This is a genomic window from Sorangium sp. So ce119 (assembly GCF_051524405.1).
In the GTDB taxonomy this organism is placed as follows: Bacteria; Myxococcota_A; Polyangia; order Polyangiales; family Polyangiaceae; genus Sorangium; species Sorangium cellulosum_G.
This window is the reverse complement of sequence record NZ_CP150310.1, coordinates 5,071,050-5,128,720: the sequence shown is the minus strand read 5'-3', so window position 1 is coordinate 5,128,720 and position 57,671 is coordinate 5,071,050. Positions and strand designations below refer to the sequence as shown.

At 73.7% G+C, this 57,671-nt stretch carries 45 protein-coding genes (1 of these 45 only partly in view); 16 read left to right on the top strand and 29 right to left on the bottom strand.

Annotated elements, in window-relative coordinates; translation table 11 throughout:
- The first annotated feature begins 32 nt into the window (after positions 1-32).
- The 3 genes from WME76_RS19235 (at position 33) to WME76_RS19225 (ending at position 5,033) form a co-directional block, all read left to right on the top strand.
- Positions 33-2,102, top strand: a complete 2,070-nt coding sequence (locus WME76_RS19235; RefSeq protein ID WP_437961543.1) for a mechanosensitive ion channel domain-containing protein — start codon at positions 33-35, stop codon at positions 2,100-2,102.
- Positions 2,099-3,421: a cation:proton antiporter gene (locus tag WME76_RS19230; RefSeq protein WP_437961542.1), complete on the top strand. Its 1,323-nt coding sequence runs from the start codon at positions 2,099-2,101 to the stop codon at positions 3,419-3,421. The genes WME76_RS19235 and WME76_RS19230 overlap by 4 nt, the downstream gene beginning before the upstream one ends.
- 166 nt (positions 3,422-3,587) lie before the next feature.
- Positions 3,588-5,033, top strand: a complete 1,446-nt coding sequence (locus tag WME76_RS19225) for a cation:proton antiporter (RefSeq protein WP_437961541.1) — start codon at positions 3,588-3,590, stop codon at positions 5,031-5,033.
- A gap of 12 nt (positions 5,034-5,045) precedes the next feature.
- On the opposite strand, the gene WME76_RS19220 is transcribed toward WME76_RS19225, so the two are convergent.
- The 7 genes from WME76_RS19220 to WME76_RS19190 all read right to left on the bottom strand — a co-directional run bounded on the left by WME76_RS19220 (position 5,046) and on the right by WME76_RS19190 (position 18,684).
- Complete coding sequence (locus tag WME76_RS19220; RefSeq protein ID WP_437961540.1) at positions 5,046-5,708, bottom strand: hypothetical protein; 663 nt, start codon at positions 5,706-5,708, stop codon at positions 5,046-5,048.
- A 118-nt stretch (positions 5,709-5,826) separates the two neighbouring features.
- The gene (gene mltG / locus WME76_RS19215) at positions 5,827-7,098 is read right to left on the bottom strand and encodes an endolytic transglycosylase MltG (protein ID WP_437961539.1); all 1,272 of its coding nucleotides are present in this window, start codon (positions 7,096-7,098) and stop codon (positions 5,827-5,829) included.
- 54 nt (positions 7,099-7,152) lie between these two features.
- Positions 7,153-8,712, bottom strand: a complete 1,560-nt coding sequence (locus WME76_RS19210; RefSeq protein ID WP_437961538.1) for a vWA domain-containing protein — start codon at positions 8,710-8,712, stop codon at positions 7,153-7,155.
- Positions 8,713-8,794: 82 nt separating this feature from the next.
- The gene (locus tag WME76_RS19205; protein ID WP_437961537.1) at positions 8,795-11,206 is read right to left on the bottom strand and encodes an NAD(P)-binding domain-containing protein; all 2,412 of its coding nucleotides are present in this window, start codon (positions 11,204-11,206) and stop codon (positions 8,795-8,797) included.
- Between the two features lie 22 nt (positions 11,207-11,228).
- Complete coding sequence (locus WME76_RS19200) at positions 11,229-12,965, bottom strand: DUF4215 domain-containing protein (protein WP_437961536.1); 1,737 nt, start codon at positions 12,963-12,965, stop codon at positions 11,229-11,231.
- Positions 12,947-16,033, bottom strand: a complete 3,087-nt coding sequence (locus WME76_RS19195; protein WP_437961535.1) for a vWA domain-containing protein — start codon at positions 16,031-16,033, stop codon at positions 12,947-12,949. The genes WME76_RS19200 and WME76_RS19195 overlap by 19 nt, the downstream gene beginning before the upstream one ends.
- A 269-nt stretch (positions 16,034-16,302) precedes the next feature.
- Positions 16,303-18,684 (bottom strand): cyclic nucleotide-binding domain-containing protein, encoded by a 2,382-nt coding sequence (locus tag WME76_RS19190; protein WP_437961534.1) that lies wholly within the window; start codon positions 18,682-18,684, stop codon positions 16,303-16,305.
- Positions 18,685-19,365: 681 nt separating this feature from the next.
- Between WME76_RS19190 and WME76_RS19185 the strand changes: the two genes are divergently transcribed.
- The gene (locus tag WME76_RS19185) at positions 19,366-19,926 is read left to right on the top strand and encodes a hypothetical protein (RefSeq protein WP_437961533.1); all 561 of its coding nucleotides are present in this window, start codon (positions 19,366-19,368) and stop codon (positions 19,924-19,926) included.
- Between the two features lie 162 nt (positions 19,927-20,088).
- Here the strand turns inward: WME76_RS19185 and WME76_RS19180 are convergent, their stop codons facing one another.
- Together WME76_RS19180 and WME76_RS19175 are read right to left on the bottom strand one after the other, a co-directional pair.
- A complete protein-coding gene (locus WME76_RS19180; protein ID WP_437961532.1) occupies positions 20,089-23,406 on the bottom strand; it encodes a hypothetical protein in 3,318 nt (1,105 codons plus the stop codon).
- The gene (locus tag WME76_RS19175) at positions 23,403-24,608 is read right to left on the bottom strand and encodes a serine/threonine protein kinase (RefSeq protein WP_437961531.1); all 1,206 of its coding nucleotides are present in this window, start codon (positions 24,606-24,608) and stop codon (positions 23,403-23,405) included. Before WME76_RS19175 ends, WME76_RS19180 begins: the two co-directional genes overlap by 4 nt.
- A gap of 305 nt (positions 24,609-24,913) precedes the next feature.
- Here WME76_RS19175 and WME76_RS19170 point away from each other — a divergent pair, with 305 nt between their 5' ends.
- The 5 genes from WME76_RS19170 (at position 24,914) to WME76_RS19150 (ending at position 28,060) form a co-directional block, all read left to right on the top strand.
- Positions 24,914-25,513 carry a hypothetical protein gene (locus tag WME76_RS19170; RefSeq protein WP_437961530.1) on the top strand — a complete coding sequence of 200 codons (600 nt, stop codon included), beginning with the start codon at positions 24,914-24,916 and terminating at the stop codon, positions 25,511-25,513.
- A 124-nt stretch (positions 25,514-25,637) separates the two neighbouring features.
- On the top strand, positions 25,638-25,871 hold the full coding sequence (locus tag WME76_RS19165) for a hypothetical protein (protein ID WP_437292162.1): 234 nt from the start codon (positions 25,638-25,640) through the stop codon (positions 25,869-25,871).
- Positions 25,872-26,118: 247 nt separating this feature from the next.
- On the top strand, positions 26,119-26,313 hold the full coding sequence (locus WME76_RS19160) for a hypothetical protein (protein WP_437961529.1): 195 nt from the start codon (positions 26,119-26,121) through the stop codon (positions 26,311-26,313).
- 247 nt (positions 26,314-26,560) lie between these two features.
- Positions 26,561-27,256: a DUF2914 domain-containing protein gene (locus tag WME76_RS19155; RefSeq protein WP_437961528.1), complete on the top strand. Its 696-nt coding sequence runs from the start codon at positions 26,561-26,563 to the stop codon at positions 27,254-27,256.
- A 9-nt stretch (positions 27,257-27,265) separates the two neighbouring features.
- Positions 27,266-28,060, top strand: coding sequence for a hypothetical protein (locus tag WME76_RS19150; protein ID WP_437961527.1), 795 nt, complete (start codon positions 27,266-27,268; stop codon positions 28,058-28,060).
- A gap of 33 nt (positions 28,061-28,093) precedes the next feature.
- Here the strand turns inward: WME76_RS19150 and WME76_RS19145 are convergent, their stop codons facing one another.
- The 6 genes from WME76_RS19145 to WME76_RS19120 form a co-directional block, all read right to left on the bottom strand.
- On the bottom strand, positions 28,094-29,134 hold the full coding sequence (locus tag WME76_RS19145; protein ID WP_437961526.1) for a hypothetical protein: 1,041 nt from the start codon (positions 29,132-29,134) through the stop codon (positions 28,094-28,096).
- 23 nt (positions 29,135-29,157) lie between these two features.
- Positions 29,158-30,198, bottom strand: a complete 1,041-nt coding sequence (locus WME76_RS19140; RefSeq protein WP_437961525.1) for a hypothetical protein — start codon at positions 30,196-30,198, stop codon at positions 29,158-29,160.
- Entirely contained in the window at positions 30,195-31,643 is a 1,449-nt protein-coding gene (locus WME76_RS19135; protein ID WP_437961524.1) for a serine/threonine-protein kinase, read from the bottom strand. The genes WME76_RS19140 and WME76_RS19135 overlap by 4 nt, the downstream gene beginning before the upstream one ends.
- A 137-nt stretch (positions 31,644-31,780) precedes the next feature.
- The gene (locus WME76_RS19130) at positions 31,781-32,680 is read right to left on the bottom strand and encodes a 1-acyl-sn-glycerol-3-phosphate acyltransferase (protein WP_437961523.1); all 900 of its coding nucleotides are present in this window, start codon (positions 32,678-32,680) and stop codon (positions 31,781-31,783) included.
- A gap of 118 nt (positions 32,681-32,798) precedes the next feature.
- Positions 32,799-33,671: a formylglycine-generating enzyme family protein gene (locus WME76_RS19125; RefSeq protein WP_437961522.1), complete on the bottom strand. Its 873-nt coding sequence runs from the start codon at positions 33,669-33,671 to the stop codon at positions 32,799-32,801.
- A gap of 252 nt (positions 33,672-33,923) precedes the next feature.
- Complete coding sequence (locus tag WME76_RS19120) at positions 33,924-35,315, bottom strand: hypothetical protein (protein WP_437961521.1); 1,392 nt, start codon at positions 35,313-35,315, stop codon at positions 33,924-33,926.
- 122 nt (positions 35,316-35,437) lie between these two features.
- On the opposite strand from WME76_RS19120, the gene WME76_RS19115 reads away from it, so the two are divergent.
- Positions 35,438-36,265, top strand: a complete 828-nt coding sequence (locus tag WME76_RS19115; protein WP_437961520.1) for an MBL fold metallo-hydrolase — start codon at positions 35,438-35,440, stop codon at positions 36,263-36,265.
- A gap of 40 nt (positions 36,266-36,305) precedes the next feature.
- Here the strand turns inward: WME76_RS19115 and WME76_RS19110 are convergent, their stop codons facing one another.
- Positions 36,306-37,004 (bottom strand): DUF192 domain-containing protein, encoded by a 699-nt coding sequence (locus WME76_RS19110; protein ID WP_437961519.1) that lies wholly within the window; start codon positions 37,002-37,004, stop codon positions 36,306-36,308.
- A gap of 66 nt (positions 37,005-37,070) precedes the next feature.
- On the opposite strand from WME76_RS19110, the gene WME76_RS19105 reads away from it, so the two are divergent.
- On the top strand, positions 37,071-37,886 hold the full coding sequence (locus WME76_RS19105; protein WP_437292152.1) for a peptidylprolyl isomerase: 816 nt from the start codon (positions 37,071-37,073) through the stop codon (positions 37,884-37,886).
- A gap of 109 nt (positions 37,887-37,995) precedes the next feature.
- Here WME76_RS19105 and WME76_RS19100 read toward each other — a convergent pair whose 3' ends face one another.
- A complete protein-coding gene (locus WME76_RS19100) occupies positions 37,996-38,931 on the bottom strand; it encodes a lamin tail domain-containing protein (protein WP_437961518.1) in 936 nt (311 codons plus the stop codon).
- A gap of 193 nt (positions 38,932-39,124) precedes the next feature.
- Between WME76_RS19100 and WME76_RS19095 the strand changes: the two genes are divergently transcribed.
- Positions 39,125-39,667, top strand: a complete 543-nt coding sequence (locus tag WME76_RS19095) for a hypothetical protein (RefSeq protein ID WP_437961517.1) — start codon at positions 39,125-39,127, stop codon at positions 39,665-39,667.
- A gap of 11 nt (positions 39,668-39,678) precedes the next feature.
- Positions 39,679-41,337 carry a MopE-related protein gene (locus WME76_RS19090; RefSeq protein WP_437961516.1) on the top strand — a complete coding sequence of 553 codons (1,659 nt, stop codon included), beginning with the start codon at positions 39,679-39,681 and terminating at the stop codon, positions 41,335-41,337.
- A 91-nt stretch (positions 41,338-41,428) separates the two neighbouring features.
- Here WME76_RS19090 and WME76_RS19085 read toward each other — a convergent pair whose 3' ends face one another.
- The 10 genes from WME76_RS19085 to WME76_RS19040 all read right to left on the bottom strand — a co-directional run bounded on the left by WME76_RS19085 (position 41,429) and on the right by WME76_RS19040 (position 51,130).
- Positions 41,429-42,415, bottom strand: a complete 987-nt coding sequence (locus tag WME76_RS19085) for a hydroxymethylglutaryl-CoA lyase (RefSeq protein ID WP_437961515.1) — start codon at positions 42,413-42,415, stop codon at positions 41,429-41,431.
- A gap of 32 nt (positions 42,416-42,447) precedes the next feature.
- Positions 42,448-43,887 (bottom strand): amidophosphoribosyltransferase, encoded by a 1,440-nt coding sequence (gene purF, locus WME76_RS19080; protein ID WP_437961514.1) that lies wholly within the window; start codon positions 43,885-43,887, stop codon positions 42,448-42,450.
- Positions 43,888-44,148: 261 nt separating this feature from the next.
- Entirely contained in the window at positions 44,149-44,838 is a 690-nt protein-coding gene (locus WME76_RS19075; RefSeq protein ID WP_437961513.1) for a hypothetical protein, read from the bottom strand.
- A gap of 123 nt (positions 44,839-44,961) precedes the next feature.
- On the bottom strand, positions 44,962-45,435 hold the full coding sequence (locus tag WME76_RS19070) for a cyclic nucleotide-binding domain-containing protein (protein WP_012236950.1): 474 nt from the start codon (positions 45,433-45,435) through the stop codon (positions 44,962-44,964).
- Between the two features lie 67 nt (positions 45,436-45,502).
- The gene (locus WME76_RS19065) at positions 45,503-46,519 is read right to left on the bottom strand and encodes an energy transducer TonB (protein WP_437961512.1); all 1,017 of its coding nucleotides are present in this window, start codon (positions 46,517-46,519) and stop codon (positions 45,503-45,505) included.
- Between the two features lie 19 nt (positions 46,520-46,538).
- A complete protein-coding gene (locus tag WME76_RS19060; RefSeq protein ID WP_437961511.1) occupies positions 46,539-47,030 on the bottom strand; it encodes an ExbD/TolR family protein in 492 nt (163 codons plus the stop codon).
- Positions 47,030-47,794 (bottom strand): MotA/TolQ/ExbB proton channel family protein, encoded by a 765-nt coding sequence (locus tag WME76_RS19055; protein WP_437961510.1) that lies wholly within the window; start codon positions 47,792-47,794, stop codon positions 47,030-47,032. The genes WME76_RS19060 and WME76_RS19055 overlap by 1 nt, the downstream gene beginning before the upstream one ends.
- A gap of 60 nt (positions 47,795-47,854) precedes the next feature.
- A complete protein-coding gene (gene truD, locus WME76_RS19050) occupies positions 47,855-49,075 on the bottom strand; it encodes a tRNA pseudouridine(13) synthase TruD (RefSeq protein ID WP_437961509.1) in 1,221 nt (406 codons plus the stop codon).
- Between the two features lie 145 nt (positions 49,076-49,220).
- Entirely contained in the window at positions 49,221-49,526 is a 306-nt protein-coding gene (locus WME76_RS19045; RefSeq protein ID WP_061618579.1) for a hypothetical protein, read from the bottom strand.
- Between the two features lie 50 nt (positions 49,527-49,576).
- Complete coding sequence (locus WME76_RS19040) at positions 49,577-51,130, bottom strand: HAD-IG family 5'-nucleotidase (protein ID WP_437961508.1); 1,554 nt, start codon at positions 51,128-51,130, stop codon at positions 49,577-49,579.
- Between the two features lie 287 nt (positions 51,131-51,417).
- Here WME76_RS19040 and WME76_RS19035 point away from each other — a divergent pair, with 287 nt between their 5' ends.
- Together WME76_RS19035 and WME76_RS19030 are read left to right on the top strand one after the other, a co-directional pair.
- Entirely contained in the window at positions 51,418-52,374 is a 957-nt protein-coding gene (locus WME76_RS19035; protein ID WP_437961507.1) for a ferritin-like domain-containing protein, read from the top strand.
- 124 nt (positions 52,375-52,498) lie between these two features.
- Positions 52,499-54,691, top strand: a complete 2,193-nt coding sequence (locus WME76_RS19030; RefSeq protein ID WP_437961506.1) for a response regulator — start codon at positions 52,499-52,501, stop codon at positions 54,689-54,691.
- Positions 54,692-54,914: 223 nt separating this feature from the next.
- Here WME76_RS19030 and WME76_RS19025 read toward each other — a convergent pair whose 3' ends face one another.
- The gene (locus WME76_RS19025; protein WP_437961505.1) at positions 54,915-55,229 is read right to left on the bottom strand and encodes an Mpo1-like protein; all 315 of its coding nucleotides are present in this window, start codon (positions 55,227-55,229) and stop codon (positions 54,915-54,917) included.
- 205 nt (positions 55,230-55,434) lie between these two features.
- Here WME76_RS19025 and WME76_RS19020 point away from each other — a divergent pair, with 205 nt between their 5' ends.
- A complete protein-coding gene (locus tag WME76_RS19020) occupies positions 55,435-57,378 on the top strand; it encodes a sigma 54-interacting transcriptional regulator (RefSeq protein WP_437961504.1) in 1,944 nt (647 codons plus the stop codon).
- 55 nt (positions 57,379-57,433) lie between these two features.
- Here the strand turns inward: WME76_RS19020 and WME76_RS19015 are convergent, their stop codons facing one another.
- Positions 57,434-57,671, bottom strand: partial view of a Glu/Leu/Phe/Val family dehydrogenase gene (locus WME76_RS19015; protein WP_437961503.1) — the final stretch only. Its footprint extends 1,304 nt past the window's final position; only the last 238 of its 1,542 coding nucleotides appear in the window; the start codon falls outside the window, past its right edge; it ends in the stop codon at positions 57,434-57,436.

Genomic DNA, 57,671 nt, shown 5'->3' with positions numbered 1-57,671 from the left:
CCGGCACCCTGCGGCCGGTCGAAAGTGCCGGCGTGCAGCGGCTATTCACCGCGCTTCTGGTCGCGCTCGCCGGCTTCGCCGTGCCCGCCGGCGCCCCGCTCGCCCAGCCGGCGCAGGGCGCGTCCGCGCAGCCGCGGCGGGCGCCCGCGCCCGTCGCGCAGCCCGCGCGAGCGCCCGCCCCCGTCGCATCGTCGCAGCCCACCGCGCCGGTCGTGCCGCGCGGCGCGCAGCTCGCGCCGGCGCAAGCGTCGACCTCGTCGGCGCAGGCCGCGCCCGCGCCGCCGTCATCGCAGGCGCCGCTGCCGTCGGCGCACCTCGCGCCCGCGTCGCCGCCCGGGCAGCTCGCGCCCGCGTCGCCGTCGGCGCAGCTCGCGCTGCCGTCGGCGCAGGTCGCGCCCGCGCCTGCCGCCGAGCAGGCCGATCCGCCGTCGGCCCATGCCGAGCAGGTCGCGCCTGTCCCCGAGCGCGCCGAGCCGTCGGAGCCGCCCGCGCCGCGTCCGCCGGTGCAGCCGCCGCTCGTGCAGGTCCCGCCGCCGCCCGCGACGCCGGCGCCGCCGCGCGCGCAGGTCGTCCTGGCGCCCGCGCCGCAGGCCCCGACCGCTGACCAGGGCGAGCCGCGCGCCGCCGACCCGCTGCCGTCGCCCCCGCTGGCCGAGCAGCCCGAGGCGCGCGTCGAGCTGCTCGGCCGGACGGTCTTCGCCGTCCGCGTGCACCGGGGCAACCTCTCTCCCCCGGCGCGGGCCCGCGAGGCCGCGAAGGTGCTGGAGCGCGCCGCCCAGGAGAAGAAGGTCCCCGACGTCCGCATCGACGAGCAGGCCGGCGTGGCGGTCGTCTACGTCGGCGAGAGCCCGCTCATCCACCTCGGGCCCGAGGACGCCGCCGCCGCCGGCGCCGCGACGGTCGCGGTCCACGCCGCGTCGATCGCCGCCACGGTGCGCGACGTCCTCGCCAAGGAGCACAGCCGGAGCCGCATCGCGACGAGCGTCTTCTCGTTCTCGCTGCTCGTCTTCTCGGGGCTCATCGCGCTGCTCCTGCTCCGCAAGGTCGGCGAGCTCGTCGCGCGGTCGCGCGCCTGGGTCGCCGAGCACCCGGAGCGGCTCCCGGCCCTGCGCGTCCGCGGCATCGAGATGCTCCGGCCCGCCGCGTCCCAGGGCGCGCTCTCGGTCGCGCTCGGCGCCGCGGGCGCCCTCGTCCGGGTGGGCATCGCCTACATCTGGATCCTGTTCGCGCTCTCCCTGTTCGCGGCCACGCGCGACTACAGCGAGAAGCTCACCGGCTTCGTGCTCGCGCCGATGTCGGAGCTCATGGGGCGCATCGCGCGGAGCGTCCCGCTGCTCCTGCTCGCGATCGTCGCGACGCTCGCGCTCCTCGTCCTCACCCGGTTCGTGGGGCTGTTCTTCGGGAGCGTCAGCCGGGGCGAGACGTCGCTCGGGTGGCTCCCCTCCGATCTCGCGATCGCCACCGGGGTCCTCGTCCGCTTCGGCATCCTCGTGGCCGCGCTGCTCCTCGCGGCGCCGCTCATCACGGGCACCGACGAGGGGGCGCTCACGCGCGTCGGCTTCGTCGTGCTCGCGTCGGCGGCGCTCGCCAGCACGCCGCTCATCGCCTCGGCGGCCGTCGGCCTCTCGGTGATCTACGGGCGGCGCCTGCGCATCGGCGACATCGCCGACGTGGGGGGCCGGTCCGGGCGGGTCCGCGAGCTGACGCTGCTCGAGGCGCGCCTCGAGGACGAGGACGGCTGCGTCGTGCGCGTGCCCCACCTGCTCAGCCTGTTCCACCCGACGCGCATCCGCGGCCGTCCGCCGCTCGTGTCCGTCGAGATCAGCGTCGACCCGTCGACCGATCTCGAGCGCGTGCGGGAGCTCCTGCTCAGGACGGCCTCTGGCCTCGGCAGCCGCGCGCGCGCCGCGCTCGTCGCGATCGACGAGGGGGGCGCGCACTTCCGGGCCACGATGGCCTGCGACGGCGACGACGTGCGCAGCCGCTGGCTCACCGCCGTGGCGCAGGCCCTCGCTACCGCGGGCATCCCGCTCGGGCGGGCGCCGGTGTCCTCCGGCGGCGCGCGGCGCAGCGCGCCGGTCGATCGGGGCGCCGCCTCGTGAACGCCATCTGGCTCCTGATGGGGCTGCTCGTGCTGTCGTACCTCGGCAGCTCGCTCGTCGGCGGCCGCGTGCTCCGGGGCATCGGCCTCCCTTCCGGCGCCGAGTACGTGGTGCTCGGCTTCGTCGTCGGCCCCTCGGCGCTCGGGCTGCTCGAGCCCTCGTCGCTCGCCGCGTTCGAGCCGGTGGCGGGCGTCGCGCTCGGCTGGCTCGCGCTGGTCGTCGGCCTCGATTTCGGCTTCGTCGGCAACCGCCGCGTCCGCCCGTCCCGCATGGCGCTCTGCGTGCTGATGAGCATCGCGACCGGCTGCGCCGTGGCGGCCGCGGTCTGGTTCGCGGCGGCGCGCGGCGCGCCGTCGCTGGAGCGCGACGAGCGGGTGCTGCTCGCCGCGGGCGTGGGCGCCGTCTCCGCCGAGACGACGCGGCACGCCGTGCTCTGGGTGACGCAGCGCTACAGCGCGAGCGGCAAGCTCTCGGATCTCATCGCCGACATCGCCGACTGCGACGACCTCGGGCCGCTGCTCATGATGGGCGGCGCCTTCGCGCTCGTCCCGCAGGCGACGGCGCACTGGCCGCTCCCGTTCTGGGGATGGACGATCGTGACGGCGCTCATCGGCGTGGTGCTCGGCCTCATCGCGGTCGTGCTGCTCGGCACCGATTTCCGCCTGATCCAGAGCTGGGGCGTGCTGCTCGGCACCTCGCTGTTGACGATCGGCACGAGCGCCCGGGTCGGCCTGTCGCCGCTCCTCGCGACGTTCGCGATGGGCGTGACCATCGCCGCGGTCTCCCCGCATCGCGAGGAGATCGTGGCCATGGTCGCGCCGACCGAGCGGCCGGTCATCCTGCCGGCGCTGCTGCTCGCGGGCGCGCACGTGAACCCGAAGGCGGCGCCGTTCCTGCCCTGGATCGTGGCGATCGCGCTCGTGGCGCGGGCCCTGGGCAAGCTCGCGACCGGCCTCGTCTTCCGCGTCGCGTCGCCCGACGCGCGCGAGGCGTCGCCGTGGCTCGGCCTCGGGCTGCTCTCGTCCGGCGCCGTGGCGATGAGCGTCGGCCTCGCCTTCGCGCTGCGCTTCCCGGGCCCGGTCGGCCACACCGTCCTCTTCGCCGCGGCGGCGGCGGCCGTCTTCGGCGAGTTCGTCGGGCCGCAGGCGCTGCGCGCGACGCTCCGCAAGGCCGGCGAGCTCGCCGCGCCCGAGCGCGAGTCGCTCTTCTTCGGCCGCGCGCTGGCCCATGTCCAGGCCGCGCGCGACGCCGCGTCGACGCCGACGCCGACGCCGAGGTCGAGCGATCGCCCATCCCCGGCGGGGAAGGTGGAGGGGTGAGCGGGCCGGCGTGCTGCGGGTCCGCGCGGCGCTCCGCTGACGGTGGGCGCGGGAGGCGCGCCTCGGTCGACGCGCGCGTCGCGCGCGCGAGGGCGGTCTTCGGGATGTCCGGGCGCGCGCAACAGGGTTACAAGACGCGCGTGCGACCGACGAAGGATGCGCCACCGTGAGCGCCGCAGCACTCCCCGACGCCGGGCCGCCCGCGCCTGCCGCGCCCGTCGAGCCCGCCGCGCCGCACAGCGCGCCCGCAGGCCGCCACCACGGGTCCGCCCCCAAGGGGCCGCTGAACCACCTCACGCACGCGGTCGCGCTCGTGATCCTGTTCGGGGTGCTCTACGCGACCACGCGCGCGGTGCCCCACGAGCAAGGCCCAGCGGGGACCATCGCCTCGATCGGGTTCCTCCTGCTCGCGGGCACGCTCGCGAGCGAGCTCGTCGAGCCGCTCCGCCTGCCGCACCTCTCGGGCTATATCCTCGCGGGCATCATCGCCGGGCCGCACGTCCTCCACCTCGTCGATCACCACGCCGTCGAGGAGATCTCGCGGGTCAACGCGCTGGCGCTGGCGCTCATCGCGCTCGCCGGCGGCGCCGAGCTCCGGCTCGAGATGGTCAAGAAGAGCCTGAAGAGCCTCCTCTTGCACAACCTCGTCCAGACGGTGCTCGTGTTCGTGGCGCTGACGGGCGTCTTCTACGCGGCGCGCTCGCTCGTCCCGTTCGCGGCCGAGCTCTCGAGCACCGCGGCGTTCGGCGTGGCCATCCTCTGGGGCGTCATCGCGGTCACCCGCAGCCCCTCGGCCGTGCTGGGCATCCTCTCCCAGACGCGCGCGACCGGCCCCGTCGCGATGAACACGCTCGCGTTCGTCATGACGTCGGACATCATCGTCATCGTCGTGACGGCGATCGCGCTCTCCACGGTGCGGCCGCTCATCGAGCCGGGCACGACGATGTCCATGCACGAGATCGAGCTCCTCGGCCGCGAGATCCTCGGGAGCATCTCGATCGGCACGACGCTCGGCCTCGCGCTCGCGGCCTACATGCGGCTCATCGGCCGGCAGCTCATCCTGGTGTTCGTGGCGCTCGGCTTCGGCGCCACCGAGGTGCTGCGCTACCTCCGCTTCGACGCGCTGCTCGTCTTCGTGGTCGCCGGCTTCGTCGTCGCGAACCTGTCGCAGCAGGGCGAGAGGCTGGTGCACGCCGTCGAGGACGCCGCGAGCATCGTGTTCGTCCTCTTCTTCGCGACCGCCGGCGCGCACCTCGATCTGCCGCTGCTCCGGATGATGTGGCCCGTCGCGCTGCTCTTCGGCGCGTCGCGCGCCTTCGTGACCTTCGTCGCGAGCCGCATCGGCAACCGGCTCGCGGACGACCCGCCGGTGCTGCGCAAGTACGCCTGGTGCGGCCTCGTCTCGCAGGCCGGCCTCACGCTCGGCATCAGCCTGACGATCGAGCGCGCGTTCCCGGCCCTCGGCGCAGGCTTCCGCGCGCTCGTCGTGGGGTGCGTCGCGCTGAACGAGGTGTTCGGCCCGATCCTCTTCAAGTACGCGCTCGACCGCGCCGGCGAGACGGCCGTCGAGGCCTCGCGCGGCTCGCTGCCGAACATCGGGCGCCACGGGTGAGCCGCGGCCCGATCACGGCGTGAACCGCAGCGAGTAGCTCACCACGGTGGGGCCTCGCCGGGGCTTCTGGAAGTCGATCCGCTCGAAGACGCCGACCACGCAGCGCGTGAACGCCTCGCCCTTGAGCGCGGTCCGGGGCTTGCGCACCTCGGCCTTGCCGCCGTCCTTCTCGATGCGCAGGTCGATCCCGAAATCTCCGCCCTTGTTCGGATCCTCCGCGAGCGCGAAGCAGCGGCGGAACTCGTCGAAGTGCGGCGCCACCGAGCGCTTGATCGGCTCCTTCGTGTAATCGTCGTGCGGCCCGCCGCCGATGTGCATGCCGATGTTCGCGACCTTCACCTTCGGGAGCGGCCCGGCGTCGGCGGGCGCTGCCGGATCTGCCGCGGCGCTAGCGGCGGGCGCCGCGCTCACGACGGGTGCGGCGGAGGCGGGCGCGGCGGCGTCGGGGCCGGCGGCGCTCGCGGAGGCGGAGCCGGCGGCGCTGGCAGAGGCAGCGGCCGCCGGCGCAGCGGGCGTCGACGGCGCGGCGCTCGCGGGGGCGGTCGGCGCGGCCTCCACCTGCGGCGCGGCGCTGCCCTCGGTCGGCGGCGTGGCGCGGGGCGAGCAGCCTGCTGCCGCGAAGGCGAAGGCGAGGGGAGCGGAGAGCGCGACGAGGAACGGAGCGGGACGGCGCATGATGGCGCGCGAATCTACTGGCCTCGCGCCGCTCCAGGAAGCGCGGATGGCGCTGCGCTGCACGATGTCCTCGGCATGCTGGGCGCGCGAGCCCCGCGCCGGTCGCTTCGCTCGCCGCCTACGGCGCCGTCGCGTCCCGGCGCTTCCGGACGGCGTCGTTGTGCTCGTCGAGGCTCTCGCTGAACCGGTGGCGGCCCCCGCCTGCCGCCACGAAATAGAGGTATTTCGTCGCCGCGGGCGCCAGCACGGCCGCGATCGACGGCGCCCCCGGGTTCGCGATCGGACCGGGTGGCAGCCCCGGGTGCGCGTAGGTGCTGTAGCGGTTCCTCGGATCCCGCACCACGGCGGGCGTCGGCTTGCCGCCCGACTCGGCGCACGAGGGCGCGTCCTCGGGCCAGGCGACGCAGCCGTAGAGCGCCGTCGCGTCGGACTGCAGCCGCCGCGTTCGGAAGGCCGGATCGAGCAGCCGGTTCAGGAAGACGCTCGCGATGAGCGGCCGCTCCTCCTCGACGACCGCCTCCTTCTCGACGATGGAGGCGAGCGTGAGCACCTCGCGGCGCCCCCACCCGAGCGTCGCCTGCAGCGCGGCGAGCCCGCCCTCGCTCTGCGCCGCGAGGGCTCCCCAGCGGCGGTCGGACTCGGCGACCAGGCGCCGGGCGACGTCGCGCGCGTCGGAGTCCAGCGCGAACTCGTACGTCGCCGGGAACAGGTACCCCTCCGCGCTCTCCGCCCCCACGGCGCCGCCGCGCTCGATGCCGAGCGCGTCGAGGAACGCGCCGTCGGCGGTCGCCGCGAGGAACGTCTTCTTGCCGGCGACGCGCAGCTTCTCCAGCCGGGCCGCGACGTCGAAGCGGTTCCAGCCCTCGGGGATCGTGACCTTCGCCGTCGGCCGCCCCTCCGCGCGCGTGAGCATCTGCCGGAGCTCCCGCGGCGTCGCGCCCTCGAAGAGCAGGTGCGGGCCCGGCACGAACCCCTCGGTGCCGCCCGTCGCGCGCAGGTAGAGCGCCATCGCGCGCTCGCTCTCCACGAGCCCCTCGGCCGCGAGGAGCGCCGCCGCCTCGCCCGCGTCGAGCCCGTCCGGCCAGTTGAGCTCCACGACGCGCCCCCGATCCGGGGCCCTCGCGCGCCCGAAGCCGAGCACCAGCGCGAGGAGCGCCGCGCCCGCGAGCGCGATCGCGCCCGCGAGCCCGAGGAGGAGCGCCCGCACGCGCCGCGCGCGGGCCTGGTCCGGGCGCCGCGAGCCCGGCGCGCGCTGCCCGGCGCCGCGCGCGCGCCGCGCGGGGGTGGTCTTCCGGGTCGACGACGGGGGCTCGCGCGGCGGCGATCCCTGCGCGCCGTCGCCACCCGTCCGGCGGTTCCCCGGCCGGCTCGCCCTCGATCGAACGCCCACCGCCGGGAGTCAAAACCCGAAAGCCGGACCCGTGTCAACGCCCCGCGCCGCCGGTCAGCGCGCCAGCTGGGCGGCGTCCACCTCGTTGCGCTTGACCGCGGCCTTGCCCTCGCGGGACTGCGTCGCCGCGGGCGCCGGGGCCGCCGCGAAGCCGCCGGGCTTCGCGGGGCCGGCGGCGGTCGGCGGCGGCGTGGCGAACGCCGGCGGCGCGGAGAAATCCGTGTTGGCCCGCTCCAGCGCGGCGAGCTGGCTCTCGAAGTCGAACGCCACGTCCTTTGCGCGGCTCGCCGGGGCGCTGCGCTTCGCCTTGTCGGCCGCGCTCCGCAGCGACCGCTGCTGCGCGTCGAGCTTGCTGCGCGCCTCGTCGAGGCGCCCCTGCTCGAACAGGAAGTTCGCCTGCTTCAGCGTCGCCGCCGTCTCGCTGCGCTGCACGCGGCCCGCGACCAGCGCGTCGATCTCGCTCGCGTCGGCGTCGCGGTCGGCGATCGCGACCCCCAGCTTGCCCTGGCAGCGGGCGTCGGTCCCCGCGACGAGGTCGCGGTACGCGAGGCCGACGTCGGCGATGGCGGCCGCGCCGCCCTGCTCGCCCGCGAGCCCGCCGAGGCGCACCTTGAGCAGGACCGTCTTCACCTCCCCCGACGCGAACGCGCCGAGCGGCACGACGACCTGGCCGCCGGCCCTCCGGAACGGGCGGTCGAACACCCGATCGAGCTCCACGCCCGGCGCGAGATCGATCGCGAGCTCCGCGCCGTTCGCCACGGACGCGGTGAGCTGCTCCGCCTCCGCCTCGAAGATGCGCGCCAGCGCGGCGTCGTTCTCGACGAAGTAGTGCCGGCCGTTCGAGTCCAGCGCGATCGCCGACAGGATCTTCTCGTTGTAGTCGACGTCGACCCCGATGGTCGTGATGCTCACGCCGCGATCGCGCGCCCGCTGCGCCATCGCGCGGAAGCCCGGGACGTCGCGCACCCCGTGGTTGGCGTCGCCGTCGCTGAGGACGAGCATCCGGTTCACGCCGCCGCCCGTCTGGCCGAGCAGCGCGAGGCCCTCCTCGATGCCGCAGGAGATGCAGGTGTCGCCGCCGAGCGAGATGCCGCGCACGCGCGCGAGGATGCTGCCGCGCGTGGCGGGCCCGACGGTCGTGGGCGGCACGACGACGCTCGTCCTCGTGTCGAACGTGACCACCGACACGACGTCGCCGTCGTTGAGGCGGCTCACCGCGGTCGTCGCCGCCTGGACGGCGTTGGCGAGGCGGGTGCCCTTCATCGAACCGGAGCGATCGATGACCAGCGACAGGTTCGCCTGCGCCTGCGTCCTCACGGGCGCCCCGTCGCCGCGGACCTCGAACATCAGGAACGTCTCCCGCGCCGCGCGGGAGAGGCGGGCGTGGCCGACGCGCCCTTCCAGCATCAGCCTCGACCCGGTGGTGAAGCGGCTCGCGTCGGCCGCCGCCGCCACGGCGCCGCCCGCGACCTCCGGCACCACGCGGGGCGGCTCGGCGACCACGTCGCTGGTCGACGCGGCGCTGCGGCCCCCGGACGGCACCAGCGAGTAGACGGAGATGCTCGTGAGCATCATGCCGAGGGCGGAGAACAGGGCGACGTGGGTCGGCTTCATGGCTCCTCCAGAGAACGGCCCGGGCCCCTCGATCTTACGACCGATGTTGCGACCGATCGCCACGACCGATCGCGCGATGGGCTCACGGCGCGGGGACCGCGGGCGTGGTCCCTTGTACGTCGTCGGGCCTCGAACGATCTGACGGCTCCGCGATCGGCCGGACGCCGGCGGCGCGGAGGGCGCTCCAGGGCGGGATGCTCCCGATCAGGACGAGCACGGCGTCGCACGGGTGCGCCCGCGTCCCCGCCGGCGAGGACAGGGTCGCCGAGAGCGCGCCGCCCGGAACGGCGGCGAGCGCGGTCACGTCGGTCTCGAGCTGGAGCGAGAGGCGAGAGGCGGCCGTAAGTCGGCGTAGTTCCTCGATATTTCGTGTCTTGCCGCGGCGGAACCCGCTGCCCCGGTACACGACGGTGACCTCGGTGCCCGGCTGGCGCGCCAGCGCGATGGCGGCCTCCATGGCGACGTCGCCGAGCCCGACGATCAGCACCCGGCTTCCCGCGAGGCTCCTGGCGTCGGCGAGGTGGTAGTACACCCGCCCCTCCACCTCGGCGGACAGCTCGAACGGAAGGCGGCGCGGCGACCCGCGCTGGCCGAGGGCGAGCAGCACGCGCCGCGCGCGGCGCTCGGCGCGCGGCCCGCCCTCGCGCGGCTCGGTGACGACGACGAAGCCGGCCTCGGCCTGCCTGGCGGCGCGCGCGCCCGCGTCGGACGAGCGCGCGCCGGTGTCGGAGCGCGCGCTCGCGTCCGCCACGCGCTCGACCGACACCATCCGGGTGTCCTGCAGGATGGGGAGCCGCTCCTTGCGCACGATGCGGAGCCAGTGGGAGAGGAGCTCCTCCTTGGTCGACTCCTTGAGCCACAGCTTCCCGGTGACCGGCAGGTCGAGCGGCTGATCGAACACCAGCTTGCCGCGCGGGAAGCTCTGGATGCTCTGCGCCACGCTGCCCTGCTCGATCACCTCGAACGAGAGGCCGAGCTCCCTGGCGCGCAGCGCGGCGCTGATCCCGGCGGGGCCCGCGCCCACGATGATCAGATCGAGCGCCTGACCGCCCGCGCCGCCCGGGCCGGCCTGCCGCAGGTCCTCCGCGATGCGCGTCACCGCGTGCGCGCCCTGGTGGATGGCGTTCTTGATGAGCGGGAGCCCGGTGATGTCGCCGGCGAGGTACAGGCCCGGCGCGTCGAGGCTCGCGAGGTCGTCGTCGAGGCGCGGCCGGTCGGCGATGGGCGCGCCGTCCTCGATGGTGAGCGACCCGTTGGGGCAGCGCTGTTCGCAGAGCGTGAGGCCGCAGCACGCCTCGGGGCGGGCCACGACGGCGACGTACCGCTCGACGGCGAGCACGTCGTACGGGCACGCGTCCACGCACGCGTAGCAGCCGAGGCACGTGGTCGTGTCGATCCTGGGCAGGCGCACGCGCGCCGCGGGCCGCAGCATCGCCTCCGCCGCCGCGCGGTCCACGCCGTCGCGCGCGCGCTCACGCGCATCGCGCGCGCGCCGCTCGCGCAGCGCACGGCCGCCGCGGGCGCCCGCGAACGCCAGCGCGGCGGCGGCGAGGCCGGCGCCCATCCAGAGCAGCGCGCGCGCGGCGTACGTGCGCCCGCCCGCGGCGCCGGCCGCGCCCGTCACGACCGGCAAGGCCGCGGCCGCGTCGCGCGCCGCGTCCCACGCGAGGGCGCGATCCTCGGTGTGCTGGCCGCTGCAGACGCCGCCGCTCGCGCCACCGCGGCCCGGCGCCGCGTCGTCGGGGAGGGCAGGGCGGTGCTCGTCGAAGCAGGTGATCGGGCGGGCGTCGCCGAGCGGCGCCTGCGCCGCGACGAGGCAGCGCGCGACCGGGTCGCGCGGCGCGGCGAGGTCGTGGCACGGCGCGCAGCTCCCCGCGGCGACGATCGCGACCGTGGCCGGCTGGCTCGGGCGGAAGGCGGTCCCCGGGAGCTCCACCTCGGCGCCCGGCGCGAAGCGCAAAGGCGGCCTCGCGGGGTCGAAGACGACGCCCTGGTCGGCGCGGTGGATGGGGTGGCACGTGGCGCAGCTCAGCGCGCCGCTCGCGAGCAGCGCCCCGTGGCTCCTGCGGGTCGATCCGTGGGCGCCGTGGCACCCCGTGCAGGCCTGGTCCATCGAGCGCGCGGCGGGCTGCGGTGCTGCCGAGAGCCCGCGCGCCGCGGCGGGCGCCTGCTCGGTGTGGCACGACGCGCACGCGAGCCCCGCGCGCGCGTGGGGCAGCGACAGCGGCCCCGGCGCCGCGTGCCCGCCCGGCGGCGGGAAGAGCAGCGCCGCGGCGCCCGTCGCGACGGCGCCCGCCAGCGCGGCCGGCAGCACGCCCCGGAAGCGGGTCACGTCGGACGTCGACTCGGCGCGGCGCGCGGCGCGCCCCCGGACGACCTCCCGCGGCTGGGCGGCGCGCTGGCGCGGATCGGAGAGATCGGCGCGGTAGAGCGTCCTCGAGGGATCGGAAGAGCGCGCCGCCTCCTCCGCGGCGCCGGAGGACGGCGCCTTCATAAGGCCCCGCCCGCCTGTCGGGCTAGAGGACCGTGACATTCAGCCGATAGAAGAAGGTCGCGTCGGGGGCGATCTCTGCGGCTCTGACCCTCACATGATAGGTGCCTGCGGGGAGGTCGTCGGCCATCGTGAAGGAGCAGTAGCCCTCCCCTGAATCGTCATCGGACGCGAGCACGGTGGCCCCGCCGTCGCCCAGGATCTCGACGTAGCTGTCGAGCCGCCCCCTCATGCACGCCTCGGTGCCATTGTCGGTGGTGGACACGTAGAGGGTCGAGCTCGGCCCTGGCACGCTCACCGCGACCACGTCGACGTCGCGCGCGGGCGAGAGCTCCGCGAGCCACGGGTCGGCGTAGGCGTCGGCCTGCGCGGGCGTGTTGTTGGGCTCCGTCTCCTCGAGCTCGAAGCGGCAGGTGGCGCTGCACCCGTCGCCGGACGTCGTGTTGCCGTCATCGCACTGCTCCCCCTCGGTCGCGGTCCCGTCCCCGCAGATCTCCTGGACGAGCGTCACGTCGAGCCGGTACGGGGCCCGCTGCGCGGGGCCGCGGTGAGCCGAGACGCGAACGTAGTAATCGCCCGCCGCGAGCGCCGGCGCGACGGCGCGGGCGCATCGGCCGATCCCTCCGTCGTCGCGGAGCACGATCGGCGCGCCGCTGTCGTCGAGGATCTCGATGATGGTATCGAGGCGATGGTTCAGGCAGTCGGCGCTCGTCACGTCGGCGGTCTCCGCGATGAGGGCCGTGGGGCCGATCGGCACCGTGACGCGGACCACGTCCACGTCGCCGGACGGCTCGATCGCGGCGAAGAACGGCGCGGCGTGGTCGTTGGCCGTCGCCACGGTGTCGTTCGGCTCGACCTCGGTGGGCTCGAGCCTGCAGTCGTCGCTGCACCCGTCGTCCATCCCGTCGACGGGGTTGTCGCACTCCTCGCTCGGATCCTGGGCGCCATCCCCGCAGACGGTCGTCCGGCTCTGCACGGCGAGGTCGAACGCCCCCGTATGGCTCCCGTCCGCCCCGGTGACGATCACATAGAAGGCGTCGCCCGCGCGGACGGGCACGGAGAGCCGGTTCTCGATGCCCGCCCCGGCGCTGAGCTCGCCGCACGCGCGCTCCGTCGCCGCGTCGTCGCAGGCGCCGCGCAGCACGGCGACGAGCGCGGCGTCGGTGTGCGGGGCCAGCACGACGTCGAGGAACCCGGTGGTGGTCGCGGTGAACGAGTACGCGACGCCCGGGGCCCCCCCCGTGCACCCGCTCTCGACGATCGCGTGGTTGCTCGTATCGCCCGAGGCGAGCGCGGGATCCGGGAGCGCCACGGGCGCAGCGCACAGGTCCGCGCAGGCCTCCGCGCACTCCGGATCGACGCAGTCGACGGCGGCGTCTCCGTCGTTGTCCCGACCGTCCTGGCACGCCTCGGTCCCCGAGCAGCCCGATGTATCGACGGCGCACGCGGCGCTGCACCCCAGCTCGCCGCCCTCGAAGCCGAAGCTCTGACAGGCGGCGCCTTTGAGATCGGGGCCGTCGCACGCCTCCTCCGGATCGGCGACGCCGTCCCCGCACGTGCCCGGGGCGGCGCCCCCGGTGCCCCCGGTGTCCCCGGCGCCGCCGCCGCCCTCATCGCCCCCGGCCGCGCCCGAGCCGCCCGAGGGCGACGGGGGCTTCGGCCGCCCCTTGCCGTCGTCACCGCCGCACGCCGCGGCGATGCCGGCCACGGCGGCGAGCAGCGCAGCTGCGGTGATGCTGCGGCTCACTCGGAATCCGGACATGAATAGGTGATCTCCCAGTCCTGCACTTGAACCCCGCCCCCGCCGGTGCTCGTCGGGTTGAGCGTCATCTGGAGGTCGAGGTACTCCCGCCGCGCGTCGGGGAGCTCCCCGAGCACGTCGAAGAGGTCGATCGCGCACATCGGCGTCGAGCTGTCGTCGCACACCTGCGTGTCGGTCGGCACGGCGTGCGCCGTCGCGACGAGCACCTCCGCCGCCGTGCCGAGGCCCGCCAGATCATCCGCCGTGCGCATCCGGAACTCGACGCTCGAGTCGCCGGGGGTCACCGTCCGGTACCTGAGGTACCCCCACTGGGTCTTGGTCCCCGGCGGGCAGGCGCCGTGGTAGACCTCCCGCTCGGTGAGGATCGGCGTGAGCGTCGTCGTCACGCACGGCACGATCGCCCGGACCTTGCCGCCCGGGTTCTCGCGGATATCGGAGCAGGTCTGCGGGCAGAGCTTCACGCTCGTGTTCGACGCGTCGGCGAAGTACCACCCTCCGGCGCCGCAGCTCGCGAGCCCGGACCGGGGCGTGAGCGTGGTCTCGGTGCCGGCGGCGTTGACGTGAACGACGGCGACAGAGGCGGGATCCGCGACGCCGGCGAGGGGAACGGTGACGTCGCAGGGCAGCGCCTCGCCCCGGATCGAGACGAGCGCGTCGCGGAGACCGCCCTGGAGCGTCGCGCCCTCGAGGAGGTTGTACGCTCGGCCGCCGCCTCGATCCGCGATGAGGTTGATGATCTCCGCGTTCGAGTTGCCGAAGCCCACGGCGTGCACGCGGACGCCGAAGTTCCGGAAGGCGTTGTACGCGATGTCCGCGATGTGGTTGGGGACGGTGTCGCAGTGCGACGGGATACCGTCGGTGATGAACACCACCGCCACCTCCTCCTCGGGGTGGGCGTTCTTGTAGGTGTTCGCCCAGTGCGTGGCCCCCCTCAGGGCCGGGAACATCGGCGTGTTCCCGTTCGGGGTAATGGCCGTGAGCGCGTTGTTGAGCGCGAGCTCCTGCTGGTCCACCGGCGCGGCGTCCTCGGTCAGCCGCCGCGCCGCCGTGCCGTCGAACGGGACGCGCGCATTCCTGCAGCCGTCGCCGAGGGCGTGAGTGCAGCTCGTGGTGTCGTTGCAGTTCCCCGGGTTGTTGTCCGGCCAGAACCTGAAAGCGACGCCGAGCCCCGCCGACTTGGGATCACTGAAGAACGCCCTCAGCGCGGCGATCGCCGGGTTCCACCGCGTGGCGATCGTGTCGTTCGTCGTCGCGCCGAGCGATCGCCGCATCGAGGTGGACGCGTCGAGCGCCACGAACAGGGTGACCGGCCGGATCAGCGAGACGCTGGCCGTGGCGATGCAGCCGGGCGACTCGCACATGGCCGATTGATAGATGCTCCCGTTGTTGGCGCACTGGCACTCGGTCACGTGCGCAGGGCCCGGCGGATTGACGATGAGCTCCATGCCGTCGGCGACGTTCGTGCAGCCAGCCACGCTGATGCACTCGCCCGGCGCGATCGGCTGCGCCGTGGCGCAGGCGAGGGTGCCGCCGGTGGGGTTGCAGGAGTTCAGGATGCGGCCCGGGGCCGAGGAGGGGAGCTGACGGGCGCCGGCCGGGTAGCTGCGGATCTCGATGCCCGCGGGCGCCGGCGTGTTGCCGCGGTTGCAGACCGGGATCGTCCCGCCGCAGGGGACGCCGACCGTGAGATCCGCGCCGGCGCACGTCGGATCCGTCTCGTTCGGCAGGAACGCCTTGCAGAGGCCCTGCTGCGGGCAGGCCTCGCCGCAGAGGCTGCCCACGAGATCGACGCACGCCTCGGTCCACTCGGTCGAGCAGCAGCTCGGCATGCTCGTGCACACCTGGGCAACGCAGGAGCCGCAGGCCGCCGCGTTCAGCCGTGAGCCGGTGTAACATTTGTCGTGCGCGCACCCAGGATCGGTGTCGCACGTGGTGTCGCACAGCGACTCGGCGAGGCTCACGCAGGCCGGGCTCCACTCCGGGGCCGGTCCGCTGCAGTCCTTTCCGGGGCACTGCGTGGCGACGAGGTTGACGCAGTCGTTGCTCCAGGTACCGATGCACCTGCCGCCCACGTCGACGGTCCCCGCGGGGCACCCGCTGAGGGGCGCGGCGCACTGGTTGCCGAAGGCGCACTCGCTGTCCGGCCCGATGACGGCGTGGCACACGTCCGAGTCCGTGCAGGTGATATCGCAGCACCGCGGATTGGTCGCGCAGATGTTGGCGATGCACGGGTCACCGCACGTCGTGGTCATGTGGGTCGCGGCCCCGGGGAACGACTGGCAGGCGTCATGGCCGCAGTTGGCCGGGATGAGCGTCTGGACGCAGCACGTCGGGTTCGCGTTGCAGACCTTCGCGACGCAGCCGCTGCAGGAGGACAGCAGCGCGGTGCCGGTCGCGCAGGTGTCGTGCGCGCATGTGCCCCGCGCGGGGTTGTCGCAGTACTGATCGAACTGGCAATCCTCGGTGGTCGTGCAGGGCTGGTGGGTGCCCTCCCGCGCGATGTTCTCGGGCAGCTCGTTGATGTCCCCGACCGACCACGGGTACGTGATGCCGCCCCCCGAGAGGTCGATGGGCCCACCGTCCGGCACCTCCTCGAACGACCGGCACGACGGATCGCACGGGTTGGTCGCGCACAGGCCTCCGTCGGAAGCCTCGGAGTTGGCGAACGGGCGATACCCGCTCTCGCCGCTCCCCCGCGGCGCCGCCCCGAACGGAGAGCGCCGCATCGTCATCGACCCCTGGCAGCTCCCGTAACGCCCGCCCTCGCAGCGCCGAACGCCGTCCAGGCACGTCAGCACGCCCTCGTGATCACCGACGGTGACGTGACACTCTACCTCTTCGCCGTCCTCGCACGGGTCGCCTTGGCCCGAGTCCGGGCCCGTCCCCGCGTCGGGCCCGCTCGCCCCGTCGTCGGGCCCCTGAAGGCCGCTGTCGTCTCCGCTGCACGCTCCGGCGATCAGCGCCGACGCCGTGAGCAGCGTGACGAGCAGCAGCGCTCTCGGCGCCCACGCCTCGGCGGAGCCTGATCGGGAGAGCGCTCCCATCCACTTGGTCGAGGGACCAGCCATCGGCTTCTCTACCTTCCACTGGGGTGCTGACGAGAAAATTGTACCTGGGCGCAGAAGGCAAAGTCCAGGCCTCTCGCCGGCGCGCTCACGGCTGCGAGAAACGCGGTCGCAGCGCACGTGTGAGGTCCCCCCACGCGCGCGGCGCCGCGCGCTGCGAGGCGCAGGAGGCACAAAGAAATGCCGTGCCCCGCAACGATTTCATAGCGAGTCCGGCGCGCCGCCGGTGTTCCGCGGCGCGGCTGCGGTCGTGTGGGTCGGCGTGCGCGCGCTCATCGGGGCACGCTGACCGCCGTGATCGCGTGAAGAACGAGCAGCGCGGCGGCGACGCCGAAGGTGACGATGTGCGCCGGCAGCCCTCCGCGGAGCGCGGCGAGGAGCGCGCGCTGGGCCGGGAGCGCGCGCAGCTCCACGGCGAGCCGGATGAGCTCGGCCAGGCCGGCGAGGCGCTCCGCGCCGCGCCCTTCGAGGACCTCGTCGATGCGGGCGCGCAGGGCGCGCTCCTCCTCGCGCAGCCCGCGCCCCGAGGCGAGGAGCGCGAGCGGGCCGAGGGGGCTCTGCACGTAGGGCACGAGGATCTTCTCGACGATCTTCTTGACCAGATCGCTGCGCCCGCTCACCCCGCGGTAGAAGCGGTCGAGGAGCTCGCGGCGGGCGGCGGCGAAGTCCTCGGGGAGCGCCGCGGTGCGCTCGATCCGGGCGAGGCGCCGCGGCGCGAGCCGGTAGGCGACCGCCGTGAACGCGCCCGCCGCCGCGGTGGCCCAGAAGGCGAGGTGCAGCGCCGCGCCGAGCGTCGGGCGGCCGGACCGCGGCCACGGCGCGTGCGCCAGCGCGAGGCCGGCCGTGACGAGGCCGATCGCGAGGTGCCCGGACAGGTGCGGCCGCAGCCGGCTCCTCACGGGCGCGCCCTCGCCGCGCTCCTCGGCCGCGGCGTCGCCGCGCTCCTTTGCCTCCCCGCCGCGCCGCCTGGACCGCATCCACACCCGCTTCCCGGCGCGCTTCGGGACCGCGTAGAGCAGGAGCAGCGCCATACCCGCCGCCGCGGCGACGCCCGCCGACCAGGCGGCGCCGTCGCCCGGCCGCGCGTCGCCGCGCGCGTGCGCCGCGATCCCCGCCGCGCCGAGCCCCGCCGCCGCGAGCGCGCTCCCGGCGAGCAGCGCCGCGTCGCTCCGTCCCGCGCCGGCGCGCTCCTGCTCGCGCCGCGCCCCGCCGAGCAGATCGCGCACGTCGGCGATCTCCTCCGCCGGGTTGACGCGGAAGATCGAGCCCGTGGGGCAGGCCTTCACGCACGCCGGCCCGTCGTGATCGCGGCAGAGATCGCACTTGACCGCGATGTCCGGGGAGCCCGCGTCGCCCGGGCGCGGCGCGCCCGCGGGCCGCGGCGCCATGGCGATGTTCTCCCAGGGACACGCCTTGGCGCAGGCGCCGCAGCCCGTGCAGAGCGCGTCCCGGATGAACACCTCGCCTCCGGTGTCCTTGCCGATGGCGCCGGTGGGACACTCGATCATGCACGCCGGGCTCTCGCAGTGCTGGCAGGAGTTCGGCAAGAGGAGGCTCCGCGGCGCCTCCTGCCGCGCGGCCTGCGGCGCGTCGTCGACCCGCGCGAGCACCTTGTCCCCGCGGCGGACGAGCCGCGAGACCCCGTGCACATCGGCGCACGACCACGCGCAGTGCCCGCAACGGGCGCATGTCTCCAGGTCGATGACAAGGAGCGACCGCGCGACCTGCAGGCGATACAGGTCCCTGAAGACGTGCGCTGTGTGATTGCGCGCCTGGCCGGCGACGATCGCCTCCTGGGCGGCGCGCTGCTCGCCGGTGATGCGCCGGAGTCGGGGGATCAGATCTGGCTGCTTCCGCGCCAGGGCGGCGAACGTCTTGGCGGGCACCGAGAGGAGCGTCGCGGCGCCGCTCGCCACGGCGCTCGCCGCCCGACTCCGTCCCTCGTCGAGCTCGACGTCCCCGAAGAAGTCACCTCGGGTGAGGTACGCGCGCACATGAATCCGATCTCCGTCCTCGGTCTGGATCTGCACCATTCCCTCGGCGATGAGCCACAGCTCCGCCGCCGGGTCGCCGGCGCGATAGACGGCCTGACCGCGCTCGAAGCGCCGATGACTCACTGCGTCAAGGAGCGCCTCGATGTCTTCCGGGTCGAGATCACGCGTGAAGGCGAGGGTGCCGAGGAGATCGCGCGTCGCGCTCCTCCGCAGCGCGCGCTCGAGCTTCGCGGCGATCTCGGCCTTTCCGGAGCGCCCGGCGGCGCGGCGGAACAGGTGGACGGGGATCTCGGCGAGCACGCTCTCGGCGAGCGCGACTGCGGTGGTCCTGCGCGACATCCCCACGACCGCCTCCTCGCCGAGGACATCGCCCACAGCGGCGGTGCGCACCTCGGTTTCGCGATCATCTCCGCGGCGTGTCGCGCGCAGGGCGACGCGTCCGGACGCCACGACGAAGAAGGCGTCGCCGGCGTCGCCGGCGCGATAGGCGACCTCGTCCGGCGCCAGCGCGCGGAGCCTCCCCGCCTCGGCGATCTCGCGCCGGGCGCGCTCGTCGAGCCCTCGCAGCAGCGGCGCGTCGAACACCCCCGGCGGCCATGCGCGGGGGCGGTCCGATCCCGCGCCGCGCGCGTCGCCGCGCGTGTGGTCCGATGAGGGCATCAGCGCGGCTCCCCGCCGCCGAGCGCGGAGGACCGCGCTGGTAGACCTCGTCCCGCGGCGCGATCGCCGCGCGATCCGCGCCGCGGGGCGAGGTCAGCAGGAGCGGTAGGAGGAGGCCGTGTCATGGCGCCGGACACCGTCGCTTCATACCATCGCGCATCAGATATCTTGTGGGACGACATGGTCTTACGTCACGTTCGACGCTGAAGAGGCGTGAAAAAAAGGAAGAACGTCCGGAAAAAGCCTTGACACCCAAGCCGATTATAGGGAATATCCATCCTGCTAGACTCGGCATCTTCGGCGCCAGGGTTCGTTTGATGGTTCGGCATGAAATGACTAGCATCTGTTCCAGAGTGCACATGCAATGTCATTCAAAATCAACGAGGTAGATGTATGAGTAGGCGCACGACGAGTTTGGCTGTTGCATCCCTGGCTGCCGCGTCCTTGATCACGCTCGGTTCGGCGTCCGCGAACGCCAAGGACCACGCGGATTGGGCCCTCGAGTTCATCGACAGCGTGGCCCCCGAGGACAACCGGTGGAACACGCCCTGCTCCATCGAGTGGGGCGACGGGACTGCCATTACCAAGATCAGCGGCACGACGAAGGCAGCGTGCTTCTTCACGCTCTCGCTGCAGAAGGCGATGGGGTACTCCGACAAGGATACCTACAAGATGTGGAGGATGAGTAGTCCCACGTCCGCCTACTACTTCGACATCCTCAACTCGAGCCCGGCGCTCGGCGCGGCTGCCGGGATCGAGACGTACTTCCGCCGCATCACCCGGGCGGCCGACATCCAGAAGGGCGATGTCCTCGTCATCGATCAAAAGATCGAATACAACCCGGTAACCGAGGAAGACGAGATCGTCTACGCCGGCCACACCGTCATCATCACGGGCGCGCCGAGGGAGATCCTGCCGCAGGTCAACCCGCGTTACTCGGGGACGAAGCAGTATGCGGTGCCGATCGCGGACTCGACGGAGGTCGCGCACGGGTGCAACGCGGCGTACCCGGACAGCCGGTGGAGCGGGCCGTGCACCGGCGGCTACATGACCCCGGGCGCCGGGACGGGTTACATGCGCGTGTACACCGACTCGCTCACGGGCATCCTGCTCGGCTACACGTGGAGCGTCACCTCCTCGATGACGAGCTACTACTCGCCGTCGAACCGGCCCTTCCGGATCGGCAGGCCGTTCAAGCTGCCTGCGCCGCTCCCGACCGAGCCGCCCCCGCCCCCTCCCTGATCGCCGGGCACGCGCTTCATGACCACCGCGAGCTGAGCGTTTCAGCTCCTGACCAGCGAAGCCCTTACCCCGCAGGCCGGGGTAGGGGCTCGCCCCTTTTTGTCCGCCGGCCCGTCGGCAGGCCTGTCTCTCCGGTCGCTCCATCGCGATGGCCTCCTCGGCTCAGGGGATCTCGACCTCGGCCCGCGCGAGCTCGACGATCTCGAGGCGCGCGAGCATCGACTCGGTGACCAGCGGGCCGGTCGGCCTGAGGCCCCGCCGCGCCTGCTCGCGCTCGTAGGCGGCGAACGCGCGGATCAGGAAGGGCGGAAACGCCCGGAAGAGCAGCCTCGCCTCGGCCCGGAGCGGGCCGCGCCGGTTGCCGGCCGGGAGGTCGTACGTGTACCGGATCGGCACGCCGGGCGGCACGGAGCGCGTGTCGATGATCGCGTCCGGCCCCTTGACGACTCCGCGGCTCGCGTCCAGCGCGCCGACCGGAAAGTACGTCTCCAGGAAGGCGTTGTGGCCGGTGAGGTTCGAGCCGCACGCCCCGGTGTCAACGTCGTAGTCGCCGTCCTCGAACCGATCGGCGTGGTGCAGCCCCTGGCCGGGCCCGGGCTCGCAGGCGCCGTCCGCGGTCACGACGCCGATGCAGCGGACGCAGCGCAGAAACCCGTTCTGGAAGTTGATGAGCCCGCGTCCCCGGAACGAGGTCCCGCCGAGCCGTGGCGGTGGATTCCACAGAGGGACATCCGGTCCGTCGCGCACGTCGGCGCCGAACAACCCTCCTTGAGCACCCGCCCCCCGGAAGGGATGGTTCGCGTCCGGATCGGTCGTCACCCGGGCGAACACCTTGTCTCTCAGGTCCTCCTCGGCGCGGTCGACCCGGCCGACCTCGTAGAGCGCCCGCCCGTCTCCATCCCTCACCACGAGGTGGACCCAGATCTCGCGCTCCTGGCTGAAGCCGGCCGGCACCTTGTGCCCGGCGCCGATGTTCTCGATTTCCATCGGGATCTCGACGCGCTCTCCGGCCGCCCCCGCGCGCCGCGGGGCGCCGAGATCGAAGCGGAACGTGTGGCGGAGGAGCAGATCGCGGCGGCGCCGGGCGCTCGCGGGGATGCCGTGCACGTCGAGCGACGGCTCATCGACGAGCGCCTCGGGGAACTCGTCCGACAGCGGCACATCCACGCCGGAGAAGTAGTGGGTCACGACGTCCGCCGGAGCGGTGGAGTGATCCGCGACGCGCCCCCGCGGCCGCGACCCCGGCGGGCGGGGAGAGAAGCGCGTTCCGGGCGGGCACTCGGGATCTCCCGCCCCCGGCTGCGCGGCGCCCGACGCGGGAGCCGCCTCGCAGACGCCCGGATAGGTGCTCATGTGGCAGTCCTGGCAGGTGGCCGCGCGGCGGCCCGCGCGCTCCTCGGATCGCGCCCAGTCCGACCACTCGGTGTAGGCGTTGCGCAGGCGCTTGAAGTGCTCGCCCCGCGCCGCGGCGAGGCTGTCGGTGCCGAAGAGGCGCACGTCGTGGCACGCGCCGCAGAACTCGCTCGATCGCAGGTAGGCCTTCGCGCTCGCCGACGGCCTCCCGTGCACGACGGGGTCGTCGCCGCTCACCGGCCCCGCCGACGAGCGCCCGGCGCGCCCGTCCGCGCGCTGGCCCGCGGTGAGCAGGAGCTCCTCCGGGCGGAGATCGTAGCCGCTGTTCGCGATGCCGAGCAGGCCCCGCGCGTCCTCGGGGCGCGCCGGGAAGACGGCGCCCGTCACGAACGACGTCCACGTCGGGTTGCCCTGGTAGCCGGGGCGCCCGCGCGCGCCGACAGGGCCGTGCACCTGATGGCAGAAGCCGCAGGAGATCCCCTCCAGGCCGCGGCGCGTGAGGAGGTCGCGCACGGGCAGGCGCGCGCGGGGATCGCCGCCGGGGCGGCCGTCCCACGCGGGCATCGCGGCGTCGAGGTTCTCCGCCGGGCTGTGGCAGTTGACGCACCAGTGCTCGCCGCCCGAGCCGGTCACCGTGACGCCGCTGCCCCGGTCGCGGCACGCGCGCGCTGGATCGGCCTTGCGGAGGATGCCCGCGCCGTGCGGGCAGTCGGCGTCGCGCCCGACCTGCTCCTCGATGAGGCTCTCCAGCGCGTTGAAGAGCGGGCTCTTCACCGAGTGCGCCATGACCGAGCGGCGCCACTCCGCGGCCTGGCGGCCGTGGCACGCGGCGCAGTCCTCCGCCGCCGTCTCCTGCTGCGCGAGCGGCGCGACCGGCGCCACGGAGGCCGCGCGCGGCGCGGCGCGCTCGGGGGCGCCCCGCGCGAGCGCGAGCGCTGCCGCCGCGACGAGCGCGCCGGCCCCGATCGGCGCGATCTGCCACAGCCGCGCCGCCGCGCCGCCGCGCTCGTGGCGTCCGCGTGGCGGGCGGCGAGCGCGCGCCTCGACCCCGGGCTCGCGCCCGCGCGGCGCGGCGGCGGTCCTGGCCTCCTCCTGTGCGGCGGTCCTTGCCTCCTCCGGTGCGGCGGTCCTTGCCTCCGCCCGCGCGGCGGTCCTGGCCTCCGCCCGCGCGGCGGCAGATCCATCCTCGGTCGACGCGGCGGCGCGCCCGGAAGTCCGCGCGGCGTGCGTCGCCCGCGCCGGCGGGTGCTCGTCGAGGAACCCCCCCAGCGCGTCCGCGATCGCGTCGGCGCGCGACGGCCGCCGCGCGGGATCCGGGTGGAGCAGCCGCAGGACGTGGCCCTGCAGGCCGGCGGGGAGGGAGGCCGCGACGCCCTCGACGAACGGCGGGGGCTCGCGGTGCGCGGCCTCGCCGAGCGCGTGCCGCAGGCCGGCGCCCGCGAACGGGTGCTCTCCCGCGAGCAGGCGGTAGAGCACGAGGCCGAGCGCGTAGCGGTTCGCGGCGCTGTCCCAGAGCGCGCCGTCGGCCTGCGCTGGCGGCGTCCAGAGCGGCGGGATCGCCGACGACGCGCGCGCTCCCTCGGCGCGCGGCTCCGAGGCGGCGCCGCGGCCCGCCTGGCCCCCGACGAGCGCCGCGACGAGCGCGCCCGCGGGCAGCGTCACCTGGCCAGCGTCGTCCACGAGGATCGCGTCGGGCGTGAGCGGCCCGGGGAACAGGCTGGCGCGCTCGCAGGCGGCCAGCGCGCGGGCGATCGCGATGGCGAGCCGGAGCGCCTCCTCGAACGGAACGGGCCCGCGCCGCGCGCGCATCCGATCCGACAGGGGGGCGCCCGCGAGCCTGCGCACCAGCCAGACGCGCGCGCCGTCCGGGCGCGCCGCCGCGGCGCCCTCGCCCTCGGCCGGCGCGGCCACGCCGCCGTCGATGAAGCCGCCGATGCCCGCGCTACCGAGCGACAGGAGGCGCGTCGCCACGGCCTCGCGCTCCGGCCCTGCCGGGCCGCCCTGGTCCGCCGCGCCGAGCCGCCACAGCTCCTCTGCTGCCCCGCAGCACCATCGCGCGGCGCACCCGATGGCCGGCAGGGGCGCGCCTTCCGTGTAGCCCGCCTGCTCCGGCGACGCGCGTCTCACCGCGCCCCCACCGGCGGGGCCGGCGCCGCGGCGCTGTCGGGCGGCTCCGGCGCGCCGTTCGCCGAGCGCAGCGCGTAGGTCCCGAGGCCCGCGAGCGCCGACAGCGCCACGATGATCGCGATCGCGAGCCGGGCCGGGACGTCGCGCGTCCTGTCGATCTGCTCGACGAGCGCGATCGTGTCGGCGCGCGGCGCGCCCGGCCCCTCCGCGTCGCGCGCAGCTCCCGGCGCGCTGGCGCGCCCCTGGTCTCCGGTGCGCTGTGGCGCGCTGGCGCGCCCCTGGTCTCCGGTGCGCTGCGGCGCGCTGGCTCGCCCCTGGTCTCCGGTGCGCTGCGGCCCGCTCGCCGTCGCCGCGCGCTCGCCGCTCCCGGCGGGGCGCGGCGCGCTCGCCGCCGTCTGGAACGGCTCCAGCCGGTCCACGATGTCCTGCGCGAGGTACGGTCGATCCTCGGGAGCCTTCTCGAGGAGCTGGAAGAGGAGCTGCTCGACGCCGCGGGGCAGGCCGCGCCGCACGTCGTCGTCGAGCGGCGGCGGCTCTGCCGTGCACTGGAGGTTGAGCAGCTCCCGCGGCGAGGCGGACTGGAACGGCGGGCGCCCCGAGAGCGCCTCGTACAGGATGAGCCCGAGGCAGTAGAGGTCCGATCGGTGATCGATGGACCGCGCGTCGATCTGCTCCGGGCTCATGTACTGCAGGGTGCCGACGCTCTGCGTGTTGGTCTGGTTCATCGCCTCCACGACCTTGGCGATCCCGAAGTCCATCACCTTCACGCTGCCGTCGTTCAGCACCATGATGTTCTCGGGCTTGAGATCGCGGTGGATCACCGGCGGCTCCTGCCCGTGGGCGGCGGCGAGCGCGCTCGCCACGCTGGTCGCGATCCGCACTGCGTCCGGCCAGGGCAGGCGGCCGGCGGCGCCGAGCACCGCGCGCAGCGTCTGGCCATCCAGGTACTCGAGCACCATCACGAGCTCGCCGGAGGCCTCGATGCTGGCGAGGCTCCGGACGATGTTCGGGTGCTCGAGGTGCGCGAGGATCTGCATCTCGTTCAGGAAGAGCCGCCGTCCCTGCTCGCTCCGGGCGAGCTCCGGGCGGAGCACCTTCAGCGCGACGCGCCGGCGCGACAGGCGCTCCTCGCCCTCGTAGACCTTGCCCATCCCCCCCTCGCCGACGAGGCGTCGAACGAGGTACTCGCCGATCTGCTCCATGCGCGCCGTCTCCTCTCCCTGACCGGGGCGTCTCTTCTACGTGCGAGCCGGGCCCACGGCTTACACCCGATCTCGCGTCCCGCTCGCCGCCGGGCCGCTCGGGCGACCGACTCTGGGCGCCGTGTCGCGCCGAGCGCGGAAGCGCGGAGCACGCTGGTCGTCGCTGCCCCGCCGCCCTCTGCCTCCGCGCTCCTTCGAGGCCGCTGTCCCGCCGATCGCGGCCCGAGCGAGGATCGCTCTTTCCCGCCGGCCGCGATATCGAATTGCTGCGCCTCGATGGAGGGCGCGGTGGTAGAACCGGGACCATGCTCCCACGTTCAGCCTCGCTCGCTCTCGCAGCGATCCTGGCGCTCGTGGTCCCGGCCTGCTCGCGGACCGTGGCGGAGCCCGAGCCCGAGCCGCCGCCGGCGGTCTCCGGCGGGCCGGTCGTCGCGCCGCTCGCGTGGGATGTCCCGGCGGCCTGGTCGGCGCTCGAGGTGCCGCGCGTCGGCCCGCGCAAGGCCCTCTACAAGGTGCAGCGGGTGGCGAACGACAAGGAGGACGTCGAGGTGCAGGTCCTCTGGTTCGGCCTGGGCAGCAACGGAGACGTCGAGGCGAACTTCAAGGAGTGGTTCGCGCAGTTCGACGGGGACGTCGGGGCGAAGGCCAGGCGAGCGTCGTTCGATGTCCGCGGCGTGCCGGTCGAGACGGTCGACGTCGTTGGCACCTACGCGATCGCGCTCGGGCCGAAGACGGGGGCCGGCAGGCGCGCGCCCGTGGAGATGGTGAAGGACGGTTACCGGCTCCTCGGCGCGGCCGTGAGGACGCCCGATCGCGGAAACTGGTTCTTCAGGATGGTCGGTCCGGACGAGACGGTGCGGTCGGCGCGCTCGGCGTTCCAGCGTCTGCTCGAGTCAGTCCGGTAGACGGCGGCGAGACGGCGGCGCGGCTGCGCGAGCGCGCCCTCGTCGACGGTCACGCCGCGCGCACCGCCGCGTCGGCCCGGTCGCCGCTCGCGGGGGGCTCCGCGCCCGTGGTACGTTGCGCGCCATGGACGACCGAAAGCGCGACGTGCGCACGCCGGCCGAGATATTCCGCACCGAGGCGGAGGCCGAGGCGGAGAACAACCGGCTCTGCGAGGAGAGCAAGCACCAGCTCTCCAACCGCTGTCCCGAGTGCGGCAGCCTGGGCAGCATGGAGCTGGTCGACGGCACCTTGCGCTGCGTCGACTGCGATGAGGTGGTGGCCGCAGGCCGCCAGCTCTCCGGCTTCGGCCGCCGCTGAAGCGCTCCGCTCACGCGCGTTCACGCACGGCGGACACCCGAGGGAAGCGGTAAAGCCGGCGCCGGACAGAAATCGTTGGGCCAACTTTCTTTCCTGATGATTTTCAGCCGACGCCGGGATTATTCTGCGACCATCGGCGCAGTCGCGCCCAGGCCAGTTTTCGACCCCGAACGTGGTGCACGGAAGTGCAGGCCAGCCAGCCAGCCGGGGCGTGACAGCCGGACTGAAGTGTTGCAAGGAGCCCGAGATGAAGCAGATCGCAGCGGAGAGCTCGTTCCACGCGCCACGGGAGACAAGCCAGGCATCCCGGGCGACGACGGCACGAGGCGCGAGCGGAGGGCTGCTCATCCTGATGATCGAGGACAGCGCGATCACGAACTTCGGTCCTGCAAAAGAAAGTGAGCTGGTAAACAGCCCGCGCTGGTCCCGTCCGAAGCGTTGACCAGAGGCGTCGCAGCCCGGGTCCTGCCCGGCTCCGCGCGCCGGGCCCGCTTCGAGCCGATCAGCGCTTGACCCCGCCGCGCGACGATCGCGGGCGACACGTACCGTCCGGCCAGCGCGAGCACGACGCGCCGTGAGGCCGGCGCGGGCGGCATGCGCCCCGGCTGCTGGGTTGCCGTTTTTTCGCCCGCTCCGCTGAATCGTGGCACCTCGTCGGTGTGGACACCCGGGGAACGACGCGGAAAACCTTGGTCCTTGCGCTCGCGGCTGCCGCTCTCGGCGGGGGGGCGCTCGGCTGGCTCGGCTGCAGCGACCCGCGCGACGCCGTCGAGCGGATCGCCCGGGAAGAGCCCCCCGCGCTGAGCCGCCTGGCCCAGGGGAGGCCGGGCGGCGACACCGAGGGGCAGGCGAGCGCGGCCGCGCCCAGGGGCGACGCGCCGGAGGCCGCGGAGGAGGGCCGCAGCGACGCAGGCCGCATCGATAAGGCGGGCGCGTCGGCGTCGGCCCGCGGCGCGGCGCGGGAGCGGCGCCGCCGGTCGGGGTCGGCCGCGGACGGCGCGGGCCGTGTGGCGCAGGGCGGCGGCGCTGAAGAGCGCGCTGCGGCGGCGCCCGAGCTCCACGTGGTGCGGCTCGTCGTCTCGAAGGGCATCGCCGACCGCGAGCCGCTCGAGCCGGCGACCTCGTTCGCCAGCGCGGAGATCGACCGCATCTACGCCTTCGTCGAGCTCGCGAACAACGACCGCGCCGCCTCGGAGATCAGCGTCACCTTCGCGCCGCCCGACGGCAGCGCGCCCCTGCGCATCCCCCTCGCGGTCGGCGCGCAGCGGCGCTTCCGCACGTGGGCGGCCACGCGCAAGGCGCGCGCGCCGGGGCTCTGGTCGGTGACGGTCAGCGACGCCGCGGGCAAGGAGCTCGCGCGCGCCTCGTTCACGATCACGAAGTAGGAGACGCCCGTGGTCTGCAAGCTCCGCTCGCGCCCCTCCGTCCACCGGCGCGCCCGCCGCGCCGCCGTCCTCGTCCTCGCCCTCGTCGCGGGAGGTTGCGTCTCCCGCGTCGCCCCGGAGCCCGGGCTCACCGCGCCGCGAAGCGCGCCTGCGGCCGCCCGCGCCTCCGGCGAGCAGGTCGGGCTCAACTTCTGGGTGCCCGATGGCCCCGCGGCGAGGGTGCTCTCGCTGCAGGTCCCGGAGAGCGACGAGGGCGAGCCGGCCGAGGACGCCCCGCCGGCGAGCGCTGCCTCGCGGCGCGCGACGTCGGCGGATCCGGACGAGGAGCGCCGCTACGCGCTCCTTCCCGGCGTCGCCCTCGCGCCCGCCGTGGAGGAGAAGGTCGCGGAGATCGCCGACGCCTACTTCCGGCGGACCGGGAAAGAGCTCGTTGTCACGAGCGGCACGCGCGACCCGGCGCGGCAGGCCGAGGCGATGCACGAGCTCTTCCGGCACGGCGCCGACGTCCTCGGCCTCTACAGGGACAAGGCGGCGGCGCGCGAGATCAAGAGCGCCTACGAGGAGGGCCTTTCGACCGACCAGCCTCCCGAGGCGCTGATCGAGGCGCTCGAGCACGTGATCCGCGCCCAGATCGACCGCGGCGTGTTCATCTCGGCGCACCTCCGCGAGGGCGCGGTCGACGTCCGGAACCGGGACATGACGCCGTCCGAGAAGCGCGCCTTTCTCGATGGCGTCGAGGAGGTCGGCGGCGTGCTCGCGCTCGAGGAGTCGCGGCCGCCCCACTACCACCTGCAGATCGATTAGGCGCTGTCGGGCGAGCCGCCGCGCGGCTGCGCGTCACTCGTCGTTGAACCGGACGATCTGTCCGGATTGGCTGTTCGTCCAGTAGACGCCCGACCTGTCCGCGGCGATGCCCGTCGGGCCCCCCTGGGCCGACGCGATCTCCTCCGGCTCGGCGCTCCCGTCCTTGCGGATCCGGTAGACGCTCCCCGCGTCCCTGACCGTGACGTAGACGTAGTCTCCGTGGGCGGCGATCCCCATGGGGACGCTCGACAGCCCATCAAGGAGGGTCACCGGCGCTTCTCCCGTCGAGGCGCTCCGCGGATACCGCAGGACGCCGTCCGGCGTGAGCCAGTAGAGGTTGGCCTCGTCCACCACGATCAGACTCGGCATCGTGAGCTCATCGAGGAGAACCGTCTCTTTCTCCTCATTGCTCGTGTCGTCGACGAAGATCTCTCCCGTGCTCTGGTCGGTGAAATAGACGATGTCCCCGTCCGCAGCGACGCCGGCGGGCGCCCCGGTCGGGGACGTGACCCCCGTCGGGTAATTGTCGTTGTCGGTGTCGTCCTTCCTTGCCCAGGTGATGCGATGGCCCTTGGGCCGCGCGCCATAGACCCGGTCGTCGCCGAGCGCGATGGCGCTGATCCTGCCGCAGCCCACCCAGAGGGTCGTCTCGTCGGTGACCGGCGTGACGGGGAGCTTCGCGTCCTTCGGCATCATCAGCAGCTTGTCACGGTCGGTTTCCATGCCCTGGCAGCTCTCGTCGGCACGGGTGGTGTCGGTGCTCGACCAGTAGATGTGCGTCGCGTCCACCGCGATGGCCTCGGGCGACTCGACGGACGGCTCGAGCAGGTCGATGACCGCCCGGTCATCCTTGATCTGCATCCGCAGCGCGCCGCCCTTGGCGCTCCCCTGCGCCCCGTCGCTCCGCTCGTTCGCCCAGTAGATCGCCTCCTCGTCGAGCGCGATGGCGCGCGGCCCCGCCTGCCCCTCCGCGATCGGGATCAGCGGGGTGACCTCGCGGTCGTCGAGCCCCGCGATCTGCGCGCAGCCCTGGAGGCACGGCGCGAGCGCGGCGATCCCGAGCGCGCGTGTCATGGCAGAACCCTTCGAGCTTCGCATCACCACTGGCCTCCGAGCGTCAGGCGCCCTCCGTCCGAAGCGACGCTGGGCGCGACCCACACGCGCTCGCCCGCGACCGCCTTCTCCGGCGACCGGGACATCAGCACCATCGCGAGGCCGGCCCCGACGCACGCCAGCCCGGCGCCGATCGCGATGTTCGACACCATCGCGGTCGTCTGAGCGCTCTCGTTCAGATCGACGTCCGCACGGCTGCAGCGGAAGTTGCCGCTGCAGCCCGCCTCGACGTCGCTGGCCTTCTGCATCGTCAGGACCCCGAACACCGCGCCCACGCCGATCCCGGCGAGCCCGACGCCGCCGGCCACGAAGCCCAGCGTGCGCATCGGGCCGCCCCCGCCGCTCGCCCCGGAGCTCGCGGCGTCCGGGTGAGCCTGCGGCGCAGGCTGCGGCGGGGCAGGGGGAGCCGCCTTCGCCGGCTCGGGGGCGGCGGCGTCCGCGAGCGGGGGGATGGTCACCCGCGTCGTGCTCGGCCCGGGCTCGAGCGTCACCTGCTGCGACCAGGGCTGCTTGCCCGGCGCCCTGGCCTCGATCGTCGCCGTGCCCGGATCGACCGGGATGCCCGAGCCCGTGGCCGCGGTCGCGCTGAGGTCCTTGCCGTTCAGCGTGATCGCCATCCCCGGCGCCGCCTGCGCCACCTCCAGCACGAGGCGCGTCAGGCGGGCCTCGAGCTCGGATCCGCGCTTGGCCGCGAACTGGGCGCGATCCTGCTGCCCCGCGCTCGCCGCGAGCGCGGACGCCTCCTTGAACTCGGCCCACGCGCTCGCCGTCTTGCCCTCCTTCTCGTGGCAGACAGCCAGGTTGAGCAGCGTCCCCACCGTGGGGTCCACGCGCTGGCTCTCGGCGAGCTTGGGGCACGCTTCCTGGAGCTTGCCCTCATCCATGAGCTTCTTGCCGTCCTGGAACAGCCCCTCGGCAAGCGCCTTGTCCGCCGGGGTCGTCTGGGCCCACAGCGGCGAGGTCAGGCTCATCGCGGAGAGCAGCGCGAGCCATGCGCCCGCGTATCGCGCTCGTGACGGTCTCAATGTCGGCTCCTCAGCATCTCGTCCTCGCTGGTCGACGTCGGTGGTTTCGGCGGGGGGGCGGCCTTGGGCGTCGCTCCGGACGCGGTGGCCTTCGGGCGGGCGCTCGGCGCCGCGTCGCCGGCGGGCGACGCGCTCGGCGCGGCGATCGGCGGCGACGCGGGGCTCGCCGCGGCGGGGGCCGCCGCGCCGGAGGCCACGGCCGCGGCGGTCTCCGCCGCTGGCGCGGGCGGCGCCGGGGCGAGCGCGCCGCTGCCGGCGCCGTCGGTGGGCTCGCGCTCGCGCTCGCGCGCCGCCGCGGCGCTCGGCGCCGCAGGCGCCACGCGCGCGCTCGCGACCAGCCACACGCCCGCGCCGACCGCGCCGGCGAGCAACGCGGCCGCGCCGGCGGCCACGAGCAGCCGGCGCCGCGACCTGCGGCGCGAGCTCGTGTGCGTCCACGACGCCCCGGACAGCCTGTCGCTGTCCTCGGCCGCCTTCGAGTTGAGCAGCGTCTGTCCGGCCGGCGACGCCGCGCCGATCGCGCTCTGGATGCGCGAGGTCGAGAGCTTCGCGAAGCTCGACCCGAGCGGCTCGAGCGCCTGCGCCAGCTTGGCGACGTTCGCGTAGCGCGCGCCCACCTCGCGCTCCAGGCAGCGCGTGACGATGCGCTCCAGCGAGGCGGGCGCGTCGCTGCGCTTGTCGCGCAGCCGCGGCACGGGCTGGTGCAGGATGTTCGCCATCACCGCGGCCACGGTCTCGCCCTGGAACGGCGGCTCGCCCGTCACGAGCGTGTACAGCAGCACGCCGAACGACCACACGTCGGCGCGCCCATCGACGGTCCTCGGCGCCATCATCTGCTCGGGCGACATGTACCCGGGCGAGCCCATCACCTGCTTCGTCGACGTGAGCCCCGGCTCCGCGGGCGAGTCGAGCCCTTGCCCCTTCGAGATGCCGAAATCGAGGACCTTGATGTGCCGTGTCCCGTCCGCGTGCTCGGCCAGGAACAGATTCGAAGGCTTGATGTCCCGGTGCACGACGCCGGCCGCGTGCGCCTCCGCCACCGCCTCGAGCGCCTGCAGCACGTAGTCGACAGCGTCCTGGATCGGCAGCGGGCCGTGGGTCTCGATGACCTGCTGGAGATCGAGCCCGGTCAGGAACTCCATCACCATGAAGGGCACGCCGCTCTCGGTGGTGCCGACGTCGAACACGCGCGCGACGTGCTCGCCCTGGAGGCGCGCCGCGGTGCGCGCCTCGCGCAGGAAGCGCGCCACCGCCTCCTGGTTCGCGAGGGCGTCCTGGCGCAGGATCTTGATCGCGACCTTCTGGTCGAGATCCTCGTTGCGCGCCGCGAGCACGACGCCCATTCCGCCGATCGCCACGACCCGCTCGACGCGGTACTTGGCCGCAATGAGCTCGCCGGGCTGGGCCACCGGTGCGAGGAGCTGCGCGGTGCGGTCGGGGGTCACGGCTGGCGTTCAAGCCTACATGAACGGACCCGGTTTTCCGAGAGCGCAAACGACCGTCAAGCCGTCTCCGGGCGCGGCCGGCGCCACGGGCGATCTCGGGGGCGCCATCGCATGGCCATCGCCCCGTGGTTCGCCCGTCAACCGCGCGGGAAGAGCCCGTGCCTGCCCGCCGCGCGGAGCTCGTCCATGCCCGCCTGCATCCGCGCGACGACCTGCGCGAACGCGCGCTCGACCTCGTCCTGGTCGCTCGCGGCCTCTCGCGGCAGCCCGAGGTGCAGCGGGCGGAGCACGCGTGTGTGGATCTTCACCGGAAGGGGGACATGCGGGATCGGGATGCCGACGATGAGCCCCCACGGCAGCGCGAGGCCGAGCGGCGCGACGTTCGATCGCGCGAGCTGCGGGAGGCGGAGCCGCTCGGCGAGCCTGCTCCCATCCGTGGCGATGTAGAGCGACTGGTGCGCGCCCACGCTCACGATCGGCACGATCGGCACGCCCTCGCGGATGGCGAGCCGGACGAAGCCGCGGCGCCGGCCGAAGCGGATCGTGTACTGGGCCGAGGTCGGCTTGCACGCGTCGAGATCGCCGCCGGGGAAGACCAGCACCGCCGCGCCGCGGGCGAGCGCCCGCCGCGCGTTCTCCGGGCTCGCGGCGACGGCGCCGCAGGCGTTGAGCCAGGGGCCGGCCTTCGGCACGTTGAACGGGAGGTCGTGCATCAGCCCGTACGCCAGGCGCGAGGGCCCATAACGGCGCCAGTACGCCGTCATGTGGCAGTACATGTCCGGCATTCCCGTCATCGCGTTGTGGTTGCTGACGGCGAGGAACGGGCCGTCGGGCAGCTCCTCTTCAAACTCGGTCTCGCAGCGGAAGTAGTCGTCGTAGAGGAGGCCGAGCAGCGGGAGCACGCGGGCGATGAACGCCGGGTCGCGCGCGTCGAGGTCGTCCGGGCGGGCGCGCTCGCGCCCTTTGGCGGAGAACGCGGCGATCGCGTCCTTCAAGAGGTCGAGGCCGGGGCGAGGCTCTCTCGGTTGGGTCAGCACCGTCCCCGGTGCCCTAGCCTGCGGCGCGACCGAGGGGAAGCGGATCCTGGAGAGCGACCGTCGCCCGGCGATCGCCGATGCGGGCCGCCTCGTCGCGCCGGGCGGGCGCGGGCGCCGATCACTGCGCGTCGCGGCAGCAGCGGAAGCTGGTCTCGTAGAAGCGGAACCCGTCCGCGTGCGCCGGGTTCGTCGAGCCGCACCGCGGCTTCGCGCCGCCGAAGCAGCCGGACCAGTAACACCCCTTGAGGACGTGGGGATACTCGTTGACGTGGTACTTGGTTCGCACCACCCACTCCTCGACGTTGCCTGTCATGTCGTAGACCCCGAAGGCGCTCACGCACCCCGGGCGCGAGCCGCTCGGCTCGGCCTGGTACAGGGCCTCGACCTCGGCCGAGGCCTCCTCGGAAGGCCAGGTGTTGAGCGCTCGCTCGTCGGGCGCTCTCCACGTCTTGTTGTCGTTGCAGCGCTCCGCTTCGTGGGTGTTCCCGTACGGATAGACGAACCCCTCGGGCCCCTGGCACGCCGTGTCCCACTCGTGCTCGGTGCAGAGGCGTTTGCCGCGCGCCTCGCACCAGGCGTGCGCCGAGACCGCGCTCTCCATCACGAGCGGCAGGGCGCCCTCCTCGTTCGGCGCCTCGAAGCGATCGATGCAGTATCCATCGACCTCGACCATGTCGCGCGGGCACGGCCCCTCGGGCTGCGTGTCGAGGGGGAAGTCTTCTTCCTGGATCCCGCCGCTGCCTTCCCCCCCCGCGCCTCCGCTCGCGCCGCCGGCGCCGCCGACATCGCCCGCGCCGCCGCTGCCGGACGACGTCGCGGCGGCGACCGTGGTGGTGGCGGACGTCGCCGCCGCCCCGCCGCCGCCCGAGGCGTCGTCCGTGCCGGCGCCGAGACCGAGATCTCCGTTGCAGGCAGCGGTGAAGAGCGACACGAGGCCGAGAAGCGAGGCGATCCGAGCGGCGATCGCGAACGGGAGAGCTCCAGGGCGCATTGCGGGCTCCTCATCGACCAGGGTGCCAGAGCGGCGGTCTCGCGTCGAGCGAGCGCGCCGCGTTGTCCGCTTTCGCATCGTGGTTCATCGCGTCAATGCGTCACCAACATCGACCTTCGTCCGCGTCGCCTGCACGGCTCGCTCCCCACGTGTTCCTTCATCGTCCCTCGCTGTCCCCGGACGGAGCCGCCCGCCGGAGGCGATGAAGCGGGGTCGATGCGGTCGCTGTCCCAGACGCGCACGCGCCCCGCGCTAGAGGCGGAGCTTGCAGCGCAGGATCGCGCTCGGCGTGACGCGCGCGGCGGTCAGCCGGCTCGCGCGCGCGTCGACGCGGGCCCGGACCGCCACGGTGCCCGCGAGCGTGCGGCTCACCAGGTCGCGCGCGAGCAGACCGACGGCGCCGGTCAGGTGCGACATCGCGGCGGAGCCGGCCAGGAGCGAGCACGGGATGGATCCGGAGAGATCCATCCCGATCGTGGCGTCTGCGCCGTCGCGCTGGATCGTGCCCGTTCCTCCGAGCTTCAGCGCGCCGGCGGCGACCTCGACCCCGCCGAGCGCGACGCGCTGGCGATCCGCCGAGATGCGCGCGTCCGCCTTGACGGTGGTGGTGTCGCCGAAGAGGAGCCCGTCGAGCTCCTTCGGGTGGGGCAGGGTGAAGCCCTTCACGGTGAGCGCGATCGGGCCTTCGAGCGGCGCCTCGGACAGCGCCGTCCGGTCCGCCCCCTCCGCGAGCCGCAGATCGAGCGTCCCGGAGACGACCATCTTCGAGGCGCCGACGTCGACGCCGAGGAGCGCGCCGACCGCGGAGAGCGGCGTCGGCGCGAGCGCGATGGCGGCGCTCGGGGAGGGCCGCGGCCGGAGCTCGGCCCGGAGCGGCGCGGTGAGGGCGTCCTCGCCGCCGAAGCCCAGCGCGATGGCGTCTCCGCCCATCGACCAGGCGACGTCAGTGCGCGCGATCTCCTTGCCGGCCCACAGCACGCGCGCCTGCTTCAGCACGCCGGCCTCGGGCCGCATCGCGCCCGGCGGCGGCGCGGCGGCGCCCGGGGTCGCGCCGGCCGCGCGGCCCTGGAGCGCGCCGTCGGCCAGCGCGAACACCTCCGGTCCGCCGTCGCGATCCCGGAAGCCGATGCGGATGCGGCTCGTGGTGAGCGGCAGCGCCGCGGCGCGCCGGCCGTGCTGGGCGGCCCACGCCGGCAGGCCCTCCAGGGCGTCGATCCCCGCGAGCGTGAGCTCGACGCCGTCGGCCGCGATCCGCGCGGGCGAGAGGCCGCGCAGCTCGATCGTGGCGCGCGCGACCGTGCCCGAGAGCCCGCGCACCCCGACGAGCGAGAAGCGCGCGCCGCGCAGGCGGACGGCGTCGAGGCCGAGGTCGATCGCGCCCGGATCCAGCGCGACGCCGCGCGCGCGGGCCTCGGCGATGATGTGCCGGCGGACCGCGGGCGGACCGAGCACGAGGAGCGCGGCGACCGCCGCCGCGAGGACGGTGACGACGACCACCGCCGCGATCACGGCGCGACGGCGCCGCTTGCCGCGCCGCGCGCCGCTGCTGTCGGCGGGGCCACCGCCGCCGGCGGCACCGCCGGGCGGCGCCTCCGGGCCGGGGTCGGTGGAGGGGAGGGGAGCGGGGCGGGAGGAGGGCGCCACGGGAGGAGTCCCTCTAGCGTCGTTCGCGCGCGCTCGCGAGCGCTTCGCGCGGCTCAGCGCGCTTGCGGACAGACCCTCGCCTGCGCTACGGCTCAGGAGCCACCCGTTCCGCGGAGCCCGGCATGCAGATCACCATCATCGCCAGCGGGAGCGGGGGCAACGCCACCCTGTTCGCATCCCGCGGCACGCGTGTCCTCGTGGACGCGGGCGTCGGGCCGCGGGTGCTCGCGCAGTGCCTCGCGGCGGTCGGCGCGGGCGGCGCGCTCGGCTGGGCGCCCGACGCGATCGTCGTCACGCACGCGCACGCCGACCATGTCGGCGCGGCGGCGAAGTACAACAAGAAGCACAAGATCCCGGTCTACGCCTCGGAGGCCACCGCGCGCGCCGCCGCGCTCGGCGATCCCGAGCGCGTCCGGCTCTTCTCGCCGCGCGAGCCGTTCGCGATCGGCGCGCTCACGTTCTCTCCGAAGCCGCTGCCGCACGACGCGGCGCAGGTCGCGCTCGTCGTCGACGACGGCGCGCGGCGGGCCGCGCTCGCGACCGATCTCGGGGAGGTCCCGCCGGGGCTCCTGGAGCACGTCGCCGGCTGCGATGTGCTGATGCTCGAGTCGAACTACGACGAGGACCTGCTCGACGCCGGCCCGTACCCGCAGCACCTCAAGCGCAGGATCCGCTCGGCGCGCGGCCACCTGTCGAACGCGCAGGCGTGCGCGCTGCTCGCGGCGCTGCCCGGCGGCACGCACACGGTCGCGCTGATGCACCTCTCCGAGAACAACAACCGCCCGGATCTCGCGCTCGACGCCGCCCGCGACGCGCTCGCCGGCAAGCGCGCGCGCCTGCTCGCCGCGCCGCCCCGCGGGCCGCTCGTCCTCGACGCGGCCCCGCCCCCCGGCGCGGCGCGCGCCCCGCTCGCGCCGCCGCGCCAGCTCGATCTGTTCGCGGCGATGTAGAGCGCCGCCCGCGCCGCCCGGTCGCGCGCCGGACCGAGCGTCAGACGCCCTCGATCCGCACCTTCTGGCCCGCCACGACGCCGTGGCGACGCGTCCAGCCGGCGTTCACCTCGAGGACGTACGTCGAGGGGCAGCCGACGTCGAAGGTCGAGTCGTTGAGCGTCGGGGTGTTCTCCTCGATACCGACGATCGTTCCATCGCCGTCGATGAACAGCATGTCGAGCGGGATGCACGTGTTGTGCATCCAGAACGAGTGGTTGGTCCGCTGCTCGAAGGCGAAGATCATCCCGCGGTTCTCCGGCATGCTCTTCCTGTACATGAGCCCGCGGGCGCGCTCCTTCTCCCGCCGCGCGACCTCGACCGTGACGTCGGGCGCCTTCGCGTCGAGGAAGATCACCTTGCCGGTCGCGAGCTGGAACGGGCCGGTCGGGTCGTCGGGGCACGCGGGATCCGGTCCGACGCGGCTCGGCGGCGGCCGCTCCGGCGTCGCCGGGGTCGGCGCGATGCAGCGCCCGTCGGTCGGCGTCGCGGCGGGCTCGGGCGGCGCGACCTCCGGGGCGGGCCGGTCGGGCGTGTCGGCGGCGCGGGGCGCGTGCGGGGTCGGCTCGTCGACGCGGCGCTCGCACGCGCCGAGGGCGGCCCCGAACAGCAGCGCGCCCAGGGCGGGCGCGAGCGAGGTGAGCGGGACGAGCGGGGCGAGCGTGGACAGACGGGTCGCGGGGGCGCAACGCGAGCTCATGCCGCTTCCTACCACGGCGAGGCTCGTCCTTGACCGCTGGACCGCGACGCGCGAAATCCTCGCACGATGATTGTCCGAGCCCTCGCCACCCAGTCCATCGCCACGCTCGCCGCGCTGGCGGTCCTCGCCGGATGTTCGAAGACCCCGGAGCCCACGGCCGAAGAAGCGCCGAAGCAGACGTCGAAGACGACGCCCGCGTCGACGGGAGCGCCCGCGTCGGGGCAGGCCGGGGACAAGGCGGAGGAGAAGAAAGAGCGCCCGCAGCCGCAGCGACGCAAGGTCAGCGCGAAGCCTGTCGCCGAGGTCAAGCCGAGCGAGGACGACCCGGTGAAGGGCAAGTGGACGCTCGAGGACGCCACGAAGGGCCTCCCGCCGGGCAAGGCGCTGACCGCGTCGATCGAGACCGATCTCGGCACGCTGTCGTGCAAGCTGTTCGACGACAAGGCGCCGATCACGGTGGCCAACTTCGTCGGCCTGGCGCGCGGGATCAGGCCCTGGAAGACGCCCGAGGGCGCCTGGGAGAAGAAGCCCGCCTACGACGGGACGATCTTCCACCGGATCATCAAGGGATTCATGATCCAGGGCGGCGACGCGAAGAAGAACGGCACCGGCGAGGCCGGCTACGTGATCCCCGACGAGGTCTGGGAAGACGGCAGCCACGACCGCCCGGGCCTGCTGTGCATGGCGAACCGCGGCAAGAACACGAACTCCGCGCAGTTCTTCATCACCGACGCGGCGGCGTTCCACCTCGACAACGGCTACACCATCTTCGGCGAGTGCGGGCCCGAGGAGCTCGTCCACAAGCTGGCCAGCGTCGAGGTCAAGGGCGAGCGGCCGGTGAGCCCGCCCGTCATCAAGAAGGTGACGATCACCCGCCAGTAGCGCCGTCCCGGCGCGCTACGTCGCGCTGCGCCGTCGAGCTCGGGCTCCCGTCGCCGCGCGGCGACGGCCCGAGCTCGGATGCGCGCCGGAAGCCGTGGAGGCGCGCAGGCTACTCGCAGTCGCTCGCCTCGCCGGGCGAGGGCGTGGTCGCCACGGTGAAGCTGACGTCGAGCCACTCGCTCGTCTCGTCGTGCCCGCTGATGCCGTTGCCCTCGGTCAACAGCTCGCCGACCTCGCGATCGCTGCAGCGGGTGATGCTCTGCCGGTCGCCGGCGACCGCAGCCGCCCGCTGGCTGTTGCGCGAGGTGTCATCGGCATAACCGCTCTTCCCGGTCTTGTACGCCATCTCCGAGTTCCCGAGCTCCTCGCCCCAGATGACGTAGTCGACGTCCTTGACCGGGCCGCCCTCGGTGCCGTCCCACTCGAAGAGGATCACCATCTCGCCGTCTCCCGTGAGCAGCCCGCCGGACTGCGCGCCGAGCGCGCCGTTCGTGGGCGCGAGCATGGGCGGCACGTCGTCCCCCCCGCAGGGGATGGCCGCCGAGTCAAGCGCGAAGTCGGCACATCGATCGTACTCGAGCTCGAAGCCGTCGTGGGTCGCCAGCACGAGGTGCTTCCCTGCCTCGATCACCGTCCCGGCAGGGAACTGGACGAGGAAGTCCGTACCTGCGCTGCCGCTCGGCTCCCAGGCAGTGCCCTCGGCGATGAGGTAATAAACGGTGTTGTCCGAAAGGTAGTAGTTCGTCAGGTCGACGTCACTCTCGGTCGGGTTCCAGATCTCGATGAACTCGGCCGCTCCCGGCGCGACGACGATCTCCGAGATCAGCAGGTGGCCGGCGGGCTCACCGCTGACCTCGCCGCCGCCGCCGCCGCCGTCGCCGCCGCCCGCGCCGCCGTCGCCGCCCGCGCCGCCGCCGCCGGTCTCACCGCCGCCGCCGCCGCCGCCGCCCTCTCCGGTGGTGCTCGACGTGGTGCTCGATGAGCTCGCCCCGCCTGCGCCGGCCGGATCGTCACCGCCGCAAGCCATGAGGTGGGTGAACGCCAAGGGGGAAGCAGCGAGGAGTGCGATACTGAGCAGGTTGCGCTTGTGCATTGGTGAGAGATACATCAGAGCGCCGGCCAACAGGCAAGTGGGATTGCAGCCCGGGGGAAACGATCCACCGCTCACGTTCGCGTCAGGACGGTGCCCACGCCGCCAAATGCATGGCGGGCGCGCGAGGAATCGATAGCATGGCGCCATGAGACGGTGCTTCTCGCTCCTCCTGACACTTCTCTGCGTACCGCTCCCCGGGCTCGGCCTCGCCGCCGGTTGCGGCCAGACAGTCATCGTGGACGATCCTTCCGCTGGCGGCGGCGGCGGTGAGGCCGGCGCGCCCCCCGTCCCGAACGGCGAGGGCGGCGAGGACGCGGGGACGATCCCGCTCGAGGAGTACGAGGATCCCGGCTGTCCCGACGTGGAGCCGATCACCGACTTCGCGTGCGATCCCTACGATCAGTCGAGCGGCTTTTGCGCCCCCGGAGACGGGTGTTTCATCTACGTGCAGTATCCGGTCGAGCCGTGCGGGCAGGAGATCTACGGCGCCTTCTGCGCGCCGGCCGGCCCGGGTGGGCAGGGCGATCCATGCAGCGGCGGCGGCGAGTGCGGCGCCGGGTTCGCCTGCGTCGTGACCGGCTCGGGCACGCAGTGCGTCCAGCTCTGCGAGCTCAGCGGCGACGACCGCTGCAGTCCGGGGCTCGTGTGCGAGCCGATCGACGTCGCGGGGATGGGCGGATGCTTGTGACGAAGCGATCGGTGGCTCGTCATGCACATCGGAAAACGGCGCTGGCGCTGATCCTGCTCGGGATCGCCGCCTCCGGCGGCGCGCTCTCGGGCGGGTGCGGCGCGCGGACCGGGCTGAACATCCCGCCGCCCGCGCCGGAGTGCGAGGTGGACGCCGACTGCCCCGGCGCCGACGACCTCTGCAAGCCGGTGTTCTGCCAGCTCTTCGCGGCGGAGCAGCCCGACGCCGGCGCGGCGCCGTCGCCCGACGGCGTGCCGGGCGGCGCGGCGCCGCGGCGCGGCGGCACGTGCGTCGAGCTCGCGCCGATCGAGTGCGACGACGGCGATCCGTGCACCCGCGACAGCTGCGAGAGCGCGACCGGCACGTGCAGCTACGGGCCGTCGACGCTCGACACCGACGGCGACGGCTTCCGCGCGGCGCTGCCCGGCACGATCCCCGGCGAGCCGCTCGCGTGCGGCGACGACTGCGACGACGCGAGCGCCGCGGCCTTCCCCGGCGGGCGCGAGATCTGCGACGGCGTCGACAACGACTGCGACGGCACGGTCGACAACGGGGCGCGCTTCGTGCCGCTCGACGCCGACGCGACGCGCATCTCGGGCGACATCGCGCCGGCCGGCGCCGGCGGCCTCGCCTGGAGCGGGACGTCCTACGCGGCGCTCTACACGGGGACGACGCAGGGCTTCAACCTGTACCGCTCGATGATCAGCGCCGAAGGGGAGCCGCTCCCGCCCGGCGAGGAGATCATCACGCCGAAGAACGGCGACGCCTCCGGCGGGCCGATCGTGTGGGTCGGTGACCGGTACGGCGCCGCCTGGCAGGACCGGCGCGACGGCGACTACGAGGTGTACTTTTCCCTGCTCGACGCCGACGGCCAGAAGGTCGAGGGCGGCGATCGGCGGCTCTCCGAGGCGTTCGGCTTCTCGGTGAACGTGGCGCTCACGTGGAACGGCGCGGAGTTCATCCCCGTCTGGCAGGACGAGCGCAACGGCATCTTCGACCTGTTCGCGCAGCGCATCGACATCGACGGCAACCTGATCGGCGAGAACGTCCAGCTCACCGACGCCTCGGGCGGCTTCGGCAACGAGGCGCCCGCCGCCGCCGCGGGCCAGAGCGGGATCGGCGTCGCGTGGTCCACGGGCGACGCGACCACCCACTTCATCCAGTTCCGGACGTTCTCCGCCGAGCTCGATCCGATCTCGGACATCGTCACGCTGACGGACGGCCAGACGGACGCTGTCTATCCGACGGTGGTCTGGAACCGCGATCGCTACGTCGTCGCGTGGTTCGACAAGTCGGCGAACCCCAAGGCCATCTATGCGGCCACGGTCTCGGAGGACGGCACGATCCTCGCGGAGCCCAGGGCCATCTCGAGCCCTGGCCCGTTCCGCTCGCGGTATCCGTACCTGCGCGCGCTCGGCGACCGGGTGCTCGCGATCTACTCGGACGACCGCGATCAGAACGACGGGTACGAGCTCTACGCGGTCACCGTGGGCGCGGACCTCGTGCCGCTCAGCGCCGAGCAGCGGCTCACCTTCGCGCCCCGCGACAGCATCGGCCCGATCGCCACGTTCGGGCCGGAGGGCGACGTGGGCATCCTCTTCCGCGACGATCGCGAGGGCGGCGAGCACCACGTCTTCTTCACCCGGCTCGGCTGCATCGCGGGCGACTGACAGCCCCGCGGCCGAGCGCGTCGACAGCCCCGCGGCCGAGCGCCTCCGCGAGGCCGAGCGCGCCGCGTTCGGCCTCGCGGCGGCGCTCGGCTCAGCTCCGGGTCGGCAGGCGGCGCAGCCGGAAGGGGCCGGCGCGGTGGACCTTGCCCGGGAGCGGGCGGCCGATGACCTGCTCGGCGATGTTGCCCGCCTCGAGGAGCTTGTCGAGATCGACGCCGGTCCGGACGCCCATCCCGTGGAGCATGAACACGAGGTCCTCGGTCGCCATGTTGCCGGCCGCGCCCGGCGCATACGGACAGCCGCCCACGCCCGCCACCGACGCGTCGAAGTCGCGCACGCCGAGCTCCAGGCCGATCAGGATGTTGGCGAGCGCCGTGCCCCGCGTGTCGTGCAGGTGGAGCGCGAACCGCTCTGGCGGCATCGCGTCCAGGAAGCGGCGCACGATGTCGTGCGTCTGCCGCGGGGTGCCGATGCCGATCGTGTCGCCGAGCGAGACCTGATAGCAGCCGAGCTCGATGAGCCGCTCCGCGATGCGCACGACGCGGGCGGGATCGACGTCGCCCTCGTACGGACAGCCCCACACCGTCGACACGTAGGCGCGCACCGCGAGGCCCGCCTCGCGCGCCGGCGGCACGATCTCCGAGAACACCGAGAGCGTGTCGTCGATCGACTTGTTGATGTTCGCGCGGTTGTGCGCCTCGCTCGCGCTCAGGAAGACCGCGATCTCGCGCAGGCCCACCGCGAGCGCCCGCTCGAGGCCGCGCGCGTTCGGGCACAGGGCGCTGAAGGTCACGCCCTGCTCCTGGGGGAGCGTCCTCGCGAGCTCCTCGGCGTCGGAGAGCTGCGGGACCCACTTCGGCGAGACGAAGCTCGTGATCTCGATCCGGCGGAGGCCGGCGGCCACGAGCGCCGCGATGAGCCGCCGCTTGCCCTCGATCGGGATCATCGCCGCCTCGTTCTGGAGCCCGTCCCGCGGGCTCACCTCGTAGATCGAGACCTCGTCGGCGACGCGCGCGAAGAGCGGCGGCGCAGGTGTAGCGCGGTCCGCGCTGGCGTGCTCGGCGGTGCCCTCGGTCATCGGCAGACCCTCGTCGCCAGAGCGGGGCAGCGTCAACCGGTCACCATCCGGAGCTGCCTGTTCGGCGCGGCCGGCGTGAAGGGGATCGGGTAGCTCCCCGAGAAGCACGCGTGGCAGTAGCTGTCCGCCGAGGGCCGCGCCGTCGCGGCGTCCCCCTCGCGCGCCTCGATCGATCGCACGCTCTCGACGAGGCCCTCGAGCGACAGGTAGCCGACGCTGTCGGCCGTCAGGTAGCTCCGGATCTCGTCCACGGAGTGGCTCGCCGCGATGAGCTCCGAGCGCGTCGGCGTGTCGACGCCGTAGTAACAGGGCCACCGCGTGGGCGGGCTCGAGATGCGCATGTGCACCTCGCGGGCGCCGGCGTCGCGGATCATCTTCACGATCTTGCGGCTCGTCGTCCCGCGGACGATCGAGTCGTCGACGACGACGACCCGCTTGCCCTCGATCACCGCCCGGTTCGGGTTCAGCTTGAGCCGGACGCCGAAGTGCCGGATGGACTGCTGCGGCTCGATGAACGTGCGGCCGACGTAGTGGCTGCGGATGAGCCCCATCTCGAACGGCGCGTGCGCGCGGTCGGCGAAGCCGATCGCCGCCGGGACGCCCGAGTCGGGCACGGGGATCACGACGAGATCGTCCCCGGGCTCGATCGGCTGCTCGATCGCGAGGCGCCGGCCGAACGCCTTGCGGACCTCGTAGACGCTCACGCCCTGGATCGTCGAGTCGGGGCGGGCGAAGTAGACGTGCTCGAAGATGCAGAGCTTGCGCGGCTCCGGCGCGAAGGGGAACTCGGAGCGGACCCCGTCCGCGCTGATGATCACCATCTCGCCCGGCGCGACGTCGCGCACCTTGCGCGCGCCGATGAGATCGAACGCGGTCGACTCGCTCGCGACCACGTGGGCGACGCCGCTCCCGCCCGGCATCTCGCCCAGGCACAGCGGCCGGATCGCGCGCGGATCGCGCACGGCGATGAGCTCGCGCTCCGTCAGGAACAGCAGCGAGTAGGCGCCCTCCACCTGCTTCAGCGCCTCGGCGATGCGCTCGCGCAGCGACTCCTTCTTGCTCATCGCGATGAGGTGCACGATCGACTCGGTGTCGCTCGCGGTCTGGTAGATCGAGCCGCGCTCCTCGAGCTGCTGGCGCAGCGCCTCATGGTTGGTGAGGTTGCCGTTGTGCGCGACCGCGAGCGAGCCGCGGGCGTAGTCGACGCCGATCGGCTGCGCGTTCTTCAGGTGCGAGCCGCCCGCGGTGGAATAGCGGACGTGACCGATGGCGCGCTCGCCGGGCAGCGTCGCGAGGTCGGTCGGGGAGAAGCCGGACTGCACGCGCCCCATGGCGCGGTGGCCGAAGAGGCGCTCCCCGTCGCTGCTGACGATGCCCGCAGACTCCTGCCCTCGATGCTGGAGCGCGTGCAACCCGAGGTAGGTCAGGTTGGCCGCCTCGGGGTGGCCAAAGATTCCGAACACACCGCACATGCCGCCTATCTAGTACGAAAACGGGGCATGACCCACCGTCATGGCGATCTGTTCTCATGATGAGGCGGCCGAGCGCCGGCGCAGGCGGACGGCGGACGCCGGCGCGAGGCCTGCGCGCGCGGCGAGCCCCCAGGTCGACGTGTCGACTATGTAAGAAGACTAACGAATCCCCGCCGGGCGCGGCGCGCCACGCTCGCGGGATCCCGCGGTGCTCCGCGGCGGGACGAGGATCTCAGGGCGAGAGGGCCTCGGCGACTCCCCCTATTTCGGGATGTTCCAGAGTTTCTCGATGATCTTGGTTTCCATGGCGTCGCCGTGACACGTGCCGCACTCCATGTCCTCCTTGTCCGCCCGCGCGAGCTTGTATTGGTACTCCTCTTCCATGAACGTCTGGACGGCCTTCTTGTCCTTGCGGTTCAGGACGTGCTCGTTCCCTGCGTGGCAGCTATCGCAGAAGAGGGTGCCGCCGCTCTCGCTCCGGAGCGGCACCACGAAGTGGCGCCACATCTCGCGGGCGACCTTCATGTCGCGCGTCTCTTTCTTGAAGTCGCCTTCGGCGTGGCAGCCCTGGCACGTGTCGTAGCCGAGCGCCTTCTGGAGCAGCGGCATGACCTTCTTCTTCTGCGCGGACGAGAGCTTCTCGAGCTCGGGGATCTTCTTGAGGTTGATCCCGATCTTCTTCAGATCCGCCTCGAACTTGGTCGCCTGGATCGGCGTCGATTTGGCGGGCGCCTCGTCCTCCTCGGCCTCGTCCGCCGCCGCGGTCTTCTCCGACTTCGCCGGCTTCTCCGCCTTCGCGCTCTCCGATGTGGCGGTCGCGTCGTCGCCCGGGCTCGACTCCCCGTCGAAGTCGTCCTTGTCGGCCGCCGTCTCGGGCGGCGGCGTGGTGGAGCCACATGCTCCTGCGAAGGCGCCCATCCAGAGCGCGAGGGCGAGCGCTGCGTGCTTCATCCTGGCTGCCATACTCCTCCAAAGGATCGTGAATGCCTGAGCGGATCGCCGCTCTCCGCGCAGCAGGGCGCGCCGCCTGGGGCGCGCGCCTGCGAGCCTTCGCGGGGCGATCGGGCCCGCAGTTTACTCGAATTTGCCCGAGACAGAGAGGAACGTGAGCTTGTTGTTCGTCTCGCGCAGCCGCTGGACGAGCATCCGGACGACGTTCCAGAGGACCTCGTACGCGAGCTCTTTGTGGAGGAAGAGCAGGTCCTCGAACGCGTCCTTCGACACGGTGAGCAGACGGCATCGCTCGTGGACGCGCGCGTCGGCGGAGCGGGGGGCCTCGTCGAGCAGCGCCATCTCGCCGAACACCGCGCCGGGCCCGAGCACCGCGAGCGCCTCCTCGCCGATCCCGGCGATCTCGCGGCTGATCCGCACCTTGCCCTCGAGCAGGATGTAGAGCTTGTCGCCCGGATCTCCGTGCTGGAAGATCTTGGTGCCGAGGGCGTGCGTCTCCTCGCTCGCGACGCGCGAGATGAGCTCGAGCGCGGCCGGGGTGAGGCCCTTGAACAGGGGGACCTTCGAGAGCTGCTCGATCCGTTCGGGGACGATCACAAGCTGCCGCGGAGAATAGCCGAGGCGGAGGGCGCGTAGCGAATTTTCAGGGCGCTCGGGGCGCGACCTACCGCGTGAACGTCACCGTGATGGGCGGCGTCGTGGCGGCGATCGGGGAACCCGCGCGATCCTTGCCGGGCGTATACCGGCGGCTGAGCGCGCACATGCGCGCCGCCCGACCGAAGCCGTGTCCGGGATCACTGACGACCTTGACCGACAGCGGGCTGCCGTCGGGCCGCACGGTGATCATGAGCACGACCTTCGCCTGGTCGATCTGGTCGACGTCGGCCTCGGGAGGGAATGGGCAGTTCCAGTTGCTGCTGCCGACGAGGCCGGGCGCGGCCGAGCGATCCGGCCCGGCGGGGGGCGGCGGCGGCACCGGATCGCCCGTGCCCTTACCGCCGACGACGCCGCCGACCTTGGCGTTCGGGTTGAACGTGGGGGCCTTCGCCGTGCCCGCGCCGGCGACCTGGCCGTAGCCGACGCCCTGCCCCTCGCCGCTCGCGATCCCGCGATCGGTCATGTCGAGGACCTCGTCCGGGTCCGGCTCGCGCGTGAGGACCTTCGCCGCCGCGGCGGCGGCGGGGGGCGGCTCGTACGGATCGTCCCTGGGCGGCGGGGTGTTCGCCTGCGGGGGCGGCGCGACCTTGGGGACGGGCTCGGGCTCGGGCTCCGGCGGCGGCTCGGGCTCCGGCGGCTTGGGCTCCTCGACCTTCGGGGGCGTGACGTCGACCTCGTAGACCGCCCAGAGGTACTCGTGGATGCCGGCGCGCATCTCGTCGACCACCTGCCGCATGTCGCGCAGCGACCCCGAGACGATGGCCCGGGCCGAGGCCGCGCTGTGGGTGGTGAGCGCCAGCGTGACCCCGAGGAAGGCCCCCACGCGCGAGGCCCGATCGCCGAGCGCGAGCACCGCGGCGAGCGGATCCCTGGCGCGCCGGCCGGCGCCCGCGCGGCCCGGGGCCGGGGCGGCGAGCGAGGTCGAGGGCTCGGGGGAGCCCTCAGGGTCAGCGCCGCCGCGCCTGTCCCGGCGGCGCCCGTCGTGGAGCGCCCCCGCGGCGCGATCGCTCGTGGCCTGGCTCATGGCGTCTCGCTCGGCGCGCTCAGGGCGCGGGGCTCGGTGTTGCCGGCGCGGGGGCGGCCGGGGGAGGCGCGGCCGGCGCGCCGGGCGCTGCGCCGGGCTCCGGCGCGATCGGCGTCACGCCGAACGCGATCTTGGACACGCCCGCCTGCTTCAGCAGATCGAGCGCGCGGATCACGCGCCCGTGCGGGACCGTCGTGTCGGCGCGGATCACCGCGCGGAGCTCCGGGTTCTTCGCCTGGGCCTCGCGCGCGATCGGCAGGATGGCGTCCTCGCCCGCGAGCTTCTTGCCGTCGGCGAACGTGTCGCCGTTCGCGTGCAGCTCGAGCCCGAAGACGAGCTGCACCTCCTGCCCCTGCGCCGCCTTCGGCAGGTCGAGCGGGAGCGACTGCGAGACGATGATCTTCGCCGTCACCATGAAGATGATGAGGAGCACCAGGGTGATGTCGACGAGCGGCGTGACGTTGATGCCGCTGATCATGTCGTCGTCGTCGTTGCGGCTCGAGACGGCCATCAGCGCTCCTCCTCGCCCGCGCCGCCCTTCTTGGGCTCGTCCTGCCGCGACGCGCGCGCGACCTTGCCGCGCGGCTCGGCGGCGACGGCGGGCGCGGCCCCGGCGAACGCCGGATCGATCTTGAGGTGCGCGAGCAGGACGCGCGTCAGCGCCTCGGTGTTGGCCAGCGTCGACTTGATCATGCGCTGGAAGAAGTTGTTCGCGGCGACCGCCGGGATGGCGACGGCGAGGCCGACCGCGGTCGCGACGAGCGCCTCGGCGATGCTCGACATGACCGCCTGCGGCGCCATGGCCTGCGACGCGGCCTGCGCGACCGGCGTCTTCGCCGCCTGGCCGAGCGCGTCGAAGGCGCCGACGACGCCGATGACGGTGCCGAACAGCCCGATGAACGGCGCGTTGTTGCCGAGCGTGCCCAGGTAGGCGAGCCGCCGCTCCAGCTTCATGCGCTGGAGCGCCGCCGCGCCGGCCATGGCCTCCTCGGCCGCGTCGGGGCCCTGGTGCGCCACCGCGAGGCCGGCGGAGACGACCGCGGCCTCCGCCGAGGGCGAGGCGTCCATCCGCCGCCGCGCCGCCTCGATCGAGTCGTCGAGGGACGTCCGGAGATCCCGCGCGAGGACGGCGAGATCGTCGCGCAGCGACCAGAAGAACCAGGCGCGCTCCAGGATGATGGCGACCGAGATGACGCTGAGGCCGATCATCAACCACATGACCCAGGCGGCCCCGAATCCGACCATGATGCGCTGCAGCCACTCGACGAGGTTCATCTTCTTCCTTGGTGCCTTTCCCGATGGGTGTGGTGGGGTGGGAGCCGCGCTTCCAGGGGTCTAGGGGGCCGCGCCGGGCTGCCCTTCGTCGACTGCGTCCTCCTCCTCCGGAGCGGGGGCGCCCGTCGCCCCCGGCCTGCCGGTGGACGGCTGGGGGGCGGAGGCGTCGACGAGCCGAAAGACTCGCCCAAGGACGGTGGTCGCGTAGCCGCCCTTCGGTAGCACAAACGAGACGACGATTCCTTGCCCTGCGGCTGGATCGCCCGCGCCGCGCGCGTCGGCCTCCCCGGCGCTCGGCCCCGCGGCGCACACCTCGAGGCCGTCGACCTCGAGCCGGAGCGGGCGCCGCGTGCCTTCCCCGGCGTGGGCGAACGCGTCGAGCCGGCGGGGATCGTCGATCGCCGCCGTGAGCACCTCGCGCTCGAGCGCGCCGGGAGCGCCCTCGGGCCAGCGCATCTTCCGGCCGAACATCGGGCCTGTGGGCGAGATCGCGAGCGCGGCGGCGCGCGCCTCGGCGTCCGCGAGCTCCGGGCCCTCGAGCGGCACGAGAAAGAGGCCGCCGCTGTCGCGCTTCTTGGCGAGATCGCCGGGGAGCACGGTGCTCCAGGTGCCGTCCGCCTCGCGCCGCGCGAGCACCTCGTTGAACCAGCGCGACTGCAGCGCCGAGAACAGGAGGCGCTGCTCGCGCTTGTCGCGGGGCCCGCGCTCGCGGCCCGCGATCCACGCGAGCGCGCGCTCCGGATTGCCGCCGTCTCTCCCGAACCGCTGCGGCCCGAAGGCGTTCGGCACGCCGACGCGGCCGATCTCGGCGAGGCGGCGCTCGACGAGCGGGAGCGCCGACGCATCGATGCCCCGGAGCGTGATCCGGAACCGGTTGCCGACGAGGTGCCCCGGCTTGAGCTTGTTGTCGTGGCGGGCGACGGCGAGGATCTCGATCCCCGGCAGCTCGGCCTTCTCGAGCAGGGGCGCGGGATCGCGCGCGAGCGGGAGCTGGATCGAGGCGGTCTGCGTGGTGATCGCGTGCCGGTCCTTCATGCCGGCGAAGCCGGTGCTGCCCGGGTCGGCGCCGAGCGCGAGCGCGATGGCGCGCACCGCGTCGGGCGTGTTGCGCCCCGTCTTGCGGAAGGTGACGAACACGTGCTCGCCGCGGCCGCTCGGCGCGTAGGCGGGGAGCTCCTCGACGACGAAGTCCGCGGGCGAGCTCCGGAGCACGGCCGCGGGGAGGTCGCCGGGCGATCCCGCGGCCGCGGGGTCCGCCGCGGACGGGGCGGTGGTGGTCATGGGAGCGCCAGGGTGACCGAAATCTTCCGCGCGTCCAGCGGCGAAACGCGCGCGCGGCAGGCGGCGCCCTGCGGCGCGCGCGCCGCGGCCACGCGACCGGATTCCGCTGCTGCGAGCGACGCGGTCCGCGCGGCGCGCGGCGCCGTTACCTGGGCCCGGTCACGCCGCCGACGCCGCCGCCGCCCGGCACCTGCGCCGGCACGCACTCCTCGTCGCCCGTGTCGACCGTGGTGACGTCGTAGCAGCAGAGCTCGCCGTCGAAGTCGCCCTCGCTGTCGATCGAGTCGATCTCGCTCAGGCAGCCGGGGTTCTCGAAGAACACGAGCGCCTCTTCGCTGGAAGGGCACGCGCCTTCGAGCTCCGTCCAGTGGAAGCAGGCCCGCTTGCCGCAGCCGGACGCGAGGAGGGCGGCGAGCGCGAGGACCAGCGAGCCGAGGTGGGCGTTGCTCATGTCGATCTCCTGAAGCTGCGCCCGCGCGCGGGCGCCCGGGGCCCTGGCGATCAGAGCTCGTGCGGCATCAGGTCGCGCGGGCTCCGGTAGTACTGCAAGGGAGAGTACGCGAGCAGGTTGGAGACCCGCGACGTGTAGATGCAGGCGTACTCCTCGACCTGATCGCCGAAGCTCGAGGTCTCGTTCGCCTCCTTGAGCAGCGAGCCCCAGTAGGGGTGGAAGCGGCGCGCGATCTCGCGCTCCAGCTTGCCGACCTCGGCGTCGACGGCCCGGAGCTGGCCGCGGATGCGCTCGACGGCGCGCTTCGTGCGGCCCCGCTCGGCCTCGTAGAACGACGTCGCGTAGTCGATGTGGAGCTCCGCGCCGATCGCCTCCGCGAGCAGCGCGCTGCCGTTGGCCGCGCCGTTCTTCTTCTGCTGCTCCTCCTCGATCTTGCGGGTGAGGTCCTTGTAGCGCTGCTGGTAGAAGCGGAGCTGGTCCTCGAGCTCCTCGCGGCGCCCCTCGAGCATCGCGCTCTCCATGTGCTCGCGGCGGCACGACTCGTGGGCGGCGACCTCCGCCTCCATCTCCTGGATGATCATCGCCGTGCGCCACGCGCTCTCCTTCTTGGAGCGGAGGATGTCGCCGTAGATGTGATCGCCCACGTAGAGGACGCGGTCGCCGGAGATGTTCAGGAACTTCTCGAAGTCGTGGAGGTTGCCCCCCTCGTAGACGACGCCGCGCTCGAGCGGCGGCGTCGCGGGGCGGGTCTCGGCGCCGTCGCGGATGAGGAGCGGGCGGCGCTCCTGGAAGAACGCCGGCTTCTGCGCGGCGACCACGATGACGTCGAAGTAGTGCCGGAAGCTCGGGTACTCGGGCATCGCGTCCCCGAGCAGGTACGTCATCATCTTCTCGGTGAACGGCCAGCGCGAGTTCGTGAGCAGGAAGAGCTTCTTGCCCGCCGATCGGAACTTGTGGAGCGTCTGCGCCAGGTTCGGGTCGCGCTGGACGAAGCGCGGCAGGTCGGAGAGGACGACGTCGAGGATGGTGCCGTCCCGGTGCGCCTCGTCGATGCACTCGCGGATGTCGGTGAACAGCCGCGCGTAGTCTAGCGGCACGCCGCGCTCCTCGAGGGCGTCGACGATGCCGGCGTAGAGCGTGGCCTCGCTCAGCGCGTACAGCGTGTCGATCCAGTGGTAGCGGGCGGTGTTCGGCCGGATCTTGCGGTGCTGGTAGAGGCCCCTGAGCTCGTCCTTCGTGAGCTCCCGGAGGCCGTGGTAGCCGCGCTGGACCACCTTGAACCGGTCCATCTTGAGCACGTGGCCGAAGCGCTTGTCGATCAGGAGGCCGCGGATGGGGAAGTGGATCGGGTAGCGGAGGCGCCGCAGGAGCTCCTCGGGGTAGCCGCGGGCGGCGAGCTTCGTGACGGTCCCCTGGATCGAGAGGTTGTCCATCTCGGTCTGGTTGTAGATCGCCAGGGTGTAATCCATGTCGAAGCCCACCCAGTCGATCCCCGCGAGCTTGAGGTTGCGGTTGACGAAGACGCGCCGGGTCCGCGGGATGCGCGTGGGCTCGGTCTGCGGATAAAGACCTCCGAGGGGAAGCTCGAGCTGCTCGAAGAACACGGTGGGTCGACTATGGTATCCCAGCCGGCGAGGCGTACAAAGGGCGCCACCTTGACGGACGCCCCGCCGAGCACGGCGCGACGGCCGGGAACCAGGGAGCGACGACGGACCGACCGGCGGATCGACGACCCGCCTCCGTACATCCGAGCAGCTTGCCCCCGGCGCGCCCGCGAGCGCCCAGCTCCCGGCGTGCGCTGCGCGGTGGAACTGCGCTATGGTGCGCGCCCGTGCCGTCTCGAGCGGCCGCGACGCGGCCCCTCATCCGTCAACGACGGGCACCTTCTTCGATGCTTTTCGCAGCGCCCCCGCCGACCATCTCCCGGAAGCCCCCTGTCCAGCGCCCCACGTCGTGGTGGCTCAGCATGCTGCGCCGCCGCGCGGAGCGGATGTACGACGAGGAGCTCGACCTCTCCCGGCCCATCCCGTGGGAGAGCGAGGCCGAGCGCCAGGCGGCGATCGCCTTCTTCAACGCGGCGTTCCGCGCCGAGGAGTCCGGCCTGATGCAGGCGCACGCCCTGGCGGACGAGGTGAGCCGCTGGGACCCGGAGCTCGGCGAGTGCCTGCGGCTCTACGGTGACGAGGAGGGGTGGCACCGCGAGCTGCTCACGAAGTTCCTCGCGCACATCGGCGGCGAGGTGCGGCCGATGGGCCGCGTCACCGGCACCTTCTACCGCCTGTACGGCCGCGCGAAGCGGGTCGAGACGATCGTGCTCACGAACCTCATGTTCGAGACCATCGGCTCGACGACCTACCGCCTGGCGCTGCGGGAGGCCCGGTACCCGGCCGTGCGCCAGATGCTCACGATCCTGACGCGCGACGAGTCGTTCCACGTCCCGCTCAACGTGCACTTCCTGCGCGAGGCGCTGAAGCGCAGCCCGCCGTCGATGCGCGCCAGGCTGCGCGCCATCTACACGACGCTGTTCGCGGCGCTGCTCGGCTCCGCGGCCGCGAGCCGCCGGCGCGCGCTCGCCTTCGACCGGATCCCGTTCCGCGTGCTCGCGGGCGCCTACGCCGAGCACCTCGGGCGCCTCTTCGTCCACGAGAGCGACCTCGACTTCGCCCCGCCGGAGCTGCTGCTCCGCCTGTTCGGGCACAGCGGGCGCGCGCTCGCGGCGTCGGACGACCCCTCCACCGTCAGCGTCCTCTCGGCGGAGGCGGCCGTCGACCGCGAGCACGTCGTCGTGACGGCGCTCGACGGCGCGCGCGATGCGCCGTCGAGCGCGCCGCTCGACCCCGAGCGGTGAGATGGCGCCGGTCCATCGTCAAGCGCCACGGTAAACTTTTCTTCCGCGTGTTGTCCGGAGTACACTTGACGCTCCGGCGTCGTGGGCTCGCGCGGGGCGGGCGCCAGGGCGTCTCGGGGCGTGGATGGCAGGCAAGGAGCAGCGCCGGAGCGGCCCAGAGAGCCGCCCGGGCACGAGGAGCAGCGAGTCCGCGGAGCGCGCGCGCGCGACGCAGGAGCCGGACGCGCGCGCGGCGATGACCGCGGAGGAGGGCGTGGAGGCGGACGCCCTCGCGCAGATGCGGCGCGAGATCCGGACGCTGCTCGGCGGGATCATCGGCATGAGCGGCCTCCTGCTCGACACCGAGCTCGACGCGGAGCAGCGCGCCTGGGCCCGCCGCATCCGGAGCAGCGGGGACGCGGCGCTCTCGATGATCGACGACCTCCTCGACGCGGGCCAGCCGGGCGGCCGCGGGCTGGCCGTCGACCGCACCGACTTCGACCTGCGCCGCGCCGTCGAGGACGCGGCCGAGCTGCTCGGCGACCGCGCCCACGACGACCGGACCGAGCTCGTGCTCGACGTCGATCCCGAGGTGCCGGGCGCCGTGCGCGGCGACGCGGCGCGGCTGCGGCAGGTGCTGCTCCACGTCGGCACCCTCGCGATCGGCGCGGCGCCCCGGGGCGAGGTGCTGCTGCGCGCCGCGCTCGCGGGCGACGACGGCGAGGCGCCGGGCGGGCTCGATGGCGCGCCCGAGGGCGCTCTCGTGCGGGTGCGCTTCGACGTGCGCTTCGCGGGCGGGGCAGGGCTCGCGGCCGGCGCGCCGGGGCAGGGGGCGGGGGGCGCGCCGCGCGGGGACGCGCTGCCCGCGTACGAGCGGGACCTCGGCGCGGAGCCCGGCATCGCCGTCGCGCGGCGCCTCGTCGGCGCGATGGGCGGCGAGCTCCGCGTCCTCGAGGAGCCCGGCGCGCGCCGCCGCCGGATCGCGTTCGCGCTGCCGTTCGAGCGCGGGCGCGGCTCGGAGCGCGCGCTCATCCCGCGCATCGATCTGCCCGGCAAGCGGGTGCTGGTGGTCGACGACAGCGGCGCGGTGCGGCGCGTCGTGCGGCGGCTGGTCGAGGAGCTCGGGCTCGCGTGCAGCGCCGCGGCCGACGGCGCCGCGGCCCTCGCCGCGCTGCGCGAGGCGGCGGGCGCCGGGGCGCCCTACGACATGGTGCTGATCGACCTCGAGCTGGCCGATCTCGACGGCCTGCAGCTGCTCCAGCGGATCAAGGCGGACGCCGCGATCGCGCCGGTGCGCAGCGTCCTCATGACCTACCCCGGCCGGGAGGCGCCGAGCCGCGCCGAGGTCGACGCCGTGCTGAACAAGCCGATCCGGCGGGCGCAGCTGCACTCGAGCCTGCGGCTGCTCGTGGGGCTCCCGACGGAGCACGTGGCCGCCGGGGTGCGCGCGCACGCGCCGAGGTCGCGGCGGGGGGCGCCAGCGACCGACGCGCGCAGCTCGTCGCGCCCGAAGATCCTCGTGATCGACGACAGCGCGGTGAGCCGGAAGGTCGCGGCGTTCATGATCGAGAAGCGCGGCTACCGGGTCGAGGCGGTGGGCAGCGGCCGCGCGGCCGTCGAGGCGGCGCGCCGCGGGGGCCACGCCGCGGTGCTGATCGACTGCCGCGCGCCGGCGGCGGGCGACGACGCCCGCGCGGCGGCCGCGGAGCTCCGCCGCGCCGAGCGGCCCGACCGGCGGACGCCGATCATCGCGATGACCGAGGACGCCGGGCGGGACGCGCGGGAGAGGTGGCTCGCGGCGGGGCTGGACGACGCGGTGTCGAAGCCGCTGAAGCAGGACGAGATCGACGGCGTGCTGCGGACCTTCTGCGCGGCGTCGCGGTCCGGCGCGTACGAGGCCGTGCAGCACGACGCGGCGCCGCCGAGCGTGGAGCTGCCGCCGCCGACCCTGGTCACGCCCTCGCCGCCGCCGACAACGCGGCGCGTCCCCCCCGCCGCCCCGTCGAGGCCGCGGGGCGGGCTGCGCGCGGTCGAGCCCGACGTCGTCACCGAGGTGATCGAGCTCTTCCTCACCGAGGCGCCGACGCGGGTCGCCTCGATGCGCGAGGCCGCGGCGCGCGGGGCGCTCGGCGAGCTCGAGCGGCTCGCGTGGGCGCTCTACGAGAGCGCCGACAAGCTCGCGGCGCTCAACTTGAAGGAGCTCTGCGCGCGGCTCGACAGGGAGGCGCGCGCCGGGACGATCGTGAGCGCGACGGAGGCGGTGCAGGCCATCGCTCGAGAGGTCGAGCGCGTGCAGTCCTCGCTCGCGGCGGAGCTCAAGAAGCGCGGGCTCCGGTGATCCCGGAGCCCGAGAGCCCGAGGCTCAGACACTCAGATAAGAAGAGTCGTTCCAGCCCGCGACACGGCTGCATCCGTGACGTCGCACGCCCGGAGTCGGTGCGATGAGCTACATCAAGGGGCGTGTCCTGAATTTCCAGGCTTCGCTGGTGACAGGCTGCCGGGCTGTTTGCCCGGCGAACAGCGCGTGGACGGGAATCGCCGAGAACGTATAACGCGTTGCGTTAAGCCTCGGACGACTCCTCGAAGACGCGCAGGCCGTATTTCTCGAGACACCAGAGCACGCCGATGACCAAGCTGCGCTTGTCGTCGACGAAAGACGGCTTCTTGCCTTCGAAGTAGTGGCCCGCGAACTGGAAGCCCCATCCCGTCGCGAACATAGCGGCCGCGAGCGGGAGGCCGATGAGGGTCGCGCCCACGGGGAAGCTCGCGACGATCAGCGGTATGCCGACCTTGTGACACGCCTGGTTGCGCGGGTCCTGGTGGTCTTCCTTGTACCGGCGGAGCACCTGTGTCCATTCGGCGTTGAGGCGGAGCATGCGACCACCTTACCATGCTGGCGCCCGGCGCGAGGCGCAGGGCGACACGCGGCAGCGCGGGCGGCGCCAGCGCCGACGCCCGTGCTGCGCGCGCGCCGGCGCGACCCCGCGCGCCTCCGGCGAAGACCGGCGCCGCCGCTTCTCGGTTGCCGTTGGAAGGAATGAGGCGTAGTTGGGCAGTGTGAGCGGTCACAGAACCGGTCCCATGGCCACGACAGCTCCCTTGTCGTTCAAGACAGGGGAGATCCTCCAGGGGGCGCGCTCGGAGAAGCGGCGCGTGCTCCTGCTCGTCTATCACCATGATGGCGTCGAGATGGCTCCGATGAGCCCCGGCGTCGGCGTGGTCGTCGGCAGGGAGCCCCCCGCCGACGTGGTGATCCGCGACAGGAGCATCTCGCGCCGGCACGCGCGCTTCACGCTCGTGGGCGGGGAGGTGGTGGTCGAGGACCTCAATTCCCGCAATGGGACGCGCATCTCTGGGCAGCGGGTCGAGAGCGGCGTGGTCAAGGCCGGGGACGAGGTGCTGCTCGGCGGCATCGTCGCGTCGGTCCACGTGCTCGCCGGCGGCGAGCTGCCGCCGTTCGGCCTCGAGGGATCCGACGCGCTGCGCGTCGCCCTGCAGGCCGAGATCGTGCGGTCCAGGTTCTTCAGCCGCAAGTTCGCGCTCGTCGTGGTCCGCTCGCTCGGCGAGCAGGCGGGCCACCTCCGCCACTGGGGGCTGCGCGTGCGCGAGGCGCTCAGGCCCGTCGATCGGGTCGCGTTCTACAGCCCTGACACCCTCGAGATCCTGCTCCCCGAGGTCACGCCCGAGCTCGCGGAGGAGCTCGCGAAGGCGATCGTCACGCGCCGCGAGGGCGAGCCCACGCTGGTGTCCGGGGTGGCCGTGTTCCCCGACGCCGCGACGACCATCGACAAGCTCATCGAGGTCAGCCACGAGGCGTCGCGGAGCGCGACCCCCGCGGAGCCCGTGCGCCTCGCCGCCCCCGAGGGCGCGCTGCTCTTCGTCGCGCCGAAGGCCGAGGGCGCCCGGCCGCCCGAGGAGGAGGGCGCCGCGGACGCGGCGGAGAGCCCGTGGGAAGCCGACGGCCACGTCCTCGCGACCAAGAGCCCGCTCATGCGCTCGCTCGTCGAGGTGGCGCTGCGCGCCGCGCGCTCGTCGATCCCCGTGCTCCTGCGCGGCGAGACCGGGACCGGCAAGGAGGTGCTCGCGCGGTTCATCCACGACCGCAGCCCGCGCCGCGGCGAGCCGCTCATCTGCGTGAACTGCGGGGCGATCCCCGCGCTGCTCATCGAGAGCACCCTCTTCGGCCACGAGCGCGGCGCCTTCACCGGGGCGAGCCAGCAGCAGAAGGGCGTCTTCGAGGCGGCCGCGGGCGGCACGGTCCTGCTCGACGAGATCGGCGAGCTGCCCCCGGCGGCGCAGGCCGCGCTGCTGCGCGTGCTGGAGACCAAGCGGGTGACGCGCGTCGGCGCGACCAAGGAGATCGAGGTCGACGTCCGCGTGATCGCCGCGACGCACCGCGATCTCGACGCGATGTGCGAGGCGGGCACGTTCCGGCTCGACCTGCTCTACCGGCTGAACGCGATGACGCTGAACATCCCGCCGCTCCGCGCGCGCCGCGACGACATCCCGGCGCTCGCGGCGGGCTTCCTGCGCCAGGCGAACGCGGAGGACCCGAGCCGGGTCCAGTCGATCGCGCCCGAGGCGCTGGCGCTGCTGAAGAGCTACTCGTGGCCCGGCAACGTGCGCGAGCTCCGCAACGCGATCGAGCGCGCGGTGGTGATCGCGGAGGGCGAGGCGATCATGGCGCGCGATCTCCCGGAGCGCGTCCGCGTGGCGGTGACCTCGCCCAGCTCGCCCCCCGCGGGCACGCGCGCGTCCGACCCGGGCATGGCCGCGGTCGTGTCCCAGCGCGCGTCCGATCTCTCCGGCGGCGCGTCCGGGCCGGGCTCGTCGGCGAGCCCGATGGCGGGCGGCCTCAAGACACGCCTGGAGCAGATCGAGGCCGACCTCCTGCTCCAGGCGCTGCGCGCGTCCGAGTGGAACCAGACGGAGGCGGCGCGGCGCCTGGAGCTGCCGCTCCGGACGCTCCAGCACAAGATCAAGGTCTACGGCATCAAGAAGCTCGGCTACGGCGTCGCCCGTTAGCCGTCAGCAGGCGAGGCGCCGCCTGCCGGAGGCGCCCGCCTGCAGCAGGCGCCCGCTACTGCGAGAACCCTTCCAGCATGTAGTGCGCCTCGATGCGCTTGAGCGCGAGCACCATCGCGGCGAGCCGCATCGGCAGGCGCTTGCCGAGGACGAGCCTGGTCGAGTCGTGATCTTCGGTGCGGCGCGGCCGGTTCTCCGCGATATCGCAGATCAGGCGGTAGTTGCTCTTGATGGCGCGCTCCAGCCGCGTGTTCACCTCGCCCTCGGTCCAGTGCTCCATGCGCTTGTTCTGG

What these genes read in the sequence shown, in the direction of transcription:
- WME76_RS19185 (WP_437961533.1), top strand. Translation starts at nt 19,366, where the DNA reads ATGAGTAGTCCCACGTCCGCCTACTACTTCGACATCCTCAACTCGAGC.
- WME76_RS19075 (WP_437961513.1), bottom strand. Translation starts at nt 44,838, where the DNA reads ATGAAGCACGCAGCGCTCGCCCTCGCGCTCTGGATGGGCGCCTTCGCA.
- WME76_RS19065 (WP_437961512.1), bottom strand. Translation starts at nt 46,519, where the DNA reads ATGAGCCAGGCCACGAGCGATCGCGCCGCGGGGGCGCTCCACGACGGG.
- WME76_RS19055 (WP_437961510.1), bottom strand. Translation starts at nt 47,794, where the DNA reads ATGAACCTCGTCGAGTGGCTGCAGCGCATCATGGTCGGATTCGGGGCC.
- WME76_RS19210 (WP_437961538.1), bottom strand. Translation starts at nt 8,712, where the DNA reads ATGAAGCCGACCCACGTCGCCCTGTTCTCCGCCCTCGGCATGATGCTC.
- WME76_RS19110 (WP_437961519.1), bottom strand. Translation starts at nt 37,004, where the DNA reads ATGAGCTCGCGTTGCGCCCCCGCGACCCGTCTGTCCACGCTCGCCCCG.
- WME76_RS19195 (WP_437961535.1), bottom strand. Translation starts at nt 16,033, where the DNA reads ATGGCTGGTCCCTCGACCAAGTGGATGGGAGCGCTCTCCCGATCAGGC.
- truD (WP_437961509.1), bottom strand. Translation starts at nt 49,075, where the DNA reads ATGACCACCACCGCCCCGTCCGCGGCGGACCCCGCGGCCGCGGGATCG.
- WME76_RS19125 (WP_437961522.1), bottom strand. Translation starts at nt 33,671, where the DNA reads ATGCGCCCTGGAGCTCTCCCGTTCGCGATCGCCGCTCGGATCGCCTCG.
- WME76_RS19165 (WP_437292162.1), top strand. Translation starts at nt 25,638, where the DNA reads ATGGACGACCGAAAGCGCGACGTGCGCACGCCGGCCGAGATATTCCGC.
- WME76_RS19020 (WP_437961504.1), top strand. Translation starts at nt 55,435, where the DNA reads ATGGCCACGACAGCTCCCTTGTCGTTCAAGACAGGGGAGATCCTCCAG.
- WME76_RS19145 (WP_437961526.1), bottom strand. Translation starts at nt 29,134, where the DNA reads ATGACACGCGCGCTCGGGATCGCCGCGCTCGCGCCGTGCCTCCAGGGC.
- WME76_RS19200 (WP_437961536.1), bottom strand. Translation starts at nt 12,965, where the DNA reads ATGTCCGGATTCCGAGTGAGCCGCAGCATCACCGCAGCTGCGCTGCTC.
- WME76_RS19085 (WP_437961515.1), bottom strand. Translation starts at nt 42,415, where the DNA reads ATGACCGAGGGCACCGCCGAGCACGCCAGCGCGGACCGCGCTACACCT.
- WME76_RS19190 (WP_437961534.1), bottom strand. Translation starts at nt 18,684, where the DNA reads ATGCCCTCATCGGACCACACGCGCGGCGACGCGCGCGGCGCGGGATCG.
- WME76_RS19160 (WP_437961529.1), top strand. Translation starts at nt 26,119, where the DNA reads ATGAAGCAGATCGCAGCGGAGAGCTCGTTCCACGCGCCACGGGAGACA.
- WME76_RS19025 (WP_437961505.1), bottom strand. Translation starts at nt 55,229, where the DNA reads ATGCTCCGCCTCAACGCCGAATGGACACAGGTGCTCCGCCGGTACAAG.
- WME76_RS19105 (WP_437292152.1), top strand. Translation starts at nt 37,071, where the DNA reads ATGATTGTCCGAGCCCTCGCCACCCAGTCCATCGCCACGCTCGCCGCG.
- WME76_RS19060 (WP_437961511.1), bottom strand. Translation starts at nt 47,030, where the DNA reads ATGGCCGTCTCGAGCCGCAACGACGACGACGACATGATCAGCGGCATC.
- WME76_RS19220 (WP_437961540.1), bottom strand. Translation starts at nt 5,708, where the DNA reads ATGCGCCGTCCCGCTCCGTTCCTCGTCGCGCTCTCCGCTCCCCTCGCC.
- WME76_RS19030 (WP_437961506.1), top strand. Translation starts at nt 52,499, where the DNA reads ATGGCAGGCAAGGAGCAGCGCCGGAGCGGCCCAGAGAGCCGCCCGGGC.
- WME76_RS19170 (WP_437961530.1), top strand. Translation starts at nt 24,914, where the DNA reads ATGCTCCCACGTTCAGCCTCGCTCGCTCTCGCAGCGATCCTGGCGCTC.
- WME76_RS19045 (WP_061618579.1), bottom strand. Translation starts at nt 49,526, where the DNA reads ATGAGCAACGCCCACCTCGGCTCGCTGGTCCTCGCGCTCGCCGCCCTC.
- WME76_RS19205 (WP_437961537.1), bottom strand. Translation starts at nt 11,206, where the DNA reads ATGAAGGCGCCGTCCTCCGGCGCCGCGGAGGAGGCGGCGCGCTCTTCC.
- WME76_RS19095 (WP_437961517.1), top strand. Translation starts at nt 39,125, where the DNA reads ATGAGACGGTGCTTCTCGCTCCTCCTGACACTTCTCTGCGTACCGCTC.
- purF (WP_437961514.1), bottom strand. Translation starts at nt 43,887, where the DNA reads ATGTGCGGTGTGTTCGGAATCTTTGGCCACCCCGAGGCGGCCAACCTG.
- WME76_RS19175 (WP_437961531.1), bottom strand. Translation starts at nt 24,608, where the DNA reads ATGGAGCAGATCGGCGAGTACCTCGTTCGACGCCTCGTCGGCGAGGGG.
- WME76_RS19115 (WP_437961520.1), top strand. Translation starts at nt 35,438, where the DNA reads ATGCAGATCACCATCATCGCCAGCGGGAGCGGGGGCAACGCCACCCTG.
- WME76_RS19035 (WP_437961507.1), top strand. Translation starts at nt 51,418, where the DNA reads ATGCTTTTCGCAGCGCCCCCGCCGACCATCTCCCGGAAGCCCCCTGTC.